The organism is Streptomyces pseudoechinosporeus, assembly GCF_054783935.1.
Genome location: NZ_BAAGPS010000032.1, coordinates 1 through 41535, shown reverse-complemented (window position 1 = coordinate 41535; position 41535 = coordinate 1). Strand labels below are relative to the sequence as shown.

Genomic DNA, 41535 nt, shown 5'->3' with positions numbered 1-41535 from the left:
ACGGGCTCCGGACTCCCGGGCCACCAGCTCATCCAGGAGGGCATCGGGGCCGGCGAGCCGAGTGAGCAGATCCGCGATCTCCTGCCGCTCTGCGGCCAGCGCGCGCACGCGGCTGCGGGCCTGGGTGAAGCGCTGGACCGCCTGCGCCCAGCTCTCTTGCCCCAACGGCGGCGCCGCGTCGGCATCAGGGCTCGTGCTCTGGGCGTTCTGTGAGGAGGCAGAAGGGTGATTGCCCTGCATCTGCAGAATCTTGTGGAGGCCCAGGAGCGGGCGGTCCTCGCTCGCTTCCGGCCTTGGCCGGCTGTCGCCCTTGGGCTGCTCGCCCCACCAGAAGCGCTGGACGAAGTCTGAGCGATTGCTGCGCCGTCCCAGGCGCGCGGCGATCGCACCCCAGGCATCTTCCTCCAGTGCCAGGCTGGCTGGGCCAGCAAGGTAGTCGGCGCGTCCTTGCCATGCGCCGCCGATTGCGCGTGCTCCGGGAACTTCCAGGGTGACGTTCTCCACCGCTCCGTTGTTGGACGAAGCGATCACGATCTCGAAGCCGGTGAGTTCGGGGATCAAGGGATGGATGGTGCGCGGGTAGGTCTTGCCGGCGGTCTCCTCCGTGCGCCAGGTGCGCGGCTTTCGGGCGAAGGCGTCCTCCGGCCGCTCCAGGGCCGCCAACCGTTCGGCCCGCTGGACCACCAGGGCCGCGATCAGGTCGCGCAGCATGGTCGTCTTGCCGGTTCCGGGTGGTCCGTTGACCGCGTAAAGGCCGCGGCCATCATCCTGCCCGAGACTCGCCAGGATGCGGTTGACCGCAAACTGCTGGCTGAGCACCAGCGGTTTGTCGGCATCCGCCAGCCATCGGCCCAAGGGCATGCTCGACGGCTGCACGCTCTCCAGCACGATCTCGGGCAGGCGTCGCACGTCAAAGCGGTTCATCGCATCCAGATCCGCCTCAGCCCGCAGGTAATCCAGCAGGGCGGTGCCGGCCTGGCCGGCCTCAAGGACACCGGCGACCCGTTCCAGATCGTCGGCGTAGAAGCTGTTGAGGAAGACATCACCGCCCGCCTCATCCGCATGCCGGGCCGCAACCTGATAGCTCTTGATACGGATCGCGTTGGGTGTGAGGGCCTCGGCGACGCCGAGCTGCTCGGCCACCCACCGGGTGATGGCCGCCAGGTCAAACACATCCAGGACCTTTGTGCCCACCTCGGGCGGAGGTCCCTCCGGCTCCGCCTCGTGCTGCTCCGCTTCCTCCACTTCACCGCTGCCCAGACCTTGGCCGGATACTGCGCTGTCGCCCGGGGTGTGGTCGGTGCGCCGGGCAGCAGCGGAATCGATCAAGTCACCGCCGACCTGCTCGATCACCTTCGCGGCCACCGCCCCCGCCACGGGACCCAGCCCGGCACCCACCGCACCGGCCGCCGCTCCCAGCCCGCCCTTCGCCGCGCTGACGACGAGGCGGGACATCAGCCCCGCGACCGGGCCAAGCCCCAGCTGCGGCGACGCAGGGCCGACCACGGGCTGGCGATCGACTTCGATCCTCCCATCGCCAAGGTCCAGCAGCCGCTGCAGCAGAAACGTGCTGTGCTCGTCGAAGCCGGTCAGCCACTGGCCGCTGTGCGGCCCGGGTTCCAGGGTCTGCCCGACTGCCCAGGCGCACGAAGACAAGGTGACACTGTCCTTGATCAGCAGCCCGTCTTGGTTCACGGTGAAGCACAGCACGGCGCTGTCCCCGCCGATCCGGCCATCGAAGTCCCGTTCCAACTCCGAAGCACGGAACGCCTGTAGCAAGACGTCACGCACCTTGTCGACCGCGAAGATCCCGGCGTAAACCGTGTGCTGCCACGCGAGGCTCGGCCGGGACTGAGTCCGGCTGATCACGGAGTCGGGTTCCCAGGGCAGTGGGCGATTCGGCCCCACAGCGAAGAGGTTCTTACGCGGATTTACCGGATCGACCTTCGGCGGGCTGAAGTACTCCACGGCGCGCCAAAAGCGCAGGATCTGCGCTTGACGCTGCCGCTCAGCCTTCGACCGATTGACCGCCCCCATCCGCCCCCCTGTGATCGTCGATCACAGGGCACCGTAACAGAGGCCAGGGAAGGCAATCGCGGTTGCCCACATGCCCGTTGCGATACGTCCACCGGGGCACCGGTCGAGGCGCGCCGCCGCTGCGAAAGCCATGGCGCGCAAACTCCGACGCCTGCGGCAGGGTCAGAGACCGGACCGGGCGGCTTGGACGCTCTCGCCGAGTGCGTCCTGTAGTTGAACTACAACCTGTTCCAGCCCTCCCGGGTGACAGGCTGATCGCGTCCTCCGCCAAGCATCGCCAAGGGAAGGGTGCTGGTCCGTGCACTCCCTGCTGCCAGGCACTGGACAGTGCGCGACCCAGCACCGGCGTCCCCGTAACATCCCAGCACGGTACGGATGACCAGGGGATGATGACAGGTGACGAGGGGTCAGCTATCCCAGCACCATCCCAGCACGAGAAAAAACAAAGGGCCCGACTCCGAAGAGTCGGACCCTCTCTGACCTGCATGTTTACCATATCAGCGACATGGCGATATGGCAGCCGCTACACGTTGAAGCGGAACTCCACCACGTCGCCGTCCTGCATCACGTAGTCCTTGCCCTCCATGCGGGCCTTGCCCTTGGCGCGGGCCTCGGCGACCGAGCCGGTCTCGACGAGGTCGGCGAAGGAGATGACCTCGGCCTTGATGAAGCCCTTCTGGAAGTCGGTGTGGATGACACCGGCGGCCTCGGGGGCGGTGGCGCCCTTCTTGATGGTCCAGGCGCGGGATTCCTTGGGGCCGGCCGTCAGATACGTCTGCAGGCCGAGGGTGGTGAAGCCGACGTGGGCGAGCCTGGCGAGACCGGCCTCCTCGACGCCGACCGACTGGAGGAGCTCCAGGGCTTCCTCCTCGTCGAGTTCGGCGAGGTCCGCCTCCAGCTTGGCGTTCAGGAAGATCGCCTCGCCGGGGGCGACCAGGGCGCGCTGCTCGGCCTTGAAGGCCTCGTCGGTCAGTTCGTCCTCGTCGACATTGAAGACGTACAGGAACGGCTTGACGGTGAGCAGGTGCAGGTCGTGGAGGAGTGCCTCCTGGTCCGAGTCCTGCCTGATGCCCGCGGCGAACAGGGTCTGTCCGGCGTCCAGGATCTCCTTGGCCGCCTCGACCGCGGCCACCTTCGGCCCGACGTCCTTCTTGATCCGCGACTCCTTCTGGAGGCGCGGCAGGACCTTCTCGATGGTCTGCAGGTCCGCGAGGATCAGCTCGGTGTTGATCGTCTCGATGTCGTCCTTCGGCGAGATCCTGCCGTCGACGTGTACGACGTCCTCGTCCTTGAAGGCGCGGATGACCTGGCAGATCGCGTCGGACTCACGGATGTTGGCCAGGAACTTGTTGCCCAGCCCCTCGCCCTCGCTCGCGCCGCGCACGATGCCCGCGATGTCGACGAAGTCGACGGTGGCGGGGAGGATCTTCTGCGAACCGAAGATCTCGGCCAGCCTGGCCAGCCGGGCGTCGGGGACGCCGACCACGCCGACGTTCGGCTCGATCGTGGCGAACGGGTAGTTGGCCGCCAGCACGTCGTTCTTGGTCAGGGCGTTGAACAGGGTCGACTTGCCGACATTCGGCAGACCGACGATTCCGATCGTGAGCGACACGTTGCGACTTCCCGTACATGAGGTTGGTGGAGACCCGGGCGGACCGATCCACCAGTCTACGGCGTGCGGCGCCCCGGACCGGCGACGTATCGAACGCTTGGCCAAGGTCGATCAAAGCGCGTGTCCGGGAAGCCATTCCACACATAAACCGACCTAAGTTGGACCGGTGGAGCAACACAGGACGCGTCCCTCTCAGCCCAGGCCCCAGCCCCGGCCTCCGTCGCGACCGCGCAGCGGCGCGCCCGTTCCGCCGCAGGCGGCGCGCGGCGGAGCCTGTACGCCCCAGCAGGGCCGGCCCGGTGTTCCCCGGAGCCCGCTGCCCGTGTCCCCACTGGTGCGGGCAGCACGCAGGATGCCGAACCCGCGGCTCACCGGGCTCGGCAGCGGTCTGTTCTGCCTCGCGTCGATGTTCGCGCTCGCCTGTCTCGACCGGCTGCTGTTCGGGGCGTCCCTCGTCGTCTACGGAGTGCTGTTCCTGCCGGTCTGCGCGCTGACCGCGATCTGGGTGCGCCGGGCGGACCTCGCCACCGCGCCGATCGCCGTACCCATCGCGTTCGCCTTCGGACTGCTGCCCATCGCCGACAGCGACGGAGGGTTCTGGGACGGGCTGATGGGGCTGTTCACCGCCCTCGCGATGCATGCGGTCTGGCTGTACGGCGGCACGCTGATCGCCGGCCTCATCGTGACCGTCCGCAAGGTACGCCTCATGAACCGGCGGGCGGCACAGCGCCGGGCGACGGCCCAGTTCCCGAGGCCTCCGGCGCAGCAGAGGCTCCCGGCCCGGGCCAAGACGCAGGCCCAGCCGCGACGCCGCGCGGTCTGAGACCGACCCGACGCGACCCGTCTCCTATCAGCCCGGCCGCCCCCACATTCGTACGAGACACTCCACAGTCGTACGAGCCGTCGTACGAGACGGAGGGGCCCCCGCCGCTACCCCGCCTTCGCCGCCCGCATCGCCGCCCCCACGATCCCCGCGTTGTTCTGCAGCTGCGCCGGGACGATCTCCGCCTTGATGCCCTCGATCAGCGGCAGGAACTTGTGGGACTTGCGGCTGACCCCGCCCCCGACGATGAAGAGCTCGGGCGAGAAGAGCATCTCCACATGCGCGAGATACTTCTGGACGCGCCGGGCCCAGTGCTCCCAGCTCAGCTCGTGGTCGTCCTTGACCTTGGTGGAGGCGTGCTTCTCGGCGTCGTGGCCGTGCAGTTCGAGGTGGCCCAGCTCCGTGTTCGGCACGAGGACGCCGTCGATGAAGAGCGCGCTGCCTATCCCCGTACCGAACGTGAGGACGATGACCGTGCCCTGACGGTCGCGCCCCGCGCCGAAGCGCGTCTCGGCCACGCCCGCCGCGTCCGCGTCGTTCAGGATCGTCACCGGGAGCCCGCCGAGGCGCTCGCTGAGCAGGGCGCGCGCATCGACGTCTATCCAGCTCTTGTCCACATTGGCGGCCGTACGGATGGTGGAGCCGCCGGTGACCACACCCGGGAACGTCACCCCGACCGGGCCCGTCCAGCCGAAGTGGCCGACGACCTCCTTCACGCCGTCGGCCACCGCGTCGGGGGTCGAGGGGTGCGGGGTGAGCACCTTGTGGCGCTCGTGCGCCAGGTCGCCCCGGTCCAGGTCCACGGGAGCGCCCTTGATCCCTGATCCACCGATGTCCACGCCGAAGATCTGCATGGGCCCCACGTTACGACGTACGGCTGACAGTCACTTCTCGGCCTTGCCTTCCGGCTACTTTTCGGCCGTGCGCTCCGCCACCAGTGCCGCCGCCTCCGCGCGCAGGTCGCGGCGCAGTTCCTTGGGGAGCGAGAAGGTGATGGACTCCTCGGCGGCCTTGACGATCTCGACGTCCTCGAAGCCGCGGGTGGAGAGGAACTCCAGGACCTGCTCCACCAGCACCTCCGGCACGGACGCGCCCGACGTCACACCGACCGTCGTGACACCCTCCAGCCAGGCCTCCTCGATCTCGTCCGCGAAGTCCACGAGGTACGCCTCACGCGCGCCCGCGAGCTTGGCGACCTCCACGAGCCGCTTGGAGTTCGAGGAGTTGCGCGAGCCGACCACGATGACCAGGTCGGCCTCGGCGCCCATCTGCTTCACGGCGAGCTGACGGTTCTGCGTGGCGTAGCAGATGTCGTCGCTGGGCGGGGCGATGAGCTGCGGGAACTTCTCCTTGAGGGCGTCGACCGTCTCCATGGTCTCGTCCACGGAGAGGGTGGTCTGGGAGAGCCAGACGACCTTGGAGGGGTCGCGGACCTCGACGCCCGCGACATCCTCGGGGCCGTCGACGAGCGTGATGTGGTCGGGCGCCTCACCGGACGTACCGATGACCTCCTCGTGGCCCTCGTGACCGATCAGGAGGATGTCGAAGTCGTCCTGGGCGAACCGGACGGCTTCCTTGTGGACCTTGGTGACCAGCGGGCAGGTCGCGTCGATGGTGGCGAGCTTGCCCTGGGCGGCCTCGTCGTGGACGACGGGCGCGACGCCGTGCGCCGAGAACATGACGATCGACCCCTCGGGGACCTCCGCCGTCTGCTCGACGAAAATCGCACCCTTCTTTTCCAGGGTCTGCACGACGTACTTGTTGTGGACGATCTCGTGGCGGACATAGATCGGGGCCCCGTACTGCTCCAGGGCCTTCTCGACGGCGATCACGGCGCGGTCCACACCCGCGCAGTAGCCCCGGGGGGCGGCAAGCAGGACACGGCGGCCAGTCGAAGCAGTCATGCCAACCATCGTAAGGCCGCGTCCGGCAGCCCGAAGATCGCCACTGTGGACAGCCGGGGGCGCACCGAAGGTCGTAGTCCCCACCCCCGGGGCGTGAACGCGCACCCCCATGGACCCGCGGCCGCCCACGGCGGGAAGGGGACGGGGCGGGGGTGTCCGCCCGCAGCGGCCGGCGCGCCAACACGGGCAACCTCTACCAGCCGACAGCTCGCGCGCCGGTCCGAGGACGGACACCCCCGTCGCGGCCCCGACCCCCAACGAACCACAGGCGCCCCGCCCTACCACCGGAGGCTGTCGGTCCCGGCCGTTACTCTCTGGCGCATGGCTGTGAACACGTCCGCGGACGCCCCGCTGCCCGTCGGTGAGGTGTCGCGGCTCATCGGGGGGTGGATCGACCGGCTCGGTGCCGTGTGGGTCGAGGGGCAGATCACCCAGCTGTCGCGGCGGCCGGGCGCGGGCGTCGTCTTCATGACGCTGCGCGATCCGTCGTACGACATCTCCGTGAGCGTCACCTGCTACCGGCAGGTGTTCGACGCGGTGGCCGACGTGGTGAGCGAGGGCGCGCGCGTGGTGATCCACGCGAAGCCGGAGTGGTACGCGCCGAGAGGCCAGCTCTCCCTCCGGGCCGCCGAGATAAAGCCGGTGGGCGTGGGTGAACTGCTCGCTCGCCTGGAGCAGTTGAAGAAGACCCTCGCCGGCGAGGGCCTGTTCGCGCCCGAGCGCAAGAAGGCGCTGCCCTTTCTTCCCCAGCTCATCGGCCTCGTCTGTGGGCGGGCCTCCGCCGCCGAGCGGGACGTGCTCGAGAACGCCCGGCACCGCTGGCCCGCCGTCCGCTTCGAGGTGCGCAACGTCGCCGTACAGGGCGTGCACGCGGTGCCCCAGGTCATCCAGGCCGTCAAGGAGCTGGACGCGCTCGACGACGTGGACGTGATCATCGTGGCGCGCGGCGGCGGCAGTGTGGAGGACCTGCTGCCGTTCTCGGACGAGCAGCTCGTACGGGCGGTCGTGTCCTGCCGTACGCCCGTGGTCTCGGCGATCGGGCACGAGCCGGACAACCCGCTGCTCGACTACGCGGCCGACCTGCGCGCATCCACGCCCACCGACGCGGCCAAGAAGGTCGTGCCGGACGTGGGCGAGGAGTACGAGCGGGTCCAGTTCCTGCGGGACCGGGCGCGGCGCAGCGTCCTGTCCCTCATCGAGCGGGAGGAGCGCGGCCTTGCGCACGCGCTGGCCCGGCCCTCGATAGAGGATCCGCACCGCATGATCGAGGAGCGTGCGGACCACATCGACGCGCTGCTCGACCGCGCCCGGCGCTGCCTCGGGCATCTCCTCGACCGTGCCGATTCCGAGCTGTCGCACACGCACGCGCGCGTGGTGGGCCTCTCCCCCGCCGCGACCCTCCGGCGCGGCTATGCGGTCCTGCAGAAGGCCGACGGCCACGTGGTCCGCGCCCCGGACGAGGTGACGGCCGAGGAGCCGCTGCGGGCGCGGGTCGCCGAGGGTGAGTTCACGGTGATCCGGGCCGACTGAACAGCGTGGGCCCGCCCCCGGTCCGGCCGGGGTTGCCCCCGGGAGAGCACAGCACAGTTCGAGTGGATGCATAGGGTGGGCGCATGACCAGCAAAGTGGACGAGGCGCTCGGGTACGAGCAGGCGCGGGACGAGCTGATCGAGGTCGTACGCCGCCTGGAGGCGGGCGGCACGACCCTCGAGGAGTCCCTGGCCCTCTGGGAGCGCGGCGAGGAACTCGCCAAGGTGTGCCGCCGCTGGCTGGACGGGGCGCGCAAGCGGCTGGACGCGGCGCTGGCCGAGGAGGAGGCGGAGCCCTCGGCCGACGATGCGGCCGACGACTCCGAGTAAGCCTTCAGGACGTCTTCAACGCCTCAGGACACCTTCGCCCCCTCAGGACATCTTCAGGGCCTCGGCCATCTTCGTCAGCTGCCCGAACGACGCCGTGCCCGTCACCACCGTTGTGGAGCCCTCCTCCCGCAGGACGAGGGCGTCGTACTTCGGGCCCTCGTACCGCGTCCAGGTCCGCTCGCCGATGCGCTCGGTGACGTCCGTCTCCTCGGCGCCCTGGCCGGCCTCGTCGATGAACGTCGAGGACTTCTGAGTGGACTGCTCGACCGCCACGTACGCACCGTCGGGATCGTGGAAGCCGAGGTGCCAGGCGTCGAAGTTGTCGCCCTCGAACCGCACCGACGTCGCCTTCCACTCCTTGGACAGGCCCTCGGGGGCCGCCACCGGATAGGTGGCCGCGCGGCGTGCCGTGAGGAGCTCCACGCGGTAATCCACCTGCTTGAGAGGGGGCTCGGAGTCGTCATGGGGAATGAAGACGTAGATGACTCCCGCGACGATTCCGATCAGGCCCAGGGAGAGCACCATGTCCCGGACCGTCTGCTTGCCTTTCATACCTGCCACACCCTCATCGTCGCAGGTGTACCGGCCCGCTCATCCGTGGGGTTCCCTGCTCATTTTGTCGAACTGACGATAGAGTCGGGCCGAACCCTCACGGCCGCCCACCCGTCTCCCGCCACCGCCCTTCCAGGGTCGCCCTACGGGCGCAGTCTTTGTCTCGTACCAGAAAGGTGCGCTCCGATGACCGAGAACCATCACCACCTGCCGTCCGAGCTCGAGGTCCCGTCCGAGGCCCCCGACCGCAACCTCGCCCTGGAACTCGTCCGGGTCACCGAAGCCGCCGCGATGGCCGCGGGCCGTTGGGTCGGCCGCGGTGACAAGAACGGCGCCGACGGAGCCGCCGTACGCGCCATGCGCACCCTCGTCTCCACCGTCTCGATGAACGGCGTCGTCGTCATCGGGGAGGGCGAGAAGGACGAGGCCCCGATGCTGTTCAACGGGGAGCGCGTCGGCGACGGGACCGGCCCCGAGTGCGACATCGCCGTCGACCCGATCGACGGCACCACGCTGACCGCGAAGGGCATGACGAACGCGATCGCCGTGCTGGCCGCCGCCGACCGCGGCACCATGTTCGACCCGTCCGCCGTCTTCTACATGGACAAGCTGGTCACCGGCCCCGAGGCCGCCGACTTCGTCGACATCAACGCCCCGGTGTCCGTGAACATCCGCCGGGTCGCCAAGGCCAAGCGGTCCACGCCCGAGGACGTCACGGTCGTCATCCTCGACCGGCCGCGGCACGAGGGCATCATCAAGGAGATCCGGGAGACCGGCGCGCGTATCAAGCTGATCTCCGACGGCGATGTCGCGGGGTCGATCCTGGCGCTGCGCGAGGGCACCGGCATCGATCTGCTGCTGGGCATCGGTGGTACGCCGGAGGGCATCATCTCGGCCTGTGCGGTCAAGTGCCTGGGTGGCACCATCCAGGGCAAGCTCTGGCCGAAGGACGACGAGGAGAGGCAGCGGGCCGTCGACGCGGGCCACGATCTCGACCGCGTCCTGTCCACCGACGACCTGGTCTCCGGGGAGAACGTCTTCTTCGTCGCGACCGGCATCACCGACGGCGAGCTGCTGCGCGGCGTGCGCTACCGCGCCGAGACCGCGACAACCGACTCGATCGTCATGCGCTCCAAGTCAGGCACGGTCCGCCAGATCACCTCCGAGCACCGGCTGAGCAAACTGCGCGCGTACAGCACCATTGACTTCGACAAGGCGAAGTAGAGGTCAGAAGCAGCAGTCGTACGTACGTGAACGGCGTACGTATGTGAACGGGGCGCCCCTTGTGCAGAGGGGCGCCCCGTTCACATGCCGGCTATCCGGCCGCCGCTATCTGTCCCGCCGTGGAGCGAGCCGCCTTCTTCAGTTCGAGGTCGCGGCGGCGGCGTCGGGCCAGGACCACGCGGCGCTCGGCGGCGGTGAGGCCGCCCCACACTCCGTACGGCTCGGGTTGCACCAGCGCGTGTTCGCGGCACTGGACCATCACCGGGCAGCGTGCGCAGACCCGCTTCGCCGCGTCCTCGCGGGACAGCCGGGCCGCTGTGGGCTCTTTTGAGGGTGCGAAGAACAGCCCGGCCTCGTCGCGGCGGCACACGGCCTCCGTATGCCACGGGGCGTCCTGGTCCCTCTCACGCACCGGAACCCCCTGGGGCGGAACGGCAGCGACCTGCAGGGACTGATGCGGCGGATGCAGCACGGTCTACTCCTGACGACGGCTTCGCGAGCGAGCGACGATGCGACAAGGCCTACCCGCTGTGCGCGCGCCTATGCACTGAGTTCCGAAGCACGGGAGTTCTTCGCAGGTCCGAGCGGGTGCGAGCGGATCAGTTCGCTCCGCTTGCCGCCGAACTGCCGTCAAAGCGCCGTTGAATCGCCGCCGGATTCGCGACCGTCAATGGCCCAGGTGTTTGCGCAACTTGTCGTTCACCCGGTCGCCGAGCCGGTCGAGAAGGTCCTCAACCACCTTGCCGCGCTTGGGTTTTGCCTCAATGCTTCCCAATAGGGCCAGTCCGTCCACATAGACCACGGGTGCGTCCTGCTCACCCGAATCCAGGGTGCGCACCTCGAAACTGCCGAGCACACCGCCGCCGTTGCCCCGCAGCGAGACGTTCTCCGGGACGCGGATCTCCACGCTGCCGAAGACCGAGACGGCCTTGATGACGACCTGCCGGTGCTCGAAGATCGCCTCGCTGAGGTCTATCTCGACGCTGCCGAAGATGGCGTACGCATGCGTGCGGCGGCCTATTCGCCAACGGCCCCTGCGGGTCGCGGAGCTCAGGACCGCCACCACGTTCTCCTCGGCGACCGGGGGTACCGCGCCCGGGGTGGGATGGTTGGGCGGCGGCTGGTACGCCCGCGTCGCGCTCCTGCGGTGCTCACCCGGGAGGTCGCGGACGAGCGGCTCGAGTTCGCCGACGGTCTTGGCGCGGAAGACCTCCTCGACCCGCTCGGCGTGCTCCTCCGCGGTGAGGCGACCCTCGGCGAGGGCCTCGCGCAGGATGTCGGCGGTGCGGTCGCGGTCGGCGTCGGAGGCGCGCAGCTCGGTCGGTGCCGGGGGCTGCCGGTCACTCGGGGCGGGGCTCTTTTGAAGGTCCACGACAGCAGCGTACCCAAACGCGATAGATCGCGACTACCCCCTGTGGCCTCCTGTGGAAAACCGTCCGGAAAACCACCGAAGGTCAGTCCGGCACTCCAACTGAGCCTTACCTCACCAGCCCCGCCCATCGACCGCGTCCTACGCTGGTGGGCGCTGCCAACGGAGGCCAGCCGCTGCCTTTGACTAGTGAGGAATGGGCGACATGCCTGAGTTCGTCTACACCGATCTGCTCCCCCAGGGAGAGGACACCACCCCGTACCGGCTGGTGACCTCGGAAGGTGTCTCCACCTTCGAGGCCGACGGGCGCACATTCCTCAAGGTCGAACCTCAGGCGCTGCGCAAGCTCGCCGAAGAGGCGATCCATGACATCCAGCACTACCTGCGTCCGGCGCACCTCGCACAGCTGCGCCGCATCATCGACGACCCGGAGGCGTCGTCGAACGACAAGTTCGTGGCGCTGGACCTCCTGAAGAACGCGAACATCGCCGCCGCGGGCGTGCTGCCCATGTGCCAGGACACCGGTACGGCGATCGTGATGGGCAAGCGCGGACAGAACGTCCTCACCGAAGGTGAGGACGAGAAGGCGCTGTCCCGTGGCATCTACGACGCGTACACCAAGCTGAACCTGCGCTACTCCCAGATGGCCCCGCTCACCATGTGGGAGGAGAAGAACACCGGCTCCAACCTCCCGGCCCAGATCGAGCTGTACGCGACGGACGGCGGCGCCTACAAGTTCCTGTTCATGGCGAAGGGCGGCGGCTCGGCCAACAAGTCGTTCCTGTACCAGGAGACGAAGGCCGTCCTGAACGAGGCCTCCATGATGAAGTTCCTGGAGGAGAAGATCCGTTCACTGGGTACGGCCGCCTGTCCGCCGTACCACCTCGCCATCGTCGTCGGCGGTACGTCCGCCGAGTACGCCCTGAAGACCGCGAAGTACGCCTCCGCGCACTACCTGGACGAGATTCCGGCGGAGGGCTCGCCGCTCGGCCATGGCTTCCGGGACAAGGAGCTGGAGCAGAAGGTCTTCGAGCTGACGCAGCGGATCGGGATCGGGGCGCAGTTCGGCGGCAAGTACTTCTGCCATGACGTACGCGTGGTCCGCCTCCCCCGGCACGGCGCGTCCTGCCCGGTGGCGATAGCCGTCTCCTGTTCGGCCGACCGTCAGGCGACTGCGAAGATCACGGCGGAGGGCGTCTTCCTTGAGCAACTGGAGACGGACCCGGCGCGGTTCCTGCCGGAGACGACGGACGAGCACCTGGAGTCTGACGGCGATGTGGTGCGCATCGACCTCAATCAGCCGATGGCCGACATCCTCACCGAACTCACCAAGTACCCGGTGAAGACCCGGCTTTCGCTCACCGGCCCGCTCGTCGTGGCCCGGGACATCGCGCACGCCAAGATCAAGGAGCGGCTGGACGCGGGCGAGGAGATGCCGCAGTACCTGAAGGACCACCCGGTGTACTACGCGGGCCCGGCGAAGACCCCCGAGGGCTACGCCTCCGGCTCCTTCGGCCCGACCACCGCCGGCCGCATGGACTCCTACGTCGAGCAGTTCCAGGCGGCGGGCGGCTCCAAGGTGATGCTGGCGAAGGGGAACCGTTCGCAGCAGGTCACCAACGCGTGTGACGCCCACGGGGGCTTCTACCTCGGCTCCATCGGCGGCCCCGCCGCCCGCCTCGCCCAGGACTGCATCAAGAAGGTCGAGGTCGTCGAGTACGAGGAGCTCGGCATGGAGGCCGTCTGGAAGATCGAGGTCGAGGACTTCCCGGCATTCATCGTGGTCGACGACAAGGGCAACGACTTCTTCCAAGACCCGGCGCCAGCTCCTACGTTCACGTCGATTCCGGTGCGGGGGCCTGGGCTGGGCTAGGTGATTTCGCCCCCGCCGCCCCTACCCGTCCCATCCCGGGGCTCTGCCCCGGACCCCGTTTCGGGGGCCAGCCCCCGGACCCCCGGGTCCTCAAGCGCCGGACGGGCTGATTTTCAGCCCGTCTGGGGGCACCTCCCAGCGGTAGCTGGGGGAGCTTGAGGACGAGGCCGCCAGGCCGATAGCGGGGGTCCAGGGGGCGCAGCCCCCCTGGCGGGGTCCGGGGCAGAGCCCCAGGAGACGGGAATGGGTAAGGGCGGCGGGGACGCTATACCCCCCATGACCGACTACCGCATCGAGCACGACTCCATGGGCGAAGTCCGCGTCCCCGCGGACGCCAAGTGGCGAGCCCAGACCCAGCGCGCCGTGGAGAACTTCCCCATCTCCGGCCAGCACATCGAGCGCGCGCACATCGAAGCCCTCGCCCGGATCAAGGCAGCCGCCGCCAAAGTGAACGCCGAGCTGGGCGTGCTCGACAAGGACGTCGCGGAAGCCATCCAGGATGCGGCCGGCGAGGTCGCGGACGGGAAGTGGGACGAGCACTTCCCTGTGGACGTGTTCCAGACCGGATCCGGCACGTCGTCCAACATGAACACCAACGAGGTAGTCGCCACCCTCGCAAGCGAACGGCTCGGCAGGGACGTACACCCCAATGACCATGTGAACGCCTCGCAGTCGTCGAACGACGTCTTCCCCTCCTCCATCCACATCGCGGCCACCGCCGCCGTCACCCGCGATCTCGTCCCCGCCCTGGAGCACCTGGCGGCGTCTCTGGAGCGGAAGGCCGAGGAGTTCGCGGACGTCGTGAAGTCGGGGCGGACCCATCTCATGGACGCCACCCCGGTCACCCTTGGCCAGGAGTTCGGCGGGTACGCGGCCCAGGTCCGGTACGGGATCGAGCGGCTCAGCGCCTCGCTGCCGCGGCTCGCCGAACTGCCCCTGGGCGGAACGGCCGTCGGCACCGGCATCAACACCCCGCCCGGGTTCTCCGCCGCCGTGATCGCCGAGGTGTCGCGGACGACGGGGCTGCCGCTCACCGAGGCGCGCAACCACTTCGAGGCGCAGGGGGCGCGGGACGGGATCGTCGAGACGAGCGGGCAGCTGCGAACGATCGCGGTCGGGCTGACCAAGATCGCGAACGATCTGCGGTGGATGGCCTCCGGGCCGCGTACCGGACTCGCCGAGATCGCTCTGCCCGACCTCCAGCCGGGCTCGTCGATCATGCCGGGCAAGGTGAATCCGGTCATTCCCGAGGCGGTGCTGATGGTCGCCGCGCAGGTGACCGGAAACGACGCCACCGTCGCCACGGCGGGCGCGGCCGGCAACTTCGAGCTCAACGTGATGCTTCCGGTCATCGCGAAGAACGTCCTGGAGTCCGTACGCCTCCTCGCGAACGTCTCCCGGCTGCTCGCCGACCGGACCGTGGACGGGATCACCGCGAACCGCGAACGGGCCCGTGAGTACGCCGAGTCGTCGCCGTCCGTGGTGACGCCGCTCAACAAGTACATCGGCTACGAGGAGGCCGCGAAGGTGGCCAAAAAGTCCCTCTCCGAGCGCAAGACGATCCGCCAGGTCGTCCTGGAGTCCGGGTACGTCGACCGCGGCGATCTCACCCTCGAACAGCTGGACGAGGCGCTGGATGTCCTGGGGATGACGCGCCCGTAACGTCCTGACGCGCGGCGCGCGAACCGTGACGCGCGCCGCAGCGTCGTATGTCCTGGGCACCTAATATCTGGCCATGACAGAGGGCGGAGCGGTGGCAGACGTGCAGACGGGCGGAACGGCGGCGTTCTGGACCCCCGGGAGTCAGATCCTGTGGCGGTACCGGGAGAACGGCGGCGCGCGCGTCCACATCTGCCGTCCCGTGACCGTCGTACGGGACGACGCCGAGCTGCTCGCCGTATGGATGGCGCCCGGCACCCAGTGCGTGAAGCCGGTGATCGCCGACGGTACGCCCGTCCATGTGGAGCCGCTGGAGTCGCGCTACACCAGGCCGCGGACCGTACAGCGCGACCGCTGGTTCGGCACGGGTGTGCTGAAGCTGGCGCGGCCCGGTGAGCCGTGGTCGGTGTGGCTGTTCTGGGAGCCGGGCTGGCGGTTCAAGAACTGGTACGTCAACTTGGAGGAACCACTGGCCAGGTGGGCCGGTGGGGTCGACTCCGAGGACCACTTCCTGGACATCTGCGTGTATCCGGACCGGAGTTGGGGCTGGCGCGACGAGGACGAGTTCGCGCAGGCGCAGCGGGACGGTCTGATGGGTGCTCAACTGGCCGAAGATGTACGGGAGGCGGGGCGGTCCGCGGTGGAGGTGATCCGCGCCTGGGGCCCGCCGTTCTCGGACGGCTGGCAGCACTGGCGCCCGGATCCGGCCTGGTCTGTGCCGTCATTGCCCGATGACTGGGACCGTACGCCCACCCACGTGTCCACATGAGACCCTTGTTGCGCCCCCGTGGTACAACCGTAGGATCGTCCTCCGCAACAGCTGCACAGCAGCGACAACTCCTGCGGCATGCGCTGGGCTTGACCAAACGGCACCGAGGGGCGGCAGGACGTGAGCGAGGGGTACGAGAGGTACGGTCGTACGGCTGGGAAACGGCCGGACGGGCTGTCCCTGTCGGCGTCGCCGGCCGGGCCCGGCCCTGAGAGGCTGTCTGAGCACGCGGGAATTCCGTTCCTGGGACACGTAATCCGGGTATCGGCATTCCTGCGGGACGAACCGCACGCATGGCACGCAGCCCCGGACGGATGGATTCGACACGCGTGACGGAGCACCCCAACTCCCACGAGGGCCACCAGCCAGGAGCTGCCGGGCCCACCGCCCCCGCGGACCCCCGCGGGGCGCTGCTGCGTACCCCGGAGCTGCCGGCCCAGGGTTCCGCGGCCATACCGGCGCAGGGCCCCCTGGGCTCCCCCGCTCCCTCCGAAGCCCGCTGTGCCGCCACCGGTACGCCCGCGGGCAGTCACGGCACGCCCGCTCCCTCCGACGGTCACGGCCCGGCCGGGACGCCCGCGCCCGCGGGCCCCGAGCACTCCCAGCCGTCGGCCACCGAACCCGATCCGCACCGGCCGCGCCCGGTGCCGGAGTCCATTCCGGCGCAGCCGGGTGCGCAGGCGCCCGCCGTCCCGGACCGCCGTAAGGGGCAGGGCCCGGCGCCCGGTACGCCCATGCCCATGCGGCGTGACGGCGACCGGCTGCGTTTCGTGGGGGCCGCCACCCGGCGGATCGCCCGCGGCATAGACCTCGACGAGATCGTGATGGGCCTGTGCCGGGCCACCGTGCCGACCTACTCGGACGCGATCCTCGTCTACCTGCGCGATCCGCTGCCGGTCGGCGACGAGCGGCCCGCCGGGCCCGTCGTACTGCGGCTGCGGCGTACGGACCGGATCCCGGAGGACCGGGACACCGAGGGCTTCCTGCTGCCCGCGCTGCAGAGCGAGCCCGACCTCGGGGCGACCTCCGAGCTGTGCACGGTACGGCCCGGTGGCGCCCTCGCCGAGGTGCTGCGCGGCGTACGGCCCGTCTTCGCGGACTCGCCCGCCGCCCGCGCCGCGCTGCCCGAGCTGATCGGCGAGGAGCTGACCGTTCCGGGCGGCCAGCGCGCGATCCTCGCCCCGCTGCGCGGTCGCAGGCGCGTGATCGGCGCCGCGCTCTTCCTGCGCCGCCCGGACCGGCCGGCCTTCGAGGCCGACGATCTCCTCGTCGCGGCCCAGCTCGCCACGCACAGCGCGCTCGGCATCGACAAGGCGGTGCTGTACGGCCGCGAGGCGTACATCGCCGACGAGTTGCAGCGCACGATGCTGCCCGAGACGCTGCCGCGCCCGACGGGCGTGCGGCTCGCCTCGCGCTACCTCCCGGCGGCCGAGACCGCCCGGGTCGGCGGCGACTGGTACGACGCGATTCCGCTGCCCGGCAGCCGGGTCGCCCTGGTCGTCGGTGACGTGATGGGGCACTCCATGACGTCGGCGGCCATCATGGGCCAGCTGCGCACGACCGCGCAGACCCTCGCCGGGCTCGACCTGCCGCCGCAGGAGGTACTGCACCACCTCGACGAGCAGGCCCAGCGCCTGGGCACCGACCGCATGGCGACCTGCCTGTACGCCGTCTACGACCCGGTCGCACACCGGATCACCATCGCCAACGCCGGCCATCCCCCGCCGGTCCTGCTGCACTTGGGCGGCCGGGCCGAGGTGCTGCGGGTGCCGCCGGGCGCGCCCATCGGCGTAGGAGGTGTGGACTTCGAGGCGGTCGAGCTGGACGCACCCGCCGGGGCCACACTGCTGCTCTACACCGACGGTCTGGTCGAGTCCCGGCTGCGCGACGTGTGGACCGGAATTGAGCAGCTGCGGGAAAAGCTCGCCGCCACCGCCCAGTTGACCGGTGCGGACCATTCGCCGCCCCTTGAGGCGCTGTGCGACGAGGTGCTCGACATGCTCGGCCCGGGCGACCGGGACGACGACATCGCGCTGCTCGCCGCCCGCTTCGACGGCATCGCGCCCAGCGATGTCGCGGTCTGGCATCTGGACCCCGAGGAGACAGCGCCGGGCAAGGCCAGGCGCCTCGCCCGGCGCGCGCTGTCCCGCTGGGACATGGAGGACATGAGCGACTCCGTGGAACTGCTCGTCAGCGAGGTCGTCACCAACGCCGTGCGCTACGCCTCACGGCCCGTCTCGCTGCGCCTGCTGCGTACGGACGTACTGCGCTGCGAGGTCGGCGACGACGTGCCCCAGCTCCCGCGACTGCGCCAGGCGCGCGCCACGGACGAGGGCGGACGCGGGCTGTACCTGGTGAACAAGCTGGCCAGGCGGTGGGGCGCGACCCGGCTCAGTACCGGCAAGGTCGTCTGGTTCGAGCTGAACCGAGGATAAGCAGAAGCCCGCGCCCCTCGAGGGGCGCGGGCTTCTGTCTCACTGCTGCGGGTCCACCGGGCCCGTATCCGCGTCGCCGTCGCCGCCGCCGTTCCCACCCTCTGGTGGCTCGATCGGGTCCGTCGTCGGCTCCTCCGTGGGCTCCTCCGTCGTCGGCTCCTCTGTCGGCTCCTCCGTCGTCGGCTCCTCCGTGGGCTCCTCCCTCGTCGGCTCCTCCCGGGTCGGGGGCTCCCTCGTGGGCTCCTGCGTCGTCGGCTCCTCCGTCGGCTCCTGTGTCGGCGGCGGGGTGAACGTCGGCTGGACGCCCGAGCCCTGCTCGGTGTCCAGGTCGAACTTGCTGACGTCGCCCATGGCGTTGAAGGTGTACGCCGCCCAGATCTGAGCGGGGTAACTACCACCGGCGACCCGGCCCTTGCCCGGCAGGAGGCCGGTGGCGCCCTGCAGCGAGACCTGGGCGCGGGTCTTCGCATCCTCGCCGAACATGCCGACCGAGGTGACCAGGTTCGGTGTGTAGCCGGTGAACCAGGCCGACTTGTTGTTGTCGGACGTACCCGTCTTGCCCGCGACCTGCTGGCCGTCGCGGGCCGGGTTGTCGCGCACCGAGGTCCGGGCCGTACCGTCGTCGACCACGCCAGTGAGTACCGAGGTGACCGTGTCAGCGGCCTCGCGGCTGATGACCTCGTCGCCGATCGCCTCCGGGATCTCGACCGTACGGTCCTTGTGTTCGACCGCCTTGATCAGGGCGGGGGTGACCTTCTTGCCGTGGTTGGCGAGGGTCGCGTACGCCCCGGCCATCTCCATCGGGCTCGCGCCCATCGAGCCGAGGGTCTGCGCGGGCACGGCCTGCAGGCCCTCGGTGTCCATGCCGAGATCGCCCGCGGTCTTCATGACCTGGTCCATGCCGACGTCGACGCCCATCTGCGCGAAGACGGAGTTGATGGACTTGTTCATCGCCGTCTGCACGGTGACGTCGCCGTAGTCGACGTCGTCCTCGTTCGGCGGTGAGAACCCGACCTTCTTGCCGTTGTCCCTGACGGGGCGTTTGCTGGTGCCGTCGTAGATGGTGTCCGCCGTGATCGGAATGCCGTCCTGCGTCTCGGCCTCCTCCTCCACGGCTGCGGCGAGGATCACGGGCTTGAAGGTGGAGGCGGGCTGGTAGTCGCGGCGGGTCGCGTTGTTCGTGAAGTGCTTGAGGTAATCGATGCCTCCGTACAGCGCGACGACCCTGCCCGTCTTCGGGTCGACGGAGACGGCTCCGGCCTGCACATTGGCGTCGACCTTGCGCTTCTTGGCGTCAAGCTTGCTGGTGAGCTGCGTCTTGACGGCCTTCTCGAGCTGCGCCTGCTTCTTCTTGTCGATGTTCAGCGTGATGGTCCAGCCGCCCGCGTCGACCATCGCCTTGGCCTCGTCCGCGTCGGTGGCCGTGCCCTGGGCGATGAGCTGCTTCTGCAGCGCCCTGTTGGCAGCGTCCCACAGATAGCCGTTCTGCCCCTCCAGGCCCGGCGCGCCCTTCGGCTCCTTGGGGACGGGGAACTTCATGTCGTCGCGCTTGGCGGAGTCGAGCCAGTTCTCCTCGACCATGTTGTTCAGGACGTACTCCCAGCGCTGCTGGACGAGTTCCTTGCCCGTGTCCGTAGCCTCCGCCCAGTCGTACTGGCTCGGGGCCTGCAACACCGCGGCGAGATAAGCGCCCTGTTCCACCGTCAGTTTGCTGGCGTCGACGCGGTAGTACGCCTGGGCCGCGGCCTGGATGCCGTACGCGCCGCGTCCGTAGTAGCTGGTGTTGATGTAGCCCGCGAGGATGTCGTCCTTGGACGTCGTGCGGTCCACCTTCAGCGAGATGACCAGTTCCTTGAACTTGCGTGTGACGGTCTGGTCCTGGTTGAGGTAGTAGTTCTTGACGTACTGCTGGGTGATCGTCGAACCACCCTGCTTGCCTTTGCCGGAAAGGGTGTTGAGCAGACCGCGGGCCGTGCCCTTGAAGTCGACGCCGGCGTCCTTGTAGAAGGACTTGTTCTCGGCCGCGACGAAGGTCCGCTGGACGGCCTTGGGGACCTCGGCGAGGTCCACGATCTCTCGATTGACCTCGCCCGTGCGGGCCATGATCGTGCCGTCGCTGTACTGGTAGACGTTGCTCTGTTGCTGCGCCGCCGCCGCGGCCGCGCTGCCCTTGGGCACGTCGATGACCAGATACATCACGACGAAGGCGGCCATACCGAGCAGGCAGAGGCCGAAGAACGAGCCCAGGACCTTCTTCCAGGTGAAGAACCGGCGTATACCGCTGCCCTCGGCGGAGCGCTTCGGGGCAGCGCGGCGGCGGCCCCCGCCCTGCCGCGCCCGTCTCTCTTCCGCTCTTCCCATGGGTCCGATCCGCTCCGCTTCGCCTTCAGTGTCCGTTCAACTCACGCGTCACACAGGTTCGCCATTCAAGTCAGCTCAGCAAACTAACACCACGCGTTGTGACATAGGACGGCCGATCCGGTCTTTTCCGGACGTGACAATCAGCACCCGTCCCTAGGAATCGACGGCCGAGAGGGTTGGAAGGTTGCTGCGACGGGGTAAAGTGATATCACTTAGATAGAACGAAGCTAGACGCCAAGCCCAGCAGCCGCACCCAGCGGCAGCACACAGCAGCACTACGAAACGGGGGACCACCCATGTCCACGGAAGACTCCACGGCCACCGCCGACGTACCCGAGATGCCCGCCCCGCGCGTGCGGGAGTTCGCCGCGCACAGCATCGGCGGCGGACTCGCGCTGCTGCTCGGACTGCTCGGACTACTCCTCGGGATCGGGCTGATCATCGCCGGGGCGGTGCTGAGCGGCGGTGCCAAGGCGGCACTGATCGTCCTCGGCATTCTGATCGCTCTCGCGGCCTTCGTCGCCATGTGCGGACTGAACATGGTGGCGCCGGGCGAGGCCCGCGTCGTCCAGCTCTTCGGCCGCTACCGGGGCACGATCCGCGAGGACGGACTGCGCTGGGTCAACCCGCTGACCTCGCGCACGAAGATATCGACGCGCGTACGCAACCACGAGACCGCCGTCCTCAAGGTCAACGACGCCTACGGCAACCCGATCGAGCTCGCAGCGGTCGTGGTGTGGAAGGTCGAGGACACCGCACAAGCCTCCTTCGAGGTGGACGACTTCCTGGAGTTCGTCGCCACGCAGACGGAGGCGGCGGTGCGGCACATCGCGATCGAATACCCCTATGACGCGCACGACGAGGAGGGCCTGTCGCTGCGCGGCAACGCGGAGGAGATCACCGAGAAGCTCGCCGTCGAACTGCACGCGCGCGTGGAGGCCGCCGGGGTGCAGATCATCGAGTCACGCTTCACGCACCTCGCGTACGCGCCCGAGATCGCCTCGGCGATGCTCCAGCGGCAGCAGGCCGGGGCGGTTGTGGCGGCGCGGCGGCAGATCGTGGACGGAGCGGTCGGCATGGTCGAGGCCGCGCTCGCCCGTATCACCGAGCAGGACATCGTCGAGCTGGACTCCGAGCGTAAGGCGGCGATGGTGTCGAACCTGATGGTGGTCCTGTGCGGCGACCGGGCGGCCCAGCCGGTCCTGAACACCGGGTCCCTCTACCAGTGACGGCTCCCTCCGAGGGCCCCGCCCCCAAGCGACGGCCGCAGCAGCGCAAGCAGGTGCTGCTGCGGCTGGACCCGCTCGTCTACGAGGCGCTGGCACGCTGGGCCGGCGACGAACTCCGTTCCGCCAACGCCCAGATCGAGTTCCTGCTGCGGCGGGCTCTCGCGGAGTCGGGCCGCCTGCCCGGCGGGGCGGGACCGATCGCCCGCAGAGGGCGCCCGCCCGCCGCCGAAGAACCTGAGGAGTAGGCGCCCCACCCCGGCCCCGACCCGCGTAGCAGAACCGTGACAATCGGCCCCGACCTGCGCTCCCGTACGCCCCGCCGCCGTCTCTACACACCGCGTATACATGACGTGTATACGCGGTGTGTAGAGTGCTCCGCATGTCCATCGGTCACACCCTTCTGGGGCTCCTGGAGTCGGGACCGCGTCACGGTTACGACCTGAAGCGGGCCTTCGACGAGAAGTTCGGTCACGACCGGCCGCTGCACTACGGCCAGGTCTACTCGACGATGTCGCGGCTGTTGAAGAACGGCCTCGTGGAGGTCGACGGCGTAGAGGCGGGCGGCGGGCCCGAGCGGAAGCGGTACGCGATCACCGAGGCGGGCGTCACCGACGTCCAGCGGTGGCTCGCGACGCCGGAGAAGCCGGAGCCGTACCTCCAGTCGACCCTCTACACCAAGGTCGTCCTCGCGCTGCTCACACACCGGAACGCGGCCGAGATCCTCGACGCGCAGCGCTCCGAGCATCTGCGCATGATGCGGATCCTCACCGACCGCAAGCGCAAGGGCGATCTCGCCGACCAGCTGATCTGCGACCACGCGCTCTTCCACCTCGAGGCCGACCTGCGGTGGCTGGAACTCACCGCCGCCCGCCTCGAAAAGCTCGCCGAGGCGGTGATCCGATGACCCCCGAAGGTTCCCTGCTCGCCGCCGTCGACCTGCGGAAGACGTACGGCCCGACCACCGCGCTCGACGGCGCGGAGTTCTCCATCCACCCCGGCGAGATCGTCGCGGTGATGGGCCCGTCCGGCTCCGGCAAGTCGACCCTGCTGCACTGTCTCGCCGGCATCGTGACGCCCGACTCGGGCTCGATCACGTACAACGGCCGCGAGATGGCGACGATGAACGACGCACAGCGCAGCGCGCTCCGGCGCTCGGAGTTCGGCTTCGTCTTCCAGTTCGGCCAGCTCGTACCGGAGTTGACCTGCGTGGAGAACGTCGCCCTGCCGCTGCGCCTGAACGGCAGCAACCGCAAGTCGGCCGAGCGCACCGCCCTGGCCTGGATGGAGCGCCTGGAGGTCGACGACCTGAAGGGCAAGCGGCCCGGCGAGGTCTCCGGCGGCCAGGGGCAGCGCGTCGCCGTCGCCCGCGCGCTGGTCACCAGCCCGCGCGTACTGTTCGCCGACGAGCCCACCGGCGCGCTCGACTCCCTCAACGGCGAGCGCGTGATGGACCTGCTCACGGACGCCGCCCGGTCCGCCAACGCCGCCGTCGTCCTGGTCACGCACGAGGCGCGGGTCGCCGCGTACTCGGACCGCGAGATCGTCGTACGGGACGGGAAGTCCCGGGACATGGAGCGCATCGTATGAGGATGCGTCAGTGGTCGCGTGACCTGGGCATGGGCTTCAAGTTCGCGTTCACCGGCGGGCGTGAGGGCTGGGGGCGCGTTCTGCTCACCGCCGTCGGTGTCGGCCTGGGAGTGGCGCTGCTGCTGCTCACCACGGCGATCCCGAACGCGATGCAGGCCCGGAGCGACCGCGAGTACGCCCGCATGGACTTCACGTTCAGCGGCGAAAGCATTCCCCGGGCCGACAACACCCTGCTCGTCGCCAGGGTCGACACGGAGTACCGCGAAAAGAACGTCCGCGGGCGGCAGTTGGAGCCCGAGGGGTCCGGGGCGCCGTTGCCACCAGGGCTGGGGAAGTTCCCGGCACCGGGCGAGATGGTGGTCTCCCCGGCGCTGGAGGAGCTGCTGAAGTCACAGGACGGCAAGCTGCTGCGCGAGCGGCTGCCGTACCGCGTCACCGGCACCATCGGTGAGAGCGGACTGATCGGCTCGGCCGAACTCGCCTTCTACACGGGCGCCGACGGGCTCGCCCCGAAGGCCGACGGCATCACGGTCGGGCGCATCGACGCCTTCCAGCCCGAGCGGGCGTCGCCGGAGCGGCTGGACCCCGTCCTCCTCCTGCTGGTCCTCGTGGTCTTCGTGGTGCTGCTGATGCCGGTCGGCGTATTCATCGCCGCGGCCGTGCGCTTCGGCGGGGAACGGCGCGACCGCAGGCTCGCCGCGCTGCGCCTGGTCGGCTCCGACAGCCGGATGACCCGGCGGATCGCCGCGGGCGAGGCCCTTGCGGGAGCGCTGCTCGGGCTGGTCTTCGGCACGGGGTTCTTCCTGATCGGCCGTCAGGTTGCGGGTTCCGTCGAGCTCTACGACATCAGCGTCTTTCCGAGCTACCTCAACCCGACGCCCGCCCTCGCCCTGCTGGTCGCGATCACCGTCCCGGCCGCCGCGGTCGCGGTCACGCTGCTCGCGCTGCGCGGAGTCGTCATCGAGCCGCTCGGCGTGGTGCGCACGGCCCGGCCCGCGCGGCGCCGGCTGTGGTGGCGGCTGCTGCTGCCGCTGGGCGGACTCGCGCTGCTCTACCCGATGGTCGGACAGGGCCGGGACAACGGCGACTTCAACCAGTACATGGTGACCGCCGGTGTCGTCCTGCTGCTGGTCGGCGTCACCGCGCTGCTGCCCTGGATCGTGGAGGCGGTCGTCGCGCGGCTCGGCTCCGGCTCGGTCGCGTGGCAACTCGCCGTCCGCCGACTGCAGTTGAGCAGCGGTACGGCGGCCCGCATGGTCAACGGCATCGCGGTGGCGGTGGCCGGCGCGATCGCCCTGCAGATGCTGTTCTCCGGGGTCACCAGCGACTACACGAAGGACTCGGGCAAGGACCTCTCACGCGCCCAGATGTCGGTTCGCGTACCGAGCGACGTCCCGCTCGCCGAGGCCGACCGGCAGTTGAAGCAGACCAAGGGCGTACGGCACACGCTCGCGCTGTCCGACGGTTCGGTGGGCGACCAGAGGAAGGATCCGGAAAACGCCGCGAACCTGACCGTCGGCGACTGCGCGGCACTGCGCGAGGTGGCCAAGCTGCCCTCGTGCCGCGACGGTGACGTCTTCGCCCTGCCGACCCCCGTGTACGACACGGCCGGGCCGCAGCCTCAGGACGAAACGGCCACGCCGCAGTTGGGCAAGCCCGGCCGGAAGCTCTACATCGACCCGTCCTACAGCGGTTCCCCCAGGAGCAAGGAGGTCGTCTGGACGGTGCCCCAGGGCATCAAGGAGGCCACGGAGGGCAAGGACCCGACGGGTTGGGCGCGCGAGGGCTTGCTGGCCACCCCGGGCGCCCTGCCCGCGAAGGCCGCGCCGACCCTCACCGGCGGGGTCTACGTCGGGCTCGACTCGTCGGTGCCGGACGCCCGCGAGTACGTACGGAACACGGCGGCGCGGCTCGACCCGCTCACGGAGTCCACGACGTGGAGCGCGAGCGAGCAGTCCGGGCGCTTCACCTCCATCCGTACCGGCCTGTTCGTCGGCGCGGCCTGCGTCCTGCTCCTGATCGGCGCGAGTCTGCTCGTCTCCCAGCTGGAGCAGCTGCGCGAGCGCAAGAGGCTCCTGTCCGCCCTGGTCGCCTTCGGCACCCGGCGCAGCACACTGAGCCTGTCGGTGCTGTGGCAGACCGCGATCCCCGTCGCACTCGGCCTGGCCCTCGCCTCGGCAGTGGGCCTGACCCTCGGTGCGGTCCTGCTGAAGATGACGAGCACCCCGGTACGCGTCGACTGGTCGAGCCTGCTGGCGATGACGGGTATCGGCGCGGGAGTCGTCCTCGTGGTGACCGTCCTCAGCCTGCCGCCCCTGCTGCGGCTGATGCGGCCGGAGGGGCTGCGCACGGAGTAGAACAGAGGGCTCCGCACCCTGGACCCCCGCTCCTCGAACGCCGGAGGGGCTGAATGAAAATCAGCCCCTCCGGCATAGTGTTGCCGCATGGCTCTCGAGGCACTGAAGTCCGCGATTCCCGACTACGCCAAGGATCTGCGGCGGAACCTCGAATCCGTGATCGGCGACAGCGAGCTGCCCCAGCAGCGGCTGTGGGGCACGGTGCTGGCCTGCGCGATCGCCGCGCGCTCGCCCCGTGTGCTGCGTGAGCTGGCTCAGGAGGCCACCGCGAAGCTCTCTCCCGAGGCGTGTACGGCCGCCAAGTCCGCCGCCGCGGCCATGGCGATGACCAACGTCTTCCACCGCACACGGCATCTGCTCTCCGACCCGGAGTACCAGAACCTGCGGGCCGGTCTGCGTACGAACGTCCTCGGCCACCCAGGGGTCGACAGGACGGACCACGAGTTCTGGTGCCTCGCCGTGTCCGCCGTCAACGGCTGCGGCGACTGCCTCGACTCCCACGAGCGGGCGCTCCGCAGAGCGGGAGTCGACCGCGAGACGATCCAGGAGGCGTTCAAGATCGCGGCAGTGATCCAGGCGGTGGCGGTCACGCTGGACGCGGAGGCAGTGCTGGCGGAGTAACCCCGAGGGCTACTCCGCCCGCGGCGTCTCCGAAGGCGGCGCCTCCACCGGAGCGGGAGCCGGAAGCGGAGTCGGCGGCGGACCCGCCCCCGGTGCCGCGTCCGTCGACGTGGCACCGTGCGGCGCCGGAGAGTGCCGTAGAGAAGCCTCGCGGGAGTGCGCGCGCAGATAGCCGACCACCGTGTTCGTCACGGCGACCAGCGGCACCGCCACCACCGCGCCGCCGATCCCCGCGACCAGGCCGCCCGCCGCGACCGCCAGCACCACCGCGAGGGGATGGACGCGGACCGCGCGGCCCAGGATGAAGGGCTGGAGGATGTGGCCCTCGATCTGCTGGACGGCCAGGACGACGACCAGGGTCATGACCGCCGTGAAGACGCCCTGCGTCACCAGCGCGACCACCACCGCCAGCGCCCCCGACACGACCGCGCCCACGAGCGGGATGAACGCGAACAGGAAGATGAACACCGCGAGCGGAACGGCCATCGGGACGTCGAGGAAGAAGATGCCGAGGCCGATGAACACGGCGTCGATCAAGGCCACCAGCACCGTGCCGCGGACGTAGGCGGTAAGAGTCCGCCACGCGCGCGGACCCGCGCCCGCGACGCCGGGACGGGCGGCGGCCGGGACGAGCTTGAGCGACCACTGCCAGATGCGCTTGCCGTCGTAGAGCAGGAACAGCGTCGAGAACATCGTCAGGAGGATGCCGGTCAGCGCCTCGACGATGACCGTCACGCCTTCCAGGCCTGCGGACGTGATCTCGTCGGTGTTCGCGCTGATCGCCTCACGCAGGTTCTTGGCGATGTCGTTGATCTGGTCCTCGGTGACATGGAACGGGCTGTTGAGCAGCCAGCGGCGCAGCTCGTCGATGCCGTCCTGGATCTCGTCGGAGAGGTTGTCGATGTTCTCCATGACCTGCCAGGTCACGAACCACCCGATGAGCCCCATGATGACGAAGCCGAGGATCGCGGTGAGCGCGGTGGCGAGCCCGCGCGGCATCCCGTACCGCTGCAACCGGGCCACCGTGGGCTGGAGCAGCGCGGTGATGAGCAGCGCGGCCACGAAGGCGAGGACGACGAGCTGTACGGCGCTGATGACCCGCATCAGCACCCAGACGGTGCCCGCGAGTACGAGCAGCCGCCAGCCGGCCTCGGCGGCGACCCGCATCCCCCACGGCACGGCCGCCGCGGGATCGGGGCGGGGTGGGGCGACAGCAGGGGCGTACGGAGGCGGGGGCGGTACGTGATCGGGAGCGGGGGCCTCGGAGTCCTCCTGGACGTCCTTCTCGGCCTCGGCGCGACGCCGCTCCTCCAACCGCTCTCCCATGCGGGTGAACCCGGCACCGACCCGGCCGAGCCACCCTGGCACTCGCGACATGATCCGTCCTCTTCCCCCTGAGCCGCTCACCACTCCCCCCTGGAGTTCTCGGCTCCGACCGTACATGCCGGGAGCCCCTCACCGAAGGACGGTGAAGGGCTCCGCGAGGTTGAGCGACTAGCGGGTCAGTACCAGTTGTTGGCCTGCCAGAATTCCCAGGCCCCGCACGGGCTGCCGTACCGGTCTTCCATGTAGTTGAGACCCCACTTGATCTGGGTGGCCGGATTGGTCGCCCAGTCGGCGCCGGCCGAGGACATCTTGGAACCCGGCAGCGCCTGCATGAGGCCATAGGCGTCGGAGGTGGGGTTGTCGGCCCGGTGGTTCCAGTCGGACTCGTGGTCGACGATGGCGCTGAAGCACTGGAACTGGCCCGCGGGGACCATCTGCCGCGCAATCGCCTGGATGTCCGCGACGGAGTACGACTTCTGGGGCGCGAAGCTGGACGGGTCACGCGTCTCGGAGCGGCTGGCGGCCTCCTGCCTGGCCTTCTCGCGCTCCTTCGCCTCCTGCGCGGCCTTCTCGGCCGCCTTCTGCTTGGCGACCGCGTCCTGGGCGGCCTTCTTGCGCGCGGCTGCCTCGGCGTCCTTCTTGGCGGTCGCGTCCGCCGCGATGGCCTGAGAGTCTGCCTGCTGCGTCAGGGACGCGGTCTGCACCTGGGCCTGCTGGCCCGCGGGTATGTCCGCGAGAAGCATCGAGTCGCCCGCGAGCGCCTCGGCGTCGTCCGACGAGGTCTGCACGGTATTACCCGAGGCAACACCGACGACACAGCCGACAGTGGTGACCGCGGTGGCCGAGGCCACTGCGAATCCCCGGACCGAAATCCGGCTCACACGGTTTCCTTCCAGCATCGCCCGCCGCGGTGACCCTGGCGGACGCAATCGTGCCCCTGACGCTGGCCTCCCAACTGCGGGGTCACGGGAGGCACGGGCCCGGTGGGCAACTCCCTTGCGGGGAGCGCCGCGAGGTGCGCGGGCGGCATACGACGACTGTATGGAGTTCTGGGGTTCTGCTGTGGTGCCGTACCGCTGGGGGTACCGGTGTGTCGTATGCGGGGCCTGACAGGAGTGAGACTCTGCCGTAACCCGACGGCGAGAGGCAATTCTGTGCCACGTGTGAAAGCTCACACCTTGTTTGGCCCAGGAGATTCCGGAAAGCCGCACACGCCGAGGCGCCGCCCAACTAGGCTCAGTGCCTTTGCTGGACGGCGCCAACTAGCGCGTAACCGCTATGAAGTTGAGCACTTCGGTCAGACCTGCCCGTCCTCCAGCATTTCCGTCACCAGTGCCGCAATCTGGGACCTCTCGGACCGGGTGAGGGTCACGTGCGCGAAGAGCGGATGACCCTTCAGCTTCTCGATGACGGCCACGACTCCGTCGTACCGGCCGACCCTGAGATTGTCCCGTTGGGCCACGTCATGGGTCAGAACGACCCGTGAATTCGCGCCGATTCGGGACAGAACGGTCAACAGAACGTTCCGCTCCAGGGATTGGGCCTCGTCCACGATCACGAACGCGTCGTGGAGAGAACGGCCACGGATGTGCGTGAGCGGCAGGACCTCCAGCATGCCGCGCGCGGTGACCTCTTCGATGACCTCGCGCGAGGTGACCGCCGACAGGGTGTCGAAGACCGCCTGCGCCCAAGGGCTCATCTTCTCGGACTCGGAGCCCGGCAGATAGCCGAGCTCCTGCCCGCCCACCGCGTACAACGGCCGGAAGACCATCACCTTCTGGTGCTGACGGCGTTCGAGCACGGCCTCCAGTCCCGCGCACAGCGCCAGCGCCGACTTGCCGGTGCCGGCCCGGCCGCCCATCGACACGATACCCACGTCCTGGTCGAGCAGCAGATCCAGCGCTATACGCTGCTCCGCGCTGCGCCCCTTGATACCGAAGGCCTCCCGGTCGCCGCGTACGAGACGGACGTTGCCCTCGGGCGTCACGCGTCCCAGGGCCTTGCCGCGCTCGGACTGGATCGTCAGGCCTGTGTGCACCGGGTACTCGGACGCCTCGGGGACGTACAGGCTCTCCTGGTCGAAGAGGAGGTCCACCTGCTCGCCGGCGAGCGTCAGGTCGGACATTCCGGTCCAGCCGGAGGAGCCCGTGATGGCGAGCTCCGCGCGATACTCCTCGGCGAGGAGCCCCACGGACGAGGCTTTGATCCTCAGCGGCAGGTCCTTCGACACCACCGTGACATCGAACCCCTCGGCCTGCAGATTGCGGGCGACCGCGAGGATGCGGGAGTCGTTGTCCCCCAGGCGGTAGCCGCTGGGCAGCACGCTGGGGTCCGAGTGATTGAGCTCGACACGTACGGTCCCGCCCATCTCCCCTGTGGGGATGGGGGCATCGAGACGGCCGTACTTCACCCGGTAGTCGTCGAGCAGGCGCAGGGCCTGCCGGGCGAAGTAACCGAGTTCGGGATGGTGCCGCTTGGCCTCCAATTCCGTGACCACCACGATCGGAAGCACGACTTCATGCTCGTCGAAGCGGTTCAGGGCGTGCGGGTCGGCCAGCAGGACGCTGGTGTCGAGAACATAGGTGCGCCGGTCTGGCATACGGCGCTTTGTGCTGGTCACCACGGAAGGACGTACCCCCTCGGATGAGGTCGGGGAGCGACGGAGGAGTTCTGGACCGGTCTCGGGCACCGATGCACGGGCCGAGAACCGGCCCTCCGCTTCGTCCGTACTGACCGCACGGTCGGGCTGGTGCAAAGGGCCTCCCGGGCGGACGGCCCCGTGCCGTCCGCTGAGATACGACACCCGTGGTTCGGGTGTCGACCTGGAGGGCTTATGCCCTGGATGAGGCGCGGCCATGCCACGGCATGTGACGGCGAGCGCGTTAACTCCAGATGACATACGTCACTGAGTACGCCCTGAAGAGGCCCTTTGCTCGCGGAGGCTTAGCCTCCGTAGCGGCGGTGTCGCGCCGCATAGTCACGCAGGGCACGCAGGAAGTCGACCTTTCGGAAGGCCGGCCAGAAGACCTCGCAGAAGTAGTACTCGGAGTGCGCGGTCTGCCAGAGCATGAATCCGGACAGCCGCTGTTCGCCGCTGGTACGGATCACCAGGTCGGGGTCGGGCTGGTCGCTGGTGTAGAGGTGCTTGCCGATCATGTCGACGTCGATGTTCTCGGCGAGCTGCTCCATGGAGGTGCCCTTGTCCGCGTGGTCGAGAAGCATCGAGCGGACGGCATCGGCGATCTCCTGACGGCCGCCGTAGCCGATGGCGACGTTCACCACTATCCCGTCGACGTGGGCCGTGGACTGCTCAGCCTCCTTGAGGGCGGTCTGCACATGCGAGGGCAGGAGGTCCGGCGTACCGACGTGGTGGACGCGCCAGCGGCCGTCGGCTGCGAGGGTGCGGACGACGTTCTCGATGATCCCGAACAGCGGGACCAGTTCTTCCTGAGGGCGGTCGAAGTTGTCCGTGGACAGCAGCCAGAGGGTGACGACCTCGACGTCGGTCTCGGAGCACCAGCCGAGGAACTCCTCGATCTTGTCCGCGCCGGCACGGTGCCCCTGGGCCGTGGTGCTGCCGGCCGCCTTCGCCCAGCGCCGGTTGCCGTCCATGATGACCCCGATGTGCTTGGGCACCTGGTCGTGGTCGAGGTGGACTTCCACCCTGCGTGCGTAGACCCTGAGCAGCAAGCGCCGCAGGTTGTCGCGCAGGTTCACGTTATTAGTCAGCCCCTCCGTGCAGATGGCGATCCCCCGAGGGCGACACCCTACCGCTGCGGGGGGTTCGGGGCCCCTTGGGGTGCAAGGCCTTCGCGGGGGCGAGGGGTGGTTTTTCGCCCCCGCCGCCCTTACCCATTCCCATCATGCGGGGCTTCGCCCCAGAGCCCCACCAGGGGCTGCGCCCCAGGCCCCTTCGGGGCTTCGCCCCGGACCCCTTTTCGGGGGCCAGCCCCCGGACCCCCGCTCCTCAAAACGCCGGAGAGGCTGTTTTTCCGCGGCCTGGGCTGAAGTTGCCCAGCCATGCAGCCCAGGCCCGCATCAACCAGCCCGTCTGGGGGCACCTCCCAGCGGTAGCTGGGGAGTTTGAGGACGAGGCCGCCAGGCCGATACGGGGGTCCAGGGGGCGGAGCCCCTTGGCGGGGTCTGGGGGGCGGAGCCCCTTGGCGGGGTCTGGGGCGGAGCCCCAGAAGGATGGGACGGGTAGGGGCGGCGGGGGCGGAAACACCCGCCCCCAGGAGCGCACAAAAAAACGGGCCGGTCCGTGGGGGGGAGACGGACCGGCCCGAGGGGGGGTTTCCACCATAACCCTTCGTAAGTGCTGCTGCGTGCATCGGCGTGAGATAACTACTCTCCGAAACCGTCCGGCAACGCCGGGGTGGGTGCGGAGACGTTAATTCAGGTGCCGATCATGGCTGAATCACAACGGAATCCAAGGAGAACAAGGGGGATGAGGAGGAATTCAGCGGTTTCTGACCGCTTGTGGGACCTTCGGTGACATGTTCCCGGGGGTACTCCACAAGGGTGACCCAACCACCCACGCCCGCTTGACGCCGTCGCTAACTTCGCAGCCATGGCCACCCTCACAATCCCGGAGACACCGGAGCCCATCCCGCTGGAGCTCGCCGAGTCGGCCCGGGCCAGGCGCCGCGGGCTGCTCGGGCGAGACGGGATCGAGGGTGCGCTGCTCCTGACTCCGGCGAGCGCGGTGCACACGGTGAGGATGCGGTTCGCGATCGATGTCGCCTACCTGGACCGGAAGTTACGGGTCCTGGCGGTGCGGACGATGCGTCCGGGCCGGGTCGGGCTACCCAGGTTCCGGGCCCGGCACGTGCTGGAGGCCGAGGCCGGCGCGATGGAGCGGTGGGGCCTGCGGCCCGGGGTGCGAGTCACCGTACGGGACTTCTGAGCGGACCTTCCACGTCCCGCCCACGTGCAGCGCCCCAGGAGGACAGGATCTGACCTCATTCGGCTCTAACGTCGCCACCATGACATCGAGGATCACATGGGACGAGGCAAGCGCACGGCGCTATGAGCGACAACTGCTGCGTACGCCCGCGCCGCCCGGCACACCGGCCGCCGAGGTCGTCGGCACACTGCTCGCCGCCCACGCACAGGTCCTGTCGGCGGCCGAGCTCTCGGTGGGCCTGCGACTCGACGGCGCGACCCGGCAGGACGTACGCGCGGCCCTGTGGGACGACCGCAGCGTGGTGAAGACGTACGGCCCGCGCGGCACGATCCACCTCCTCGCGTCCGCCGAACTCCCCTTCTGGAGCGCCGCGTTGACCGCGATCCCCGAGGGCCCGAGCCCGTTCCCGCCGGATGTGCGGATGACGCCCGCGCAGGAGGACGAGGTGGTCACCGCGATCGGTGACGCCCTGGACGGGAAGCAGCTGACCATCGATGAGCTGACCGAGGAGGTCGTCGCGCGCACCGGGCCCTGGGCCGGTGACCTGGTGATGGAGGCGTTCCAGGGCAAGTGGCCGCGCTGGCGCCAGGTGATGCACCGGGCGGGCCAGTCCGGCGCCCTGTGCTTCGCCCCCAATCGCGGCCGCAAGGCCACATACACCCGCCCGCCGCACTTCGAGCCGCTGCCCGCGGAGGAGGCCCTCGCCACACTCGTACGCCACTATCTGCGCGCGTACGGCCCGGCGACCCCTCAGCATTTCGCCAAGTGGGTTGCCGGGCCGAAGAGTTGGGCCGCCGATCTCTTCGCCTCCCTGGCCTCCTCCGGCGGGATCGAGGAGGTCGACTTCGAAGGGGCGCCCGCCTGGGTCGTGGCGGGCGACACCGGCTTCCCCTCGGAGGGCGTACGCGGGGTGCGCCTGCTGCCGTACTTCGACGCGTACGCCATCGCCGCGCAGCCACGGGAGCGGATGTTCCCCTCAGCCGCGTACCAGCGGGCCCTGGCGGGCGGCCAGGCGGGGAACTATCCCGTGCTGCTCGTCGACGGCGTGGTCGCCGGGGTCTGGCACCAGCGGCGGCAGGGGAAGCGAACGACAGTGACGGTGGAGCCCCTGGGGCGGCTGAGCGGGGCGCAGGAGCGGGAGCTGAGGGAGCAGGTGGAACGGGTGGGTGAAGTCCTTGAGGCCAAGCCGGAGTTGGTGGTGGGGAAGGTGACCGCCGGCCCGCACGCATAAGCCGGTAACCCGCCTGCCGACCGGTTGCGGCCGTTTCGGCTGCTTGTCCGGCCCCGTCGATACCATGGCGTCATGGGCCACGGAGTCGATGAGAAGAGCACCCGCGAACGTCTGGACGCCGTCGGCGCCGTGGACGTCGCCGCCACGCTCCAGGCCCTGGCCACGCCATCGCGCCTGCGCATACTGGCCCGCCTCCAGGAGGGCCCGTGCGCGGTCGGCGAGCTCGCGGAGGCGGCGGGGCTCGAGCAGTCGGCCTGTTCGCATCAGCTCCGGCTGCTGCGGAACCTCGGGCTCGTCACGGGTGAGCGGCGCGGGCGGTCGATCGTGTACGCGCTGTACGACCACCATGTCGCGGAGCTGCTGGACCAGGCGTTGCATCACGTGGAGCACCTGCGGCTGGGCTTGCGGGACGAGACCTGAGCCCCCGGCTCACGGCTTGCGGGCCTCGATGAGGTGGCGGGCGCTGTGGGCCACGAACGGGCCTTCCGCCTCGATCCGTTCGTGCAAGGTGCGCAGCCGGTCCCGGTACTGGTCGACGGTGAAGCCGGGGACCATCCACACCACCTTGCGCAGGAAGTGCACGACGGCGCCGATGTCGTAGAACTCCATCCGCAGCCGTTCCGCCCGCAGGTCGACGATCTCGAGCCCGGCTGCCTCGGCGTCGGCGCGTTCGTGGTCGGGGTGGCGGTCGGCGCTCTGCCCCTCCGGTTGCGGACCGAGGAAGTACTCGACCACTTCGTAGGCGCTCCTCGGACCCACGTGCTGAGCGAAGTACGTGCCGCCCGGCCTGAGGACGCGCGCGATCTCGGCCCACTGCGGGCCGACCGGGTGCCGGCTCGTGACCAGGTCGAACGCCTCGTCCGCGAACGGCAGCGGGGCGTCCTCCGGTGACGCGACGACGACCACGCCGCGCTGGCGGAGGAGGGCGGTGGCCTTGGCGACGTTCGGGGGCCAGCCTTCGGTGGCGACGGTGAGGGGCGGGAGTCGGTCCGCCGTGTTGAGGACTTCGCCGCCGCCGGTCTGGATGTCGAGCGCGGCTTCGGCCTTCGCCAGCCGCTCCCCCATCGCCCGCGCGTATCCCCACGAGGGCCGCGCCTCGGTGGCCCTGCCCTCGAACCACGAGAAGTCCCAGCCTTCGGTGGGGGCGGCTTCGGCTTCGGCGACGAGTTCTTCGAAGGTGGCGGGTGATTGGGCTGACTGGCTCATGGAGCTGATCGTGGCAGCCGGTCGTCCCGGCTCGCGACTGGATTTCTCCGGCCACGGCCACAGGACTCCCCCACGGCTCGGCTCGTGGCTGCCCTACGGCCCTACGGAACGAGTGGCCGTACCTCCTCCGCCACGAACCGGACGAAGCCCTCGGGGTCCGGTTCATCGGCGGTGGGCTGGAGGATCACGGAGTCGGCTCCGGCGTCGATCAGGCGGTGCACGGCCTTGGCGACCGTGTCGGCGTCGCCGGCGACGCCGAGGCCGGGGATCTTGTCCTCACCCTCGGCGGTCTGTTCGGCCTTGAGGCGGGCGACGGCGTCCGGTCCGGTGGTGGTGAGGAGGTAGACGACAATGCGGTGGGGCTCGGTACGTCCGGCTGCCGCGCGGCCCTCGTCGAGGAGCGCCCGGGCCTGTCGTACGCCGTCGGGTGGGGTGGAGGCGGTGAGCAGCGTGCCGTCGGCCGCCTCGCCGGAGAGGCGCAGCGAACGGGGGCCGGTGACGCCGGCCAGGACCTCGGGCGCGGTGGGCGGGGGCCAGTCGAGCGCGACGTCGTCCAGCTTCACGTACCGCCCGTCGGTGGTGACGCGCTCGCCGCGCAGCAGGGCCCGTAGCGCGTCGAGATACTCGCGGAGCAACGTGACCGGTGACTCGGCCCGCGCCCCGACCTGCCCCATCCAGTCCTGCACCCCGTGCCCGACGGTCAGCGTGAAGCGACCGGGGAACAGGCGGTCGAGGGTGGCGGTCTCCATGGCGGTGATGGCGACGTTCCGCAGGGGCACGGGCAGCAGCCCGATCCCGACCCGCAGCCGCTCGGTCCAGGCGAGTGCGGCGGACGCGGTGGCGATCCCGCTCTCCAGGAAACAGTCCTCCCAGAGCCAGAGCTCTTCGAGGCCCGCCGCATCGGCGGTACGGGCCACGTCTCGTAGCTTTTCGGGCGGCAGTTGGGGACGGAACACGGCACCGAGAGCAGTCATGTGCTCTTCCTAACCCGAGGTCCCGACCTGAACAACTGCTTTTGCGTCGTGCCGGCGTGGCGCAATCGCCCCGTTGCCGCCCCCACTCCCGCTTGTTAGCGTCACGCGCGCCCGCATGATCAACTCTCGTGCCCTACAAGGGAGATGGAGATGAGAACGATGGGAACAGGACGACCGGCACAACAGCGCCCGTGGGAAGCCGACTTCGGGGCCGGGTTCGCCCGGCGGCTGGGGCAGTCCCCGCAGGAGCTCGGACTGACCAGCGCCACCGAAAGCTGCCCGGATATATGGGAGTTGGGCAGCGGTGACTTCGCGGTGATAGGTCGCGAGGGGACCGCCGCGTACGAGGACCGCTTGCCTGAAGGGGTGTCCGTAGCCCCCAACGAGCGCCTCGTCATCGTGCCGCGCAAGACCCTCGTCTCGGCGAAGCGGGACATCCCCGATGCCTGACGTACCGCCGACGCCTGAAGTACCACCCGAATCCGAATCCGCACGCTTCCCGGGTATCCACGCACTGGCGGGTCGCGGTACGCCCCTGTCCCGCGACGACTACCTCGCGCACTTCCGCGAGGAGTACTCACACAGCCCGCTCATCGACAAACTGGAGGTCCGCCAGGACTTCCGCGAGCCGGGATACGCCCCCTGGGAGGCAGCCCAACGCGGTGACTGGTCCGAGGCCTTGAGCCTGGCCGAGTCGGAACGCCCCGCGCTGGCACGCCAGTACGAGCAAGCTCAGGCCCGTGGCGCCCGACTGCGCCGGGTGCGATTCGTCGAACTCCCGCCCTCGGACTACCTGTTGTGGGAGATGAGTATCCTGCGGCTACGGGCCGAGCTGGGTGAGGAGATCCGCGTACACGTGATGGAGCACGGTCGGGGAGTCGCGCGTACCGAACAGGTCTACGTCGAACAGCCTGCGGTCGACCGGAGCGGCAGCAGGCCGGCCGACTCAGCCTCCGCCACCACCTCCGACGCCCGGTTCGTCGGCGGCCAGGCCGTGGACGGCCTGCCCGGCCTCCAACACCCCCCCCCAGCGCATATGCCGGAACTCGTCGTCCTCGGGACGACCGCTCTGTACGAGTTGCGGTACACGCCTGAGGGAGACCTCGACGGCGCGGTACGCCACACCGGTCGCGAACTGATCGGAGCCTGCCGCCGGGACATCGAGCAGCTCCTCGCCGAGGGTGAGGAGCTGCTCTCCTTCCACAACCGGGTGACCGCGCCACTGCTGGCCGTCCGGGCCGGAAGGGACGCGCGCCATGAGCAGTAACTCCGGCGCCCCCGACCGCCCCACGAACGGACGTCGTCGCGCGCTGAGCACCCCCGCCGTCCGTATCGCCCTCTCGGTCCTGGCGATAGCCGCCTCCGCCGCCCTCGTCCTCCTCTCCCCCTTTGTCCTACGCGCCTACGGCCCCGACGGCTCCGACAGCGACTGGCAGCGCGTCGGCAATGTGGCCCAGGCGTACGGGGCGGTCTCCGCGTTGATCGCCGGGCTCGCGCTCGCGGGTGTGGGCGCCTCGCTCGTGTTCCAGGCCCGGGAGAGCAAGGCGAACCGCGAACAGGGCATGCGCACCGCCCACACCGAACTGATGCGGATGGCGATGACGGACCCGTCCCTGATGGCGTGCTGGGGCAGACTCGACGCGAACACCTCCGAGGAGGCCCGGCGCCAGCACCTCTACCTGAACCTCGTCGTCTCCCACTGGGAGATGATGTTCGAACTGGGCGCACTGAGCGAGGGTCACTTGCGGCAGGGCGCCGACAGCATCTTCACGACGGTCCCGGCTCGTAGGTTCTGGGCGGGATCTCGAGAGTTCCGCCGCGAGGCCGCGAGCACACGGCGGGCCCGGCGATTTCATCAGCTGGTGGATGAGCGGTATGTGGCGGCGACGAGTCCCGAGTCCGGGACCGAGTGATCCCGGCCCGATCCCGCGTCCGCCGGCTCGAACGTGTGCCGCCGCGACCTATGCGGCTCGTTCGCCGAACGCCACCGTGTTGTGCCCGTCCGACACCAGGTGGACGTCCACGGTGACTTGGAGTGCCACCGCCAGCCTGACGAGGAGGTCGGCGGTAACGGGCAGCATCCCGCCCAGTTCGACCGCCTCCACTTCGTCGGCGGTCATCCCAAGTCGCTCACCCAGCACCGACTGCGAGAGCCCCAAGGCCGTACGCCGGTCGTACACGAGCTGCCCCAGATCATGCGCCAACCGAATCTGCTCACGCTCGGCCACGACCTCCGGGGGCTCGGTGTATCCCTCGGCGACCTTGCGTTCGCGCGCCAGCCTCCAGCGGGTGTGATTCACAGTTCCTCCCGGAAATCGCGCGTGAAGTCGTCGTGCGCGGGATCGTGCTCTATGTCGACCTCGGCCCAGACAGTGAAGCGACCGCCAGTCTGCCGCTGCCCCCAACGGGTGGCCAGCGCATCGATGATCAGCAGCCCACGTCCGGACTCCTGCTCCAGCTCCACTGCCTCCGGCATGAACACATGGCCCGTTCCCTCATCGGTCAGGCTCACGGTGACAGTCCCGGCGGTAAAGGACAGGGCCACGGTGACGGACTGACTGTGGCTGTGTTCCAGCGCGTTCGCGGCGAGTTCACCGGTGATGGCCTCCAGAGTCTCCACCGCTCCCGGGAGCAGTTCCCAAGACCGGGCTACACCCCGGACGTAGCGGCGGGCAGCTCCGGCCGAGGCGAGATCGCCGCCGGTGAGCACGAGCACGCCCATCGCCTGCGGGGTGGTGCCGCAGTCGTTCAACGCACCGTGAACGATCTCGATGAACTGCGAGCACTCGGCCCGCCCTGGCCCGCGCTCACCCCAGCCCCTCTCATCCGGCGGCACCTCTTGGGCGAGGGCAAGACGGCCACCGCGGCTTTCGGCGATGAGCAGGACATCACTCAGTGCGTCGGTCAACTGAGCTGTCAGCAGGGCCAGTTCCTCCGGCCCGACGCCGGGTGCGTCCAGTGAGTGCCGAACGCGGTCGAGCAGTTGGCCCGCGAGCCCGAGCTGTACGGCCTCGACACGGTCCGCGTGCCGTGACAGCACTCCCGTCCCCGTGCCGTCGCCGAGCAGGTAGCAACGCTTGCCGTCGGTGCCGTTCCAGGGCAGGAGGCGTACGCGCCGGTGGTTGCCGTCGTCCATTACGCCGCCTCCAGCCGGCTGTGGATGTCTCGGGTATCGAGGTCGATGCCGTACGTGGCGCACCAGAGCGTGTCGCGACGCAGCCGCTGGAGCCGGGCCTTCTCGTCACGCTCGTACGCCGTGAGGTACGGGCGGACGAGCGGGGTGGCCGCGCCGTCGATGGGCTCGTGCCAGGTTCGTACGGTCGCGGCGACGGCAGGGCGAGGCGACTTGGAACGGGGCGTCACCGGGGCTGTGGATCTTGCCAGTCGCCTCGGCGCCATGACACAGACCCGGCGCGCTGCGGGCACCACAAGGCGGTGTTTCCCTCGCGGGGCGAAGAAGACTCGGATGCGGTCGAGTGCGTAGGCGATCACATGGAGCACGTGGTCAACTCCGTTTCGATGAGCTGGTGTTGGATTTCTGGGCCGCGCCACCGCCATCGACCTCAGCCCAGACGGTCGCGCCGCGCTCCGTCACGTCATGGCCATAGCGGTCGGCGTCAGCGAGTGCCGCGAGCAAGGAACGTCGACAGACGTCGGTGAGCCGCGCAGGGAGGGTGATGCTGACGCGAATCCGGTCGGCGAACTCTTCGGCGTACGCCTGATGTCCTGTCAGCGCGGTGAGCCTGGCGGCCAGTGCAACCGCTTGTGACTTTGCAGAGCACACGAAGAAGCCCCCGTAATGGCGCGAGCGCGGAGAGTAGTTCTACTGCACCAGCTTCTACCTGGTGCAGTAGCTTTGTCAATGTCACTGGGACGATCCGTCATCGACTACCGCCGAGGAACCGGAGAGCTGCTCATGCCGCGTGAGGCGCCCTACCTTGAAGTGGCCAACTCGCTGCGCGCACGGGTCCTTTCAGGCGAGTGGGCGGTCGGGGCGCGGCTACCCTCCAGGGCGCAGCTCGCCGAGGAATACGGCGTCGGCCGCAACGTCACACACAAAGCCATGGACCTGCTGATCATCGAGGGCCTCCTTGAAGGCCGCGCAGGCTCAGGCACCTACATTCGCAAGCCGCGCGAGCGGATGCGGATGGTCCGCTCGCGGCGCAGGGAGCGCCGGGGCGGGTCCCCCTTCCGCTCCGACATGAAGGCACGGGGCAAAGACGGGACCTGGGAGTCACACAGCCAGGCTCGAGTGCCCGCCCCCGAACCCATCGCCGAGCGGCTTGCCATCAGCCCCGGAGATCCGTGCGTACACACACGCTACGAGTTCATGGCCGACGGGCAGCCCGTCCAACTCTCCGAATCCTGGGAGCCGATGGCGATCACGGACGGAACGCCGATCGTCCTGCCCGAGATGGGACCCCTCGCCGGGATGGGCGTGGTCGAGCGCATGCGATCCATCGGCGTGGAGATCGAAACCGCAGTTGAACTGCCGCGCCCCGCCCGCGCCACCCAGACACAGGCGAACCTGCTCGGAATCAGCGTGGGTGAGCTGCTACTTGAGATCGAGCGGACCTACTACGACACCGATGGACGGCCCGTGGAGACGGCGGACATCACCATTCCCGACGTTCGCTGGGAAGTGGCCTACGAGTTCGGGATCGACCAGGCTTAGCGGAGCGGAGTGCGGTTGGTCACCTAGCGCAGCCCGGCTCATGGCAAGGGATCAACTCAGTGGACGTCCGAGCAGGTCAGGTGACACGCTCCACCGCGTGACCGCCCTTCGCTCCCTGGCCGAGTTCGGCTCCACCGCAGCCATCGGACCGTTGCGTTGCGGAGCGACTCTCAACGAGATCGCGGCGACGCTCGGACCGCCGTGGGACATCGGTCGGGTGAGCAAGCGGCGGCGTTGGCCCCATCTGTTCTCCTATGGAGACGCCGAGTTCTGCGTCTGTCGCTGCCGCCGCATCACGTTGATCAGCGTGCAGACTTGGCGAGATGCCATCGAGCTTCCCGTCTCGGGAACGACGACATTCGCCACGTTCGCCGGGCCCCTCACCCACCATCAAGTTACGGCGGAGCTCGACGCAGTCGGTTGCCGCCTGACTCCCGTGACACTCCACCAACCGCCCGGACAGCTCGCCCTGCAGGCCGAGGCGACAGGCGTCACTTTCACCTTCCGGACCGAGGCCGACTCCGCGCCCCTCCTGAAGGGTGCCGGCCACTGGATCACAAGCCACGAGTGCACACCCCCGGCAACCGACGCTCCAGATGACGGCTTCGGCGCGTGATCGAACCCGGCTCGGCCGGTCGACTGATGAAGTGCAACGTTCCCGGAGCCTGACACTCGACTCCGGGGAGGCCATCGAGCTCCGCTCTCCCGACGCGCAGGCGATCATCGAGTCGCTCTCCGGTGCCGGGGTGCAGGTGGTGTCGGCGTAGACCCGAATAGACCGGCAGAGCGCCCTCTCGACGTCTACCGTAGGGCGAGGAGGCCTGATGAGCAGCGGATACCACATCAGGTGGAAGGTCCCGTCCGAGCACCGCGAGGACCCCGCATACCGCGCCGCGGGACGGCGGATGGACTTCGCCCAGGCGGTCTACGACCGGCGCTCGGCGTT

The 41535-nt window shown here is 69.4% G+C and carries 40 protein-coding genes; 22 read left to right on the top strand and 18 right to left on the bottom strand.

The window, feature by feature from the left end; all coding sequences use genetic code 11:
- Positions 1-2037: hypothetical protein (locus tag ACYVO6_RS30160; RefSeq protein WP_461066661.1), on the bottom strand; the 2037-nt coding region annotated here is incomplete at its 3' end.
- A gap of 523 nt (positions 2038-2560) precedes the next feature.
- The gene (ychF, locus tag ACYVO6_RS30155; RefSeq protein ID WP_461066659.1) at positions 2561-3649 is read right to left on the bottom strand and encodes a redox-regulated ATPase YchF; all 1089 of its coding nucleotides are present in this window, start codon (positions 3647-3649) and stop codon (positions 2561-2563) included.
- Positions 3650-3971: 322 nt separating this feature from the next.
- Here ychF and ACYVO6_RS30150 point away from each other — a divergent pair, with 322 nt between their 5' ends.
- Positions 3972-4472, top strand: a complete 501-nt coding sequence (locus ACYVO6_RS30150; protein WP_461066657.1) for a DUF6542 domain-containing protein — start codon at positions 3972-3974, stop codon at positions 4470-4472.
- A 107-nt stretch (positions 4473-4579) separates the two neighbouring features.
- Here ACYVO6_RS30150 and ppgK read toward each other — a convergent pair whose 3' ends face one another.
- A complete protein-coding gene (gene ppgK, locus ACYVO6_RS30145) occupies positions 4580-5326 on the bottom strand; it encodes a polyphosphate--glucose phosphotransferase (RefSeq protein WP_461066655.1) in 747 nt (248 codons plus the stop codon).
- Positions 5327-5380: 54 nt separating this feature from the next.
- Positions 5381-6385 carry a 4-hydroxy-3-methylbut-2-enyl diphosphate reductase gene (locus ACYVO6_RS30140; protein WP_461066653.1) on the bottom strand — a complete coding sequence of 335 codons (1005 nt, stop codon included), beginning with the start codon at positions 6383-6385 and terminating at the stop codon, positions 5381-5383.
- Positions 6386-6697: 312 nt separating this feature from the next.
- Here ACYVO6_RS30140 and xseA point away from each other — a divergent pair, with 312 nt between their 5' ends.
- Entirely contained in the window at positions 6698-7906 is a 1209-nt protein-coding gene (gene xseA, locus ACYVO6_RS30135; protein ID WP_461066651.1) for an exodeoxyribonuclease VII large subunit, read from the top strand.
- An 83-nt stretch (positions 7907-7989) separates the two neighbouring features.
- A complete protein-coding gene (locus tag ACYVO6_RS30130; RefSeq protein WP_461066649.1) occupies positions 7990-8235 on the top strand; it encodes an exodeoxyribonuclease VII small subunit in 246 nt (81 codons plus the stop codon).
- A 42-nt stretch (positions 8236-8277) separates the two neighbouring features.
- Here ACYVO6_RS30130 and ACYVO6_RS30125 read toward each other — a convergent pair whose 3' ends face one another.
- Entirely contained in the window at positions 8278-8796 is a 519-nt protein-coding gene (locus tag ACYVO6_RS30125) for a DUF4245 domain-containing protein (RefSeq protein WP_461066647.1), read from the bottom strand.
- A 177-nt stretch (positions 8797-8973) separates the two neighbouring features.
- Between ACYVO6_RS30125 and glpX the strand changes: the two genes are divergently transcribed.
- On the top strand, positions 8974-10011 hold the full coding sequence (glpX, locus tag ACYVO6_RS30120; protein WP_461066645.1) for a class II fructose-bisphosphatase: 1038 nt from the start codon (positions 8974-8976) through the stop codon (positions 10009-10011).
- A gap of 91 nt (positions 10012-10102) precedes the next feature.
- On the opposite strand, the gene ACYVO6_RS30115 is transcribed toward glpX, so the two are convergent.
- Together ACYVO6_RS30115 and ACYVO6_RS30110 are read right to left on the bottom strand one after the other, a co-directional pair.
- Complete coding sequence (locus tag ACYVO6_RS30115; RefSeq protein ID WP_033323564.1) at positions 10103-10483, bottom strand: WhiB family transcriptional regulator; 381 nt, start codon at positions 10481-10483, stop codon at positions 10103-10105.
- Positions 10484-10678: 195 nt separating this feature from the next.
- Positions 10679-11383, bottom strand: coding sequence for a DUF1707 SHOCT-like domain-containing protein (locus ACYVO6_RS30110; protein WP_461066643.1), 705 nt, complete (start codon positions 11381-11383; stop codon positions 10679-10681).
- Between the two features lie 193 nt (positions 11384-11576).
- Here ACYVO6_RS30110 and ACYVO6_RS30105 point away from each other — a divergent pair, with 193 nt between their 5' ends.
- From ACYVO6_RS30105 to ACYVO6_RS30090, 4 genes are all read left to right on the top strand, one after another.
- Positions 11577-13253 carry a fumarate hydratase gene (locus tag ACYVO6_RS30105; protein ID WP_461066641.1) on the top strand — a complete coding sequence of 559 codons (1677 nt, stop codon included), beginning with the start codon at positions 11577-11579 and terminating at the stop codon, positions 13251-13253.
- 276 nt (positions 13254-13529) lie between these two features.
- Positions 13530-14915 (top strand): class II fumarate hydratase, encoded by a 1386-nt coding sequence (locus ACYVO6_RS30100; protein WP_461066639.1) that lies wholly within the window; start codon positions 13530-13532, stop codon positions 14913-14915.
- Positions 14916-14988: 73 nt separating this feature from the next.
- Entirely contained in the window at positions 14989-15681 is a 693-nt protein-coding gene (gene fomD, locus ACYVO6_RS30095) for a cytidylyl-2-hydroxypropylphosphonate hydrolase (protein ID WP_461066637.1), read from the top strand.
- Between the two features lie 314 nt (positions 15682-15995).
- Positions 15996-18116: a SpoIIE family protein phosphatase gene (locus ACYVO6_RS30090; RefSeq protein ID WP_461066635.1), complete on the top strand. Its 2121-nt coding sequence runs from the start codon at positions 15996-15998 to the stop codon at positions 18114-18116.
- Between the two features lie 39 nt (positions 18117-18155).
- On the opposite strand, the gene ACYVO6_RS30085 is transcribed toward ACYVO6_RS30090, so the two are convergent.
- Positions 18156-20477: a transglycosylase domain-containing protein gene (locus ACYVO6_RS30085; protein ID WP_461066633.1), complete on the bottom strand. Its 2322-nt coding sequence runs from the start codon at positions 20475-20477 to the stop codon at positions 18156-18158.
- 296 nt (positions 20478-20773) lie between these two features.
- Here ACYVO6_RS30085 and ACYVO6_RS30080 point away from each other — a divergent pair, with 296 nt between their 5' ends.
- From ACYVO6_RS30080 to ACYVO6_RS30055, 6 genes are all read left to right on the top strand, one after another.
- Positions 20774-21706 carry an SPFH domain-containing protein gene (locus tag ACYVO6_RS30080; protein WP_461066631.1) on the top strand — a complete coding sequence of 311 codons (933 nt, stop codon included), beginning with the start codon at positions 20774-20776 and terminating at the stop codon, positions 21704-21706.
- A complete protein-coding gene (locus ACYVO6_RS30075; protein ID WP_461066629.1) occupies positions 21703-21951 on the top strand; it encodes a type II toxin-antitoxin system antitoxin in 249 nt (82 codons plus the stop codon). Before ACYVO6_RS30080 ends, ACYVO6_RS30075 begins: the two co-directional genes overlap by 4 nt.
- A 134-nt stretch (positions 21952-22085) precedes the next feature.
- Complete coding sequence (locus ACYVO6_RS30070; RefSeq protein WP_033323585.1) at positions 22086-22610, top strand: PadR family transcriptional regulator; 525 nt, start codon at positions 22086-22088, stop codon at positions 22608-22610.
- Positions 22607-23293 (top strand): ABC transporter ATP-binding protein, encoded by a 687-nt coding sequence (locus tag ACYVO6_RS30065; RefSeq protein ID WP_461066626.1) that lies wholly within the window; start codon positions 22607-22609, stop codon positions 23291-23293. The genes ACYVO6_RS30070 and ACYVO6_RS30065 overlap by 4 nt, the downstream gene beginning before the upstream one ends.
- On the top strand, positions 23290-25650 hold the full coding sequence (locus tag ACYVO6_RS30060) for an ABC transporter permease (RefSeq protein WP_461066624.1): 2361 nt from the start codon (positions 23290-23292) through the stop codon (positions 25648-25650). Before ACYVO6_RS30065 ends, ACYVO6_RS30060 begins: the two co-directional genes overlap by 4 nt.
- Before the next feature lie 87 nt (positions 25651-25737).
- Positions 25738-26271 (top strand): carboxymuconolactone decarboxylase family protein, encoded by a 534-nt coding sequence (locus tag ACYVO6_RS30055; protein WP_461066622.1) that lies wholly within the window; start codon positions 25738-25740, stop codon positions 26269-26271.
- 9 nt (positions 26272-26280) lie between these two features.
- Here ACYVO6_RS30055 and ACYVO6_RS30050 read toward each other — a convergent pair whose 3' ends face one another.
- The 4 genes from ACYVO6_RS30050 to ACYVO6_RS30035 all read right to left on the bottom strand — a co-directional run bounded on the left by ACYVO6_RS30050 (position 26281) and on the right by ACYVO6_RS30035 (position 31314).
- Positions 26281-27648 (bottom strand): AI-2E family transporter, encoded by a 1368-nt coding sequence (locus ACYVO6_RS30050; RefSeq protein WP_461066620.1) that lies wholly within the window; start codon positions 27646-27648, stop codon positions 26281-26283.
- Positions 27649-27773: 125 nt separating this feature from the next.
- Positions 27774-28478, bottom strand: coding sequence for an aggregation-promoting factor C-terminal-like domain-containing protein (locus ACYVO6_RS30045; protein WP_461066618.1), 705 nt, complete (start codon positions 28476-28478; stop codon positions 27774-27776).
- Positions 28479-28894: 416 nt separating this feature from the next.
- Positions 28895-30220, bottom strand: coding sequence for a PhoH family protein (locus ACYVO6_RS30040; RefSeq protein ID WP_461066616.1), 1326 nt, complete (start codon positions 30218-30220; stop codon positions 28895-28897).
- A gap of 320 nt (positions 30221-30540) precedes the next feature.
- Positions 30541-31314 (bottom strand): isoprenyl transferase, encoded by a 774-nt coding sequence (locus ACYVO6_RS30035; RefSeq protein ID WP_461066614.1) that lies wholly within the window; start codon positions 31312-31314, stop codon positions 30541-30543.
- An 853-nt stretch (positions 31315-32167) separates the two neighbouring features.
- Between ACYVO6_RS30035 and ACYVO6_RS30030 the strand changes: the two genes are divergently transcribed.
- From ACYVO6_RS30030 to ACYVO6_RS30020, 3 genes are all read left to right on the top strand, one after another.
- Positions 32168-32503 (top strand): DUF192 domain-containing protein, encoded by a 336-nt coding sequence (locus ACYVO6_RS30030; RefSeq protein ID WP_461066612.1) that lies wholly within the window; start codon positions 32168-32170, stop codon positions 32501-32503.
- Between the two features lie 79 nt (positions 32504-32582).
- A complete protein-coding gene (locus ACYVO6_RS30025; RefSeq protein ID WP_461066610.1) occupies positions 32583-33734 on the top strand; it encodes a winged helix DNA-binding domain-containing protein in 1152 nt (383 codons plus the stop codon).
- A 72-nt stretch (positions 33735-33806) separates the two neighbouring features.
- On the top strand, positions 33807-34154 hold the full coding sequence (locus tag ACYVO6_RS30020; RefSeq protein ID WP_432949026.1) for an ArsR/SmtB family transcription factor: 348 nt from the start codon (positions 33807-33809) through the stop codon (positions 34152-34154).
- A gap of 9 nt (positions 34155-34163) precedes the next feature.
- Here the strand turns inward: ACYVO6_RS30020 and ACYVO6_RS30015 are convergent, their stop codons facing one another.
- Both ACYVO6_RS30015 and ACYVO6_RS30010 read right to left on the bottom strand, forming a co-directional pair.
- Positions 34164-34940 (bottom strand): class I SAM-dependent methyltransferase, encoded by a 777-nt coding sequence (locus ACYVO6_RS30015; protein ID WP_461066608.1) that lies wholly within the window; start codon positions 34938-34940, stop codon positions 34164-34166.
- Positions 34941-35041: 101 nt separating this feature from the next.
- Positions 35042-35914 carry an LLM class flavin-dependent oxidoreductase gene (locus tag ACYVO6_RS30010; protein WP_461066606.1) on the bottom strand — a complete coding sequence of 291 codons (873 nt, stop codon included), beginning with the start codon at positions 35912-35914 and terminating at the stop codon, positions 35042-35044.
- A gap of 159 nt (positions 35915-36073) precedes the next feature.
- Here ACYVO6_RS30010 and ACYVO6_RS30005 point away from each other — a divergent pair, with 159 nt between their 5' ends.
- From ACYVO6_RS30005 to ACYVO6_RS29995, 3 genes are read left to right on the top strand one after another with little or no spacing between them, the layout of a single operon-like run.
- Positions 36074-36364 carry a hypothetical protein gene (locus ACYVO6_RS30005; RefSeq protein WP_461066604.1) on the top strand — a complete coding sequence of 97 codons (291 nt, stop codon included), beginning with the start codon at positions 36074-36076 and terminating at the stop codon, positions 36362-36364.
- Positions 36357-37181: a DUF6879 family protein gene (locus ACYVO6_RS30000; protein ID WP_461066602.1), complete on the top strand. Its 825-nt coding sequence runs from the start codon at positions 36357-36359 to the stop codon at positions 37179-37181. The genes ACYVO6_RS30005 and ACYVO6_RS30000 overlap by 8 nt, the downstream gene beginning before the upstream one ends.
- Entirely contained in the window at positions 37171-37827 is a 657-nt protein-coding gene (locus ACYVO6_RS29995) for a DUF6082 family protein (RefSeq protein WP_461066600.1), read from the top strand. The genes ACYVO6_RS30000 and ACYVO6_RS29995 overlap by 11 nt, the downstream gene beginning before the upstream one ends.
- A 48-nt stretch (positions 37828-37875) precedes the next feature.
- Here the strand turns inward: ACYVO6_RS29995 and ACYVO6_RS29990 are convergent, their stop codons facing one another.
- From ACYVO6_RS29990 to ACYVO6_RS29975, 4 genes are all read right to left on the bottom strand, one after another.
- Positions 37876-38214 (bottom strand): helix-turn-helix domain-containing protein, encoded by a 339-nt coding sequence (locus ACYVO6_RS29990; protein WP_461066598.1) that lies wholly within the window; start codon positions 38212-38214, stop codon positions 37876-37878.
- On the bottom strand, positions 38211-39050 hold the full coding sequence (locus ACYVO6_RS29985) for an ATP-binding protein (RefSeq protein WP_461066596.1): 840 nt from the start codon (positions 39048-39050) through the stop codon (positions 38211-38213). Before ACYVO6_RS29985 ends, ACYVO6_RS29990 begins: the two co-directional genes overlap by 4 nt.
- On the bottom strand, positions 39050-39277 hold the full coding sequence (locus ACYVO6_RS29980) for a hypothetical protein (RefSeq protein ID WP_461066594.1): 228 nt from the start codon (positions 39275-39277) through the stop codon (positions 39050-39052). Before ACYVO6_RS29980 ends, ACYVO6_RS29985 begins: the two co-directional genes overlap by 1 nt.
- 142 nt (positions 39278-39419) lie before the next feature.
- On the bottom strand, positions 39420-39698 hold the full coding sequence (locus tag ACYVO6_RS29975; RefSeq protein WP_461066592.1) for a hypothetical protein: 279 nt from the start codon (positions 39696-39698) through the stop codon (positions 39420-39422).
- 132 nt (positions 39699-39830) lie between these two features.
- Here ACYVO6_RS29975 and ACYVO6_RS29970 point away from each other — a divergent pair, with 132 nt between their 5' ends.
- Positions 39831-40589 carry a GntR family transcriptional regulator gene (locus ACYVO6_RS29970; protein WP_461066855.1) on the top strand — a complete coding sequence of 253 codons (759 nt, stop codon included), beginning with the start codon at positions 39831-39833 and terminating at the stop codon, positions 40587-40589.
- Positions 40590-40686: 97 nt separating this feature from the next.
- Complete coding sequence (locus ACYVO6_RS29965) at positions 40687-41205, top strand: hypothetical protein (protein ID WP_461066590.1); 519 nt, start codon at positions 40687-40689, stop codon at positions 41203-41205.
- The last annotated feature ends 330 nt before the right edge of the window (positions 41206-41535 follow it).

Bases quoted from the DNA above. Each gene is read 5' to 3' on its own strand.
- ACYVO6_RS30025 (WP_461066610.1), top strand. From the start codon at position 32,583: ATGACATCGAGGATCACATGGGACGAGGCAAGCGCACGGCGCTATGAG.
- ACYVO6_RS30050 (WP_461066620.1), bottom strand. From the start codon at position 27,648: ATGTCGCGAGTGCCAGGGTGGCTCGGCCGGGTCGGTGCCGGGTTCACC.
- ACYVO6_RS30080 (WP_461066631.1), top strand. From the start codon at position 20,774: ATGTCCACGGAAGACTCCACGGCCACCGCCGACGTACCCGAGATGCCC.
- glpX (WP_461066645.1), top strand. From the start codon at position 8,974: ATGACCGAGAACCATCACCACCTGCCGTCCGAGCTCGAGGTCCCGTCC.
- ACYVO6_RS30090 (WP_461066635.1), top strand. From the start codon at position 15,996: ATGGATTCGACACGCGTGACGGAGCACCCCAACTCCCACGAGGGCCAC.
- ACYVO6_RS30105 (WP_461066641.1), top strand. From the start codon at position 11,577: ATGGGCGACATGCCTGAGTTCGTCTACACCGATCTGCTCCCCCAGGGA.
- ACYVO6_RS30010 (WP_461066606.1), bottom strand. From the start codon at position 35,914: ATGACTGCTCTCGGTGCCGTGTTCCGTCCCCAACTGCCGCCCGAAAAG.
- ACYVO6_RS29985 (WP_461066596.1), bottom strand. From the start codon at position 39,050: ATGGACGACGGCAACCACCGGCGCGTACGCCTCCTGCCCTGGAACGGC.
- ACYVO6_RS29995 (WP_461066600.1), top strand. From the start codon at position 37,171: ATGAGCAGTAACTCCGGCGCCCCCGACCGCCCCACGAACGGACGTCGT.
- ACYVO6_RS30030 (WP_461066612.1), top strand. From the start codon at position 32,168: ATGGCCACCCTCACAATCCCGGAGACACCGGAGCCCATCCCGCTGGAG.
- xseA (WP_461066651.1), top strand. From the start codon at position 6,698: ATGGCTGTGAACACGTCCGCGGACGCCCCGCTGCCCGTCGGTGAGGTG.
- ACYVO6_RS30070 (WP_033323585.1), top strand. From the start codon at position 22,086: ATGTCCATCGGTCACACCCTTCTGGGGCTCCTGGAGTCGGGACCGCGT.
- ACYVO6_RS30060 (WP_461066624.1), top strand. From the start codon at position 23,290: ATGAGGATGCGTCAGTGGTCGCGTGACCTGGGCATGGGCTTCAAGTTC.
- ACYVO6_RS30055 (WP_461066622.1), top strand. From the start codon at position 25,738: ATGGCTCTCGAGGCACTGAAGTCCGCGATTCCCGACTACGCCAAGGAT.
- ACYVO6_RS29970 (WP_461066855.1), top strand. From the start codon at position 39,831: ATGCCGCGTGAGGCGCCCTACCTTGAAGTGGCCAACTCGCTGCGCGCA.
- ACYVO6_RS30020 (WP_432949026.1), top strand. From the start codon at position 33,807: ATGGGCCACGGAGTCGATGAGAAGAGCACCCGCGAACGTCTGGACGCC.
- fomD (WP_461066637.1), top strand. From the start codon at position 14,989: ATGACAGAGGGCGGAGCGGTGGCAGACGTGCAGACGGGCGGAACGGCG.
- ACYVO6_RS30085 (WP_461066633.1), bottom strand. From the start codon at position 20,477: ATGGGAAGAGCGGAAGAGAGACGGGCGCGGCAGGGCGGGGGCCGCCGC.
- ACYVO6_RS30100 (WP_461066639.1), top strand. From the start codon at position 13,530: ATGACCGACTACCGCATCGAGCACGACTCCATGGGCGAAGTCCGCGTC.
- ACYVO6_RS30065 (WP_461066626.1), top strand. From the start codon at position 22,607: ATGACCCCCGAAGGTTCCCTGCTCGCCGCCGTCGACCTGCGGAAGACG.
- ppgK (WP_461066655.1), bottom strand. From the start codon at position 5,326: ATGCAGATCTTCGGCGTGGACATCGGTGGATCAGGGATCAAGGGCGCT.
- ACYVO6_RS30140 (WP_461066653.1), bottom strand. From the start codon at position 6,385: ATGGTTGGCATGACTGCTTCGACTGGCCGCCGTGTCCTGCTTGCCGCC.
- ACYVO6_RS30000 (WP_461066602.1), top strand. From the start codon at position 36,357: ATGCCTGACGTACCGCCGACGCCTGAAGTACCACCCGAATCCGAATCC.
- ACYVO6_RS30130 (WP_461066649.1), top strand. From the start codon at position 7,990: ATGACCAGCAAAGTGGACGAGGCGCTCGGGTACGAGCAGGCGCGGGAC.
- ACYVO6_RS30015 (WP_461066608.1), bottom strand. From the start codon at position 34,940: ATGAGCCAGTCAGCCCAATCACCCGCCACCTTCGAAGAACTCGTCGCC.
- ACYVO6_RS30005 (WP_461066604.1), top strand. From the start codon at position 36,074: ATGGGAACAGGACGACCGGCACAACAGCGCCCGTGGGAAGCCGACTTC.